Raw genomic sequence first — 57086 nt, forward strand, 5'->3', positions numbered from 1 at the left:
TGGCGCCCTTCTCTGCGGCGAAGCGTGCCAGCAGGTCCACGATCGGCCGGTTGGCGGCCAGGTTCTCGGGCAGCAGCTGCGGCACCAGGTTGCGCACGTCGTCGTGCTCCTCGAACTGTGTGGCCGTGGTGACCTTCCCGGACAACAGCCCCGAGGCGATGGGGGAGAAGGGGACGACGCCGATACCCTGCTCGGCGCAGTACGGCAGAACCTCCGCCTCAATGCCGCGCTCAACCATGGAGTAGATGTTCTGCACGGCGGTCACGGGCGTCACCTCGTGGGCGGCGCGGATGACCGGCACATCCACCTGGGACAGGCCCCAGCCGCGAATCAGCCCCTCCTGGATGAGGCGGCCCATGCCGTCGGCCACCTCCTCAACCGGCACCTCGGGGTTGACACGGTGCAGGTAGTACAAGTCGACGCAGTCGGTACCTAGGCGCGCCAGGGAGGCCACCAGGTGGTGGCGCAGCGTGGCCACCACGCCGTCGGCCCGCACTTCCTCGGTCGGCAGATGCAGCTTGGTGGCCAGGACGACGTCGTCCCGGAAGGGGGCGACCGCCTTGCCGACGATGCGCTCATTGTGGCCCCGGTTGGCCGGATCGAGGTTCGGTCCGTACGCCTCGGCGGTGTCGAAGAAGGTGCAGCCGGCGTCATGAGCGGCGCGGATCGCCGCGACCGACTCCGTCTCCGGCGGGATGTGCCCATAGCCGTGGGACAGGCCCATGCAACCCATGCCGATCTCGGATACCTCCAGAGTTCCCAGGTGCCGCGTACGCATTCTCGTCCCCTCCGTTTTCAAGACGCCGCTGCTCGACGGCGGCCGTCGGCACAACCCTATAGGTGGCGCGCCCTACGTGGGCTACCGGAACAACCAGCCCATGACCTCGGCGTCGTGCGGGAAGAGCTCCAGCCCGCCGCCGTGCTGGCTCCAGGCGACGACGTCGTTGCTCCAGCGCGGGTGCGTGCCGCGGGCGGGGTAGTGGCAGGCGGCGCCCTCATCGAAGGCGTGCGGCATGAAGTTCAGGTGCTCCAGCTCGCCCTCACCGCGCTCGTAGGCGGCTTTTCCCCATGCCTTCTGTTGGCTCGGGCCGCCTCACCCGGGTGAGGCTCAGCGGTCGCGGGCTCCGCGCCGGAGAGGTCCGATTGCCCCGTGTACTGCATGACGACGGCGCCGGGGCCGGGCACGTCGTCGCCCCCGAATCGGGCGGGGCCGTAGGACCCCAGGTAGGCGGCCAGGCGCGCACCCGCGGAGCCGCCCAAAAGCGAGTAGCCCTCCGGATTCGCGCCGAGCTCGTCGGCGCCCGTCGTCCTACACCCCGGCGTGCTGCGTCAGGCCTCAGTACAGCGAGCCGCCGCCGATCTGCTGCTTGACCATGTCGCGCAGCAGCCAGCCCACGACCTTCGGGTCGTAGTGGTCGAAGATGCGCGGCAGCGTGCCGTCGTCCAGGGCGGAGAAGGTCGCCAGGTCCTCCTCGGTCAGTTCGAAGTCGAAGACGTCGAAGTTCTCCTCCATGCGGTTGCGGTGCGTGGACTTCGGGATGACCACGACGTCCTTCTGGATCAGGGCCCGCAGGATCACCTGGCCGGGCTTCTTGCCGTACTTGGCGCCGATCTCGGCGAGGACCGGGTTGGCGAAGATGTTGTTCTGCCCCTCGGCGAAGGGCGCCCAGGCCTCGTGCACCACGCCGAGTTCGGCCATGACCGCGTGCGCGGCGTCCTGCTGGCGGAAGGGGTGCGTCTCGATCTGGTTGACGGCCGGCGTGATCTCGGCCAGTGCGGCCACATCCACCAGGCGCTCGGGGTAGAAGTTGGACACGCCGATGGCGCGCAGCTTGCCGGCCTTGTAGGCGTCCTCCATGGCCCGGTAGGCGCCCGGGTAGTCGCCCATCGCCTGGTGCAGCAGCATCAGGTCAATGTGGTCTGTGCCGAGCTTTTCCAGCGACTCGTCGATGGAGGCGGTGGCGCGCTCGTAGTTCATGTTGGACACCCAGATCTTGGAGGTGATGAACACCTCCTCGCGCGGCAGGCCGCTCTTCGCGACGGCCGCGCCGACGCCCTCCTCGTTGCCGTAGGCCTGGGCGGTGTCGATGAGCCGGTAGCCGACCTCGAGGGCCTCGCTCACGCAGCGCTCGGTCTCATCGGGCGGGGTCTGGAAGACGCCGTAGCCGAGCACGGGCATCTCGACGCCGTTGTTGAGGGTCTTGGTGGGGACGGTGGTGGTCATGGGTTTCTCTCCTGATGCGGGTCTTGAGTGGTCGGGGGCCGATCTCGGCAGTTGGCCGACGCCGTGGCGACCGGCCAGGCGAGGACGGGTCAGGCCTGCTGGGAGTAGTCCATGACCGTCGTCGTGAAGGCGGGCGGCTCGTCCGGGACCACGTAGTAGGGGGCCTGCGGGATCTCGTTGATCGCAGCGATCTCCGCCTCCGTCAACTTCACGTCGAGCGCGGCGAGGTTGTCGGCCATGTGGGCGGGGTTGAGGGTCTTGGGGAAGGTGATGTTCTTCTCCGCCAGGTGCCAGGCCAGGATCACCTGGGCGGCAGTGGCGCCCGTGCGCTGTGCGGCCGCGGTGATCGCGGGCTCTTCCAGCAGGGTCTTGTCGCCGTGGCCGAGCGGGTACCAGGCCTCCACCAGGACCTCGGTGTCGGCGGCCTGGTCCATCTGCGCCTTCAGCTCGTGCTGGTTCCAGCGCGGGTGGGCCTCAACCTGGTTGACGACCGGCTTGATGTCGGCGACGTCCAGAATCTCCTGGAACTTGGCGATGGGGAAGTTGGACAGGCCGATGGAGCGGACCTTGCCCGCGGCCACGGCCTCCTCCATGGCCTTCCAGCCGGAGGTGTACTCGCCGTAGGGCTGGTGGAACAGCAGCAGATCAACGTAGTCCAGACCCAGGCGCTCCAGGGTGGCGTCGATGTCCTTGACGGCCTGCGCGTAGGGGTAGGACTGCGGGAACAACTTGGTGGTGATGAACAGGTCCTCACGCTTCACGGTGCCTGCGGCGATCGCATCGCGCAGCACCTCGCCGACGGCGACCTCGTTGAAGTAGGCGTTAGCCGTGTCGATGTGCCGGTAGCCCAGCTCGAGGGCCTGCGGCAGGTGCTCGCGCACCTGCTCGGAGGTCATCTGGAAGACGCCGTAACCCAGCGCCGGGATGTCGATGCCGTTGTTCATGGTGAAGGACGGGATGGTGGTCATTGATGCGCTCCTGGGACTTGCTTCGGGACCAGCTCAATGCCGTCCCGCTGTGCATAAGTCTTCGCCCCAGGGGCGCGGATGTAAAATGCCAATATCGGAACTCTTGATGCGCTACGTGCATAAGCAGAGGGAGGGGACTGGTGGATTTCGAGCAGCTGCGCCAGCTGGAGGCGATCGCGCGGGAGGGCACCCTCAGCGCCGCCGCGCGCACCCTGCACCTGTCCCAGCCGGCCCTCAGCCGCTCGCTGCAGCGTCTGGAGGCAGAGCTCGGCCAGTCGCTCTTCGACCGCCCGGGGCGCCGCCTGGTGCTCAACGAGGCGGGCCGTGTGGCTCTGGAACATGCCGGGCGGATCCTGCGCGAGGAGCAGTCCATGCGCACCGCCCTCGACGACGTCGCCCGTCGCACCCGGGCGCTGCGCGTGGGTGCGGTCGCCCCGGCGCCGCTGTGGCGGCTGACCTCACTGATCGTCGAACGCTTCCCCGGCCTGGTGCTCACCTCGCAGAGCCTCGGCAGGGAGGAGGTCGAGGAGGGAGTGGTGGGCGGCGAGCTGGACCTGGGCATCTCGCTGCGTCCCCATCCGCTGCCGAGCGTGCGCTCGGCCTGGCTCATGGTGGAGAACCTCGCCGTCGCCCTGCCCGCTGAGCACGCGCTCGCGAACCGCGAGCAGGTGACGGCCGCGGAGCTGGACGGCGAGACCTTCCTGCTCCTGGCCGACATCGGCTTCTGGCGCGAGCGCTGTGACCGCTACCTGCCCCACTCCCAGTTCGTGGTGCAGGAGGACCGTGGCGTTTTCGAACAACTGGTCAAGAGTTCTCCGCTGCCCCACTTCGTCTCCGACGCTCCCGCCCTGTCGGCGCTCGCCTCGGACCGCGTCGTCGTGCCGATTCGGGACGCCATGGCCCATGCCACCTTCTTCCTGCTGCTGCGGCCCGGTGGGCGCAGCGAGGCCATGGATGTCTTCGACTGGGCGCGCAGTCGGGTCGGCTGAGTCGCTTCCCGTCACCGAGGTCGGTTGAAGTTACGTGCCGAGATCGGTTGAAGTTACGGGTTCTTCCGTTTTGGGGGTGCGGTGGGTTGATGGTTGGCGTGTGTCTGGATTGTTGGTTGCGTGCGCGGCAGATCGGGTGCGGTGCGTGGCGTGATGGGCGGGGGTGGGATAGGTTGCCGTGAATATCGGTGGGCGACGGCGGGCCACGGTGGATCCGACGACGGTTCGTGTGTTCGGGTCGACGGTTCGGCACTTCCTGCGACGGTTCGGCACCTAGAGGTACGTACCGTCGCTGTTATGTCTCAGGACATCGGTGACAGTTCTGTGTCAGGACATCGGTGACAGTTCGTAGGTTGTTGGGGGTGACAGTTCTGGTGTGCTTTTGGGCGCATGAGCTCAGTCAGGAAGTCCAACAGTAGTGGTGTTGATCCGCGTGTGCGTCTGGCGATCGCCCGGTGGCCTGATGACGCCCCGCGCGGGGCGGTGACCACGTTCTGCGAACAGGAGGGCATCTCCCGCAAGACCTTCTATGTGCTGCGGGCCCGAGCCCGAGCTGACGGGGAGGCCGCGGTACTCGAGCCCCGCTCCCGCCGTCCTCGCACAAGCCCGGGACGCATAAGCGACCAGGTACGCTCCCAGGCCCTTGACGTGCGTGCCGCGCTGGAACGCTCTGGCCTGGATTGCGGCCCGATCAGCGTGCACGACAAGATGCGGGCCATGGGCCTCAAGGCGCCCTCGCCGACATCACTGGCCCGCATCTTTCGCTCCGCCGGCGTGGCCCGAGCCGAGCCCACGAAGAGGCCCCGGGCGGCATGGCGCCGGTTTGTCTATCCGGCCCCGAACGCCTGCTGGCAGACGGGGCGCCACCGAGTACGTCCTCGCCGGAGGACGCAAGGTCGTCATCTTCCAGCTCATCGACGACCACTCCCGCCTGGCGGTGGCATCCCTGGTCGCCGCCGCCGAGACCAGCCAGGCGGCTATCGCGGTATTCGACCGGGCCGTCGCCCGCTACGGGGTGCCCCAGCGGCTACTGACCGACAACGGGACGGCCCTGAACCCCACCCGACGCGGCCGCAAAGGCAAACTGGTCGACCACGTGCGCACCCTGGGGGTAGAACCCATCACCTCCAAGCCCTATAAGCCCACCACCCAGGGCAAGAACGAGCGCTTCCACCAGACTCTGTTCCGCTACCTCGACAACCAGCCCCTGGCCCACACCATCGAAGAGCTACAAGCCCAAGTCGACGCCTTCGACCACATCTACAACACCGAGCGAGGACACCAGGCCCTGCCCGGGAGGATGACACCCCAGCAGGCGTGGGACGCCACCCCCGTCGCCGCCCCGCCACGCCCCAAGCACCACGAGCCCGTATCCGTCGGCGGCATCCCCACACAACCCCGCCCCAGGCGCCGGCCCACAACACCGCCCTCAGGGCAGCGCCAAGGCACCATCGGGGCTAACGGAGTGGTCAGCCTGGCCGGTATCAGCTTCTTGGTATCCAGAACCCACGCACACCAGCCAGTGACCATCACCTGGGACCCCCACCAAGTCGCCTTCACCGACACCCAAGGCGAGATCCTGGCCCAGTACCCCTGGCCCGCACCCGGCGTCCGTTACGTCTCCACCCACACACACCCAACCCCACCAACCACCACAACTGTCACCGATGTCCTGACACACCAAGTGTCACCGATGTCCTGACACAAAACTGTCACCGATGTCCTGAGACATCACAGGTACGTACCGTCGCGGTTCATGCCGAATCGTTGGTGCTAACTGCCGAACCGTCGTCGTTTATGACGAACCGTCGCGCAGCGTCCCGCGGGGCGCACGAGTGAGTACGCGAAAAGCCTGCGCCCCCGCGGCGGCCATGTTCGCGCCCCGGGAGCGCCTGGGGTGCGGCATTAGAAGCGCTGGACTCAGCGGAATCGCCGCCGTCGCCAACGGCCGCCATCGTGATCCGGGAACTGCTTGATCCAGGTGATTCCAACGAGTCGTCAGCCGCCAACGGTCACGAGCCCGAGGACGTCCCAGGCTCGGCCAAAACGTCCTCGTCGGCCCGAGGACGTCCTGGGTTCGGCGAACACGTCCTCGTCAGCCCGAAACCCTCCCGAATGTGGAGGGTTTGGGGCGGATGAGGTCGTATTCGACCGGCGTGGGGTACTCGAATACGATCTCGTAGGCCCGAAGACGTCCTCCCAAGACCCAGAACGACCCCGCCCGACCGCCCGAGTACGACCATGTGCGCACGAGTACGACCTCGCCGACCCGAAAACGACCTCTCACACCCGAACACGACCTTCCCCGCCCGACAACGACCACCGCCTCGCAGCCCCAACCCGAACCACCACCCATGAACCAGAAGAGTCAAGTTACATGCCGAGATCGGTTGAAGTGTTGCTGCGGCCCGGCCGCTTGGCCGACGAGGCCGCAGAATGTCCAAAACCGGCACGAACGCCGGATTCGGCGCTCCGAGTCGGCTCCGCAACCGCATGATTCCAGTGGCTCTCTCGGTGGAGCGGGCTCGTTTATGCCGGTTTTGGACATTTTTGAACCCATCCAATGGCGCCGACGAATCAGGGGCTGAAGATAGGTTCAGGGTGTCGGGCTAGTCGACCCAGATGCGTACGTGATCCTCGTCGTCGGTGACGTCGATGAGGGTGGCGGGGCCGGTGGAGTCGAGGGCATTGAACGAGGTCTTCAGCATTGCGTCGAGGTCGATGCCGCGGGCGCCGACGGCGCTGCGCACCTGCGGAACCGTCGCGATGAGACCGGTGAGCGCGGAGACCGCCTGCATGGGGAAGGCCAGGTCGACATTGTCCTGCGGCCCCCGAACCTCGATGTGGAGGCTGCGTCCGGCCGCGCGTCGGGCCCGCGGCTGCTCCGGCGCGGGCTCGGGACGAATCAGTTCGAAGTTGGTGGAGGCGGGCGCCGCGGGGGACGGCGCCGAAGGGGAGGAGAGGGGGGACGGTGCCGAAGGGGTCGAGAGGGGGGACGGTGCCGAAGGGGCGGAGAGGGGCGACGGCGCCGATGAAGGAGAGGCCGGTGACGGCGTGGGACGGTCGGCGGTTGCGGCGTCGCTGTCCGGCACCGTCAACAGCGCGTCGACGCTGGTGCCGAGCAGTGCCGCCAGAGCGGGCAGTGTCGCCACGTCCGGGTAGTTCAAATCGTTCTCCCACTTGCTGACCGCCTGCGGGGTGACTCCCATCCGTTGGGCGAGCTGCTCCTGGGTCATGCCGCGTGACAGCCGCAGCCTGGCGATGTTGCGTCCGACAGAGTTCTTCATCGGTGTCTCCATAGTTCTTGATCGGTTGTCTGTCGGGGCGTCCCTCAGGATGTCCCTGACCCGCCGAAGGTCCCGCAGTCTGCCGGGACCGACGGCGCGTGACCGATCATGTCCGCAGCGGTGCGCCGGACGGTAGCACGCATATGTTGATCACGGAATCCGTGGGTTGAGCCGTCGAGTCACCGACTCAACCACTGGTTGAGTCGGTGACTCGACGGGCGCTGTTCTTGTCGTCTCTCGCGGTTGTGGGGATCAGGGCACCAGAGCGTTTGATGTGGACTTCTTCATCTGCCCCGCGGGGAAGGGCCGGCGGTCACGGAGCCCATACCGGGGCCCCAGCCACCTGATGAGCACGCCCACGGCCAGCGCTGCCGTGGTCTCGGCCACTATGATCGCGGCCCAGATGCCCGCCGGTCCGATCAGCAGCGGCAGTAGCAGGACCGAGCCCACCTCCAGGCCGAGGGTGCGGGCTGCCGCCAGCGCCGCCGAGACGAGCCCGTTGCCCAGTGCCGTGAACAGGGACGAGCCGTACATGCTCACGCCCATGGGCAGGAAGGCGACTGAGAAGATGCGCAATGCCGTCTCGGTCAGCTCCATGAGACCGCGATCGTTCGCGGCGAAGATGAGTGCCAGAGGGTGTGCGAGCAGTTGCGAGGCGAGCAGCATCATCGCTCCGGTGATGGCGAGTATGGCCAGCGAGGTGCGCATCAGGCTGCGTTTCTCCGTATCGTTCGCGGCGCCGTGCTGGTAGCTCATCAGCGGGGCCGCTCCCATGCAGAAGCCCTCGAAGACCGCGGTGAAGATCATGCTGACGTACATGACCACCCCGTAGGCGGCCACCCCGTCCGGGCCCATGAACCTAAGCAACTGCAGGTTGTAGATGATGCTGACCACCGAGATGGCCACCACCGCCATCATCTCCGATGATCCGTTCACGCAGACTCGACCCAGCGCGGCCAGGTCCCCTACCGGGCGGCCCAGACGCAGGAAGCTGCTGTTCGGGCGAGCAAACCAGGCCAACGGCACTAGGCCGCCGATCAACTCCGAGGCTACGGTGGCCCACGCGGCTCCGGCCACGCCCCACCCGAAGACGCCGACGAACAGCAGATCCAGGGCCATATTGGTCATGCCCGCCGCAACCGTCACATACAGGCCGAGTCGGGGCCTGCCCGCGGTGGAGGCGAAGGTCTGGAAGGCGTACTGCAGCATGAATGCAGGCAGTGAGACCATCAGAATCCTGCCGTACAACACGCACAGCTCCAGCATCTGGCCGGATGCGCCCAGCAGCTGGGCGACGGGCCGCATGGTCAGGGCGCCGACGGCCGCCAGCACGATGCCCGTCCCGAGCGTGACGTAGACGATCATGGAGAAGTAGCGGTTCGCCAACCCGCCGTGGCCCCGGCCGCGGGTGTGGGAGATGAGTTCGCTGCCGCCCGAGCCCATCATGAAGCCGAGGGTGCCCAGAATCATGATGAACGGCATGATCAGGGTGATGGCGGCCAGCGCCGTCTTGCCGGCGAAGTTGGCGACGAACAGGCCGTCGACCACCCCGTAGATCGAGGTGAAGAGCATCATCGCGATGGAAGGGGCCGTGAAGCGTAGCAGTGCGCGCGCCCCCAGGTGCTGGGACATGTCCATGGAGTCAGTCGCCTCCGATTGCGTTCAGGCTCCTCACCAGAGCGCTCGTATATGTGGTCAGGGCGGCTGCGAGCGCGGCGCGCTGAGTGGCTGGAACGGAGTCCAGAGCGGTGAGCTCGGCTTTGATGATCGGGTTGATGCGCTCGGTGACGAGTTCGCGCCCCCGCGCGGTCAGATACACGTGCGTGCTTCGCCCCGGTCCGGACTCGAGGCGCACTGTGCCGTCCTCCTGAAGCCGCTTGATGGCGGAGTTGATCGTCTGCTTCCGCGAGAAGCAAAGCTCGCACAATAGACTCTGCGAGCAGCCCTCGCCCGCGACATGTAGCGCGTAGAGGATGTCGAAGGCGGCGTCTGACAGCCCCGCCGTTCGGGCGGCCCGGTGGTAGGCGTCGTCGGCGCGTTTGATCATGGCGTTGATCGTCTGTTGCAGCTCCATCAGAGCGGTGGTCATATGGCTCCCGTCAGCACCCAAGTCCGAATTCGGACATAGTATACGGGATGCGGCGTCGTGGTCGGCTCCGGGGTGTTCGGCCGGGGTGCGTCAGGTCTTGGGGTGGCCCATTGGAAACTGCACCCCGGCGCGAGGATGGATGTGGATTGCTCGTGCTAAACCTCTTCACAAACAATGGACCGAGCGGTAGGATTGTGATCAGCGGGTGCTCTCCGGTGAGCGCACGTACAACCTGGCCTGACAGAAGGAGCTCACAGTGGAGCAGAACATGAACCAGTACGAGGTCGACCACCTGGCAACGGTGCGCGCGGGAGCACCCGAATCGATGGTCCTCCTCAAGGCCGACGGATCCTTCCCCCTCGCCGCACCCGGCCGCATCGCCCTGTACGGGGCCGGCGCGCGGCGCACCATCAAGGGCGGCACCGGCAGCGGCGACGTCAACTCCCGCCACGTGGTCACCCTTGAGGAAGGCCTTGAGAACGCCGGCTTCACTATCACCACCAAGCCCTGGCTCGACGCCTACGACGGCGTCGCCGAGGAGAACCACAAGACCTTCGTCGCCGACCTCAAGGCGCAGGCCAAGGCCGCGGGCCAGCCGGCCATCTACTTCGGCATGGGCGCCGTCGAGCCCGCACCCGCCTTCGACCTGCCGCTCGACGGCGACGGCGAGGCCGCCGTCTACGTCGTGGCCCGCGACTCCGGCGAGGGCAACGACCGCCACCCCGACGCCGGCGACGTCAAGCTAACCGACTCCGAGATCCGCGACATCACCGCGCTCGCAGCGAAGTTCGAGAAGTTCCTGCTGGTGCTCAACGTCGGCGGCGTCGTAGACCTGAGCCCGGTCAAGGACGTGAAGAACATCCTGCTGCTGTCCCAGCTGGGCGCCGCGATCGGTGACGCCTTCGCCGACGTCCTGCTCGGCAAGAGCTACCCCTCCGGCAAGCTCTCCACCACCTGGGCCGCCTGGGAGGACTACTCCACCGAGGGCGACTTCGGCGACCCGGACGACACCCACTACCGCGAGGGCGTTTACGTCGGCTACCGCTACTTCGACTCTGTCGGCACCGCCCCGATCTTCCCCTTCGGCTTCGGTCTGGGCTACACCACCTTCACCATCGGTGCGCCCGTGGTCAGCGCCGTCGGCTCCGAGATCACCGTCAAGACCACCGTCACCAACACCGGCACCCGCCCGGGCAAGGAGGTCGTCCAGGTCTACGTCTCCGTGCCCGCCGGCGACCTCGACCAGCCCTACCAGGCCCTGGCCGCCTTCGCCAAGACCGGCGAGCTCGCCGCCGGCGCCGCCGAGGAGGTCGCCGTCACCTTCGACCTGACCGACGTCGCCTCCTTCGACGCCGCCAAGTCCGCCACCGTCCTGGAGGCCGGCAACTACGTGGTGCGCGTGGGCGCGTCCAGCCGCAACACGGTGCCCGCCGCCGTCGTCGAGCTGCCGGAGACCGCCATCGTCCGCCAGCTCCATAACGCCCTGGGGGACCCCGGCTTCACCGACTTCAAGCCGGCCGCACCGGTCGCCGTCGAGGTGCCGGCCGACCTCCCGCGGCTGACCGTGGCCGCCGCCGACCTGCGTCGCGAGGACATCCACGCCCCCGTGGACCTCACCGACGCCCTCGACTTCGTCAAGGACCTGTCCGACGACGACCTGTCCTACATCGTCCTGGGCGACTACAGCGACGACGCCGAGAAGCAGTCGATCATCGGCCAGGCCTCGCAGGCACTCGTCGGCGCCGCCGGCCAGACCACCACCCGCTTCGAGGGACTGCCCTCGCTGATCATGCCCGACGGCCCTGCCGGCCTGCGCCTGTCCCCGCAGGTGGGTGTGGACGCCGATGGGCCCTTCGCGCTCGGTGAGGCCTTGGGCGGCCTGTTCGCCGAGCTCATGGACGACGAGTCCACCGCCGCGCTCGGTGGCGCCGCTGCCGCGCCGCGCACCCCGGAGCGCACCTACGAGCAGTACGCCACCGCCATCCCGATCGGCACCGCCATCGCCCAGTCCTGGAACCCCGAGCTGGCCGCCGCCTACGGCGACCTGGTCGGGGCGGAGATGGATCACTTCGGTGCCCACCTGTGGCTGGCTCCGGCCTTCAACCTGCACCGCACCATCCTGTGCGGACGCAACTTCGAGTACATGTCCGAGGACCCGCTGCTGGCCGGGCGCATGGCCGCCGGCATCACCCGCGGCGTCCAGGCGCACCCGGGGCGGGCTGTCACCGTCAAGCACTTCGCCTTCAACAACCAGGAGACGAACCGCCTGAACTCCAACAGTCACGTCTCCCAGCGGGCCGCTCGCGACCTGTACCTGCGCAGCTTCGAGATCGTCGTACGTGAGGCCCAGCCCCACGCGCTCATGACCTCCTACAACCTGATCAACGGCGTGCACACCTCCGAGTCCGCCGACCTGTTGGAGACCATTCTGCGCGAGGAGTGGGGCTTTGAGGGCCTGGTCATGACCGACTGGGTGGTCGACTCCATGGCCCGCACGGACCTGAAGAACCCGCGCGCCACCGCCTCGGCCACCATCAAGGCCGGCAACGAACTGTTCATGCCCGGCTGCGAGGCCGACCGGCAGGACATCCTGGCGGCCCTGCGCGGCGAGGGGACGGCGGCCGTAACGCTGACCCGCGCCGAGCTCGAGAAGCAGGCCGCCCGGGTGGTGCGCATGGCCCACCTGCTGGGCGACGTCGCCCCCGCCCCGGAGGTCTGAGCCGGCTCTCACCGGTTGCCCGGCCCGGGCCAGGGCCGGGCAATCTAGGCGGCGGATCTGCTGAAGCCGGCCGCCCGTACGGCGACCGGGCGGCACTGACAGGCCCCGGTGGGCACCCCCTCAGGTGTGTCCGCCGGGGTCGGCGCCGTGCCAGGATCGTGCCCAGGCCCGCCGACGCCGTCGTCGGCCCTGCGCCCCGGCGCGGAACAACCAAGCAGAACCCGAACGAGTCCCAAGGAGACCCCATGGCACTGACCCCCGAGGCGATCGAGACCTTCACCCGCCTGTTCGGCGCCGAGCCCCAGCCCAGCCCCACCGATCCCGAGCTCATGGAGACCCTGCAGAACCACATCTTCGGCGAGGTCTTCTCCGCCGGCGTGCTCACCGACGTCGAGCGCGAGCTGATCACCGTCACCTGCCTGGCCTCCATGCAGACCCTGCCGCAGCTGCGCGCGCACGCGGCCGCCGCGCTCAACGTCGGGGCCACCCCCGAGCAGCTGCGCGAGGTCATCTACCAGTGCCAGCCCTACATCGGCTACCCCAAGACCCTCAACGCCATCGGCGTGGTCAACGAGGTGCTCACCGAGCACGGGGTCGAGCTGCCCCTGGCCGGCGCCGCCACGGTCGCCTACGAGGACAGGGACGAGGCCGGGGCGGCCATCCAGGTCCCGCTGTACGGGGACGAGGTCAAGGCCGTCTTCGCCAAGTTGCCTGCGCCCTTCGACACGCAGGTGCCGCACCTGCTCACGGCCGTCGGCTTCGGCGAGGTCGAGTCCCGCGGGGTGCTGAGCGTGGCCGAGCGGGAGATCATCAGCCTGGTGGCCATCGCCGCCCTCGGCGCCGCCACCCAGCTGACGCCGCACGTGGCCGGGGCGATCAAGGCCGGCAACACCCGGCAGAAGGTCGCCGCCGCCCTGGTGCAGGCCATGCCCTACATCGGCGGCCCCTACGCCCTGACCGGCCTGGTGCTGGTGGCGAACTACGACCCAAACGCCTCCTCAGAGGCCTACCGGTGAGGTGACCGCCCCTTGGCTGGCTCGCTGCCCTCCCCTCACCGAGATCGGTTGATATAACCACCGAGATCGGTAGATGTTACGTACCGAGGTCGGTCGATATAACCGCTGAGGTCGGTAGATGTTACGTGCCGAGGTCGGTCGGTGTAGCCGCCTAGGCGTGGATGGCTGCATGGGCCGTGCAGATTGCCGCAGGGCGTAGGCGGGCTCGCGCTTGGCGGAGGGGTCTGCGCACTTGGCTGCGTCGTCTACTACGCTTGTTCGCGGTTTACTACGCAATCTCCCCCTTGGGTGTGCCGGTTGGTGGTTTGTTTAAGGGGCCCGGGGCATGCAGCGGACCGTCAACCGGCGTAGTAGGCGCGGTCAGCAAATGCGTCAGGCGTCCGACGGCAGCAGGAAATCGCCTCACGAGTCGCAAGCACCCTACGCGACCGGGAGGTGTTCGTCGCGTTTTCGCGGGTTCCGCAGTGCGGTCGCCGACTCAGATGCACGAGCCGTGGGCCGCAGAGTGTGACTTGCCTTGCGTGCGCCCGTTTCTGATTTCACCAGGACCCGGACGACAAGTCAGGTACGGCCGCCGCACCCCAGGACCCGAAGTTCTGGCCGCGATGCTGTGCCACGCCGCCTTGCAGGTGGAGCAACATACGCATGCGGCTTGCGTGTATGCTCTTTGTGGCACCCCACCCGTCAACGTTGATAGGCGTCATTAATGAGCGAGCAGCCTCCCATTTAGTTCTTCGAACTCCTTGGCATTCCCCGAGATGAGCCGAGCCGATACTCGATCAGGTTGAGTGGCAACCGGGGCTACGGTATCCCGGTCATCGAAGCCTACTATCAAGAGCGTGACGAGCTGATGCGGCACATAGCCAAGAGGCACTGGGCTGGCGACGGAAAGAAGGCGAAGAATATTAAGCAGGACAAAGTAATTCAGTTCATTCGGCTAGAAGAGGGTCGTAATGATCTTTGGCTGTTTATCGGCGTCTTTGCGCGCGGTGGGAGATATTGGTCTGACGGCGATGAGCTCTATCGACTCGACGAGGATCTGCGGCTCGCTCCTCTCGCGGCGCGGTTGGTTGCAAGATATAGGCGTGAGCCGGGTTATACGGGTATCGACTTCGACCTCTCCAACTCGAAGCATCTTGAGGGCTTCGTCGATAAGATGACGGTTGTGCGCATTGCCGATTCTCCGGTATCAGCAATGCCCTTCCCGGGGTATGACAGGGTGCGGCTCTCCCACTCCCAACTGCGGGTGGCCGTTGAGGATCCGAGCTGGCGTGCCGCGCTCGGAAGCGTCCAAGCGGTTTACCTGCAAACCGATAAGCGCAATGGCTGGCATTACGTCGGTTCTGCCTATTCGCGGCACGGTGGCGACCGTGGCCTGCTGTCCCGCTGGTCTGCGTATGCAGATGGCGACCACTCTGGAGGTAACAAGCGGCTCCAGGAGTTGTCTCCGGAGTACATCGAGCAGAATTTCCAGTACTCGATCCTGGAGATCTTCGACATGCACGCAACCGCGAAGGACATCATTCACCGCGAGCACTGGTGGATGGATACTCTGGGATCCGTCTATCGCAGCGAAGATGACGAGCCCCACGGCTACAACTCTGTGCCTGAGCGCGAGCGTGAGGCCGCGGGTGAGGGCTAAGGACGGGCGCCGGCCCCTCCGGCGCCCGGCGCTCCGGGCTGCGGTGCGGCCGGTTAACGCCTCTGAATTCGTGTCGGACCTGCGCCGTACTCTGGCTTCATGACCGACATGGAGGACTTCGTGCCGACGCCAACGATGGATCGCGATCAGGATCGAGTGCGGCGTGCTCGCGAGCAGGCGCGGCTTTCGGGACGGATGGGTCTGCTCGGCTCCGAGTGCAGCTTGGTTCCGGCGCAGCTCATGGACCCTGTCACCGCACCGGTGGTGATCAACCAGGCGAGCGTGGCGGTAGCGATCGTCTCCGCGCAGTCGCCGCTCGCACATGCCCGCGACGCCGTGGCCGACAGCGACCTGCGCGGCGCCACGCTCGTGGTGCCGCCGGACCTGAGTGATGCGGAGCTGGCCACCATGGTCGTCAACGCCCTGGGCGTTCCCGCGCCTCAAGCCGCTTGAACGTCGTCGTCCCCGTCATTGCCGGAGCCCAGGCGCCCGGCCCGGCCGATCCCTCGACGTCGTCGGCCTCGCTGCTCACTCGAGTACGACTGATACTCGCCGGGCATGCGCCGGTCGGCCCGGAGGGCGCTGGCGCCGGACCAGGCGGGCAAGACGGCGCGCTGCCCGAGAAGACGATCATCCTTCACGCCGACGCGGTGGCCGGCCCCGAGCGCGCCCAGGCGCTGATCCACGTAGCCGATGACGTCGTCGGACCCATCGACTGGGAACGCTGGGCCGCCGTGGGGCGCAAGGCGCGCACGGACCTGGAAGCCTTCATCGCCGACCAGCTGCGCCTGCGCCGGACTGACTCGTGGATCCGCGCACTCCTCACCGCGCTTGAGCGCGACACCGGCATCGTGGGGGAGCGGCGAGTGGCCGAGGAACTCACCGTCCAGGCCGTCCTCACCGGCAATCTCCTGCGTGAGCCCTCCGGCCTTACCGCGGCGGAATACCGCACCAGCGGGCCGTGGAACGTCGAGAGCATGCGCTCGTTGCTTGACCTCATTGAGGCACCGACGCCCAGCGAGTCGATTCGCGAGCTGCTCGCACCACTGGAGGAACTGCGCTCCCTGGTCCAACGTCGCAGCTGGATCGACTCCGACCGCCATTTCCGCACGGCGCTGTTCGACGAGTTCGTCGCGAACTTCCTCAATCCCGTCTTCCCCGAGGCCATGAGCAGGATCAACGCCCCTCTGCCGGATGCGCTCGCCGACGCCCTCACATGGGCCGCCGACGAGATGGCTCTGCGCTACCTGCGCCCCTTCGGGCTGCGCAACCCCCAGCACGCCCACGTCCTCGACCCGATGACCGGAGCGGGCGAACTTCTCTCACGCTTCTACATCCCCGGAGCCGTCAGCCAGCAGACGGCGAAGACCATGTGGCCTCGCGGCGATGCGCACACGATCAGCCCCGGCGTCATGTCCAGGTACCTCACCAACACACGAATCGAGATCGCTCAGGAGGCGCAGGGCTGGCCGACCCAACCGGGCTGGAGCCCCTTCGCCGACGCCGAGCTCCAGCTGCCACTGCGGGTCCTCGCCGATCCCCTGCTCCTGGACCTGCCGGCACTCGGCCCGGCGCCGCAACGCCTGTACGCCACCACCTACCCCCTCCAGCCCACATGGTTCGAGCAGGACGAGTTCGACAAGGCCACCATCTGCCACTACCCACCCCGCGTAATCGTCTGCAACCCGCCCCGCGGGCAAGCGGCCGCCGAGGTACGGGAATCACGGTACGCCGCCCTGGACGCCAGGCTCGCCGCCGCATACGACGCCGCCGGAGCTCCGACACCGGCCAATATGGACACGCGCATACTGACCTGGGCGTGCGAGCACATCCCCGACTACGGCGTTATCGCCCTCGTTGTCAGTGCGGCACTGATCGAGGGCCCTGAATACGCCGGGCTCCGGCGCCGCCTGATCGCGCAGATGGACAGCGTCCGCGTAATCGATCCCCGCGGAGGCGCGGGCGCCACGGCGCCTTACCAGGACACCGTCCTCCTCATCGCCGCCCACGCCGGTGAACCGAACGACGAATGCGCCGTCCTGTACCACCGCGGATTGCCCGACCCGCAGAACTGGGAGCAGGGATGGCAGCCGATCGCGCCAGAGAGCGGCGCCGCATGGAGCCTGCCTCGACCGCCCGTCCAGCACCCGGCCTCCTAACAACTCGCGCAGATGGCGGCGCAGCAGCCGGGCCGATCACTCGCGCCGTCGCCGATCCGCCCGCCGGCGGCGCCGTCGATGGCGCCCTCGGGCCGCTACCGGCGGGCGTGGGGACGCGAGTACAGTCAGAGGCTGTGCCACCGGCCACGAATTACCTCTGCGCTTTCGACTCCCCGCTGGGCCCCATGACGCTCGCCATCGCCGCGGGGGAGGGGCTGCCCGACGGCGGGGCCGTCGTCGGCGTCTGGTTCGACGGGCAGCGCCACGACCGCGCCGGACTCGCCGACGACGCCCGGCCCGTGGCCGCGGGCGACCCGGACGAGCCCGCCGCACTGGCGGCCGCACGGGCCTGGCTGGAGCACTACTTCACCGGCGATGACCCCGGCCCGACCCCCGACCTGGCGCCCGGCGGCACCGACTTCCAACGGCGCGTCTGGGACCGGCTGCGCACCATCCCGCGCGGGCAGACCACCACCTACGGGCGCATCGCCGCCGACCTCGCCGCCGCGACCGGCCGCCCCACCTCCGCCCGCGCCGTCGGCTCCGCCGTCGGCCGCAACCCGGTCAGCATCCTCGTGCCCTGCCACCGTGTGCTCGGCGCCGACGGGTCCCTGACCGGCTACGCGGGCGGGCCCGAACGCAAGGCCGCCCTGCTGCGGCTGGAAGGAGTGATGATTGCATGACCCGTTTCCCTCCCCGGGATAGCCCCCGCCTACGGCGCGAGCGCCTCGACGTCGTCTCCCAGGGCGCTCCCATGGAGGGCGTGCTCACCCTCCCGGACGCGGCGGGCGACGGCGTCGGCGCCACTCCCGAACGACGCCTCCCGCTGGTGATCTGCTGCCACGGCTTCACGGACTCGCTGCACGGCACCGCCGACGTGGCCGACCACCTGGCCGCCCTCGGCCTGGCGACCTACCGCTTCACCTTCAACGGCGGCTGGGCCGGCGCCGACATGACCGGCATGAGCGTGCTCACGGAAGTGGCAGACCTCGAGGCCGTGCTCGATGCCGCACGCGCGGGCGCCGGGGCCGACTCCGGCCCCTGGGCGGGCATCGACCCGGAGCGCATCGCCCTGCTGGGCAAGTCACAGGGCGGCGCCGTCGCCATGCTCACCGCCGCCCGCCGGCCAGCGCAGGTGGCGGCACTGGTCGCCTGGTACCCGGCCCTGTGCATCGCCGACGACCTCCACCGGGGCCTCGGCTCGCTGGACGGGGTGGGCGAGACCTTCGCCTGGATGGGGCAGCGCCTGGGGCGCCGCTACGCCGAAGACGTGTGGGACCTCGACGTCTACGCGCAGATCGGTAGCTATCCCGGACCGACGCTCATCATCCACGGCACCGACGACTCCCTCGTCCCCGTCGCCTACGGCGCACGTGCCGCCGAGACCTACACCGACGCCCGCTTCCTGCCCATCGACGGGGCAGACCACGGCTTCCACGGTGCCGACCTGATGAAGGCGCTGGACGCCACCGCAGCCCACCTGCGCGCCGTCGGTCTCGGGGACGGCGTCCGTGCGTGAGGCCGGCGGCCGGGTGGGAGCCGTGGTGGAAGACGAGACGAACGACTACCTCGCCCGCGAGCTGACCGCACGTGTGCCCGCCACGGGCGCCGACCCGGGCGGGCTCGTCCACGCCCTGGCATACGTGCCCCGCGCCGCCGCAGCCGGGCGGGTGCGCGCCCCGCTGGTGGTGTGCTGCCACGGGCTGGGGGAGTCCGGGCTGCGCGTGGCGCCGGTCGCCCAGCGCCTGGCCGCCGCGGGCGCCGTCACCATCGCCCCCAGTTTCCGCGGGGGAGGAGCCCCGACGGCGGGCCCCACCACCGCCATGACCATCGCCACCGAGCTCGCCGACCTGGAGGCCGTGCTGGGCACGGCCCGCACCTGGCCCTTCGTCGACGCCGCTCACACCGCCCTGTTCGGCCGCAGCCAGGGCGGGCTGGTGGCGATGCTCGCGGCCGCCAACCACCCGGCGCAGATCGCCGCGCTGACACTGTGGTACCCGGCGCTCGCGGCCCCGGCCTCCCTGCGGCGCCGCTTCGGGAGACTCGCAGCGGTGCCGGAGACCTTCACCTCCCGGGTCGACGGTCGCGACATCATCCTCGGGCGCGACTTCGCCCGCGACCTGTGGGGCCGGGACGTGGAGGCCGCCATGCGCGGCTACCGCTCCCCGGTGCTGCTGGTGCACGGCGACGCGGACGCCGACGTGCCGCTCGCCGTCTCGCAGGCGGCCGCCCGCACCCTTCCCGACGCCCGCCTGGAGCGCATTTCGGGGGCGGGCCATGGCTTCGGGGATGCGAACTACGAGACGGCGGTGGGGCGGACCGTGGACTTCCTGGTTTGGGCGGGCATCCTGGACGACTGAGGCCGAGGCCGCCGGCCGGTGCGGGCCGGGCGGCGCTGGACCGGAGATGCACGGCTGTGGGCTGTACCCTTGCCCAAAATACCTCGAATCGCCATAATCGCCCGGGTGACTACCACCCCGCCGACTCCGCCGCTCGACGCCGCCAACCTGGCCCGTATTGACCGCCTCGCCGAGGCACTGGCCGGCGCGGACGCCGTCCTCGTCGGTGCCGGCGCCGGGCTGTCGGTCGCCGACGGCGACGCGCACGCCGGCCCCGCATTCGAGGCGCGCTTCGCCGACTTCCACGCCGCCCGCGGCATCACCGACGCCTACTCCGGCGGCTTCTACCCCTTCCCCACGCCGGAGGAGAAGTGGGCCTTCTGGGCGCGCAATATCCTCCTCCAGCGCTACGAGTCCGGGCCCGGCGCCGTCTACCGCGACCTGTACGCCCTGCTGGACGGGCGCGACTTCTTCGTGCTGACCACCAACGTCGACCACCGCTTTCAGAACTCCGGCTTCCCCAAGGACCGCCTGTTCTACACCCAGGGCGACTACGGCCTGTTCCAGTGCTCCGTGCCCTGCAGCCAGGACACCTATGACAACCACGACGCCGTCGTCGCCATGGACGCCGCCGAGCGGGCCGGAGCCGCCGTCGGCACCCCGATGCGCGTGCCCACACACCTGCTGCCCACCTGCCCGCGCTGCGGTGAACCCTTGACCACCAACCTGCGCTCGGACGACACCTTCGTTCAGGACGCCGGCTGGTACGCCGCCGCCGAGCGCTACGTCTCCTGGGCCGACACCCATCAGACCGGGCGCGTGCTCCACCTCGAACTCGGGGTGGGTATGAACACGCCCGGCATCATCAAGTACCCCTTCTGGCGACGCGTGCACACCAACCCCGAGGCCACCTATGCGGCGCTGTCACTGGAGCCGGGCACGCCCCGCGAGATCGCCGACCGCTCCATCCTCATCGACGCCGACCTCGGTGCCGCGTTGGCGGCCCTGCGCGAGCGGCTGATTGTCTGAGTCCGGGACAAACGAGCTTTTGGCCGCTGATCGTCGGTCACAGATCGTTGGAATCATGCGGTTTCTGAATCGGGGCGGGGCGCCAGGGCGGGTGTTTGTCCCGGTTTGTGACAATGCTCGGACGATGAGCCACGTGACTGGGGTCGGCGGGGGCGGAGCGAAGGAGCCGGGAAGCCGGTGTTTGCAGCACGGCTTTGTTGGTTCTTTCAGGAAAACGGCATAGGGTTCGGGACTCGACCCCCGCTCCGGAGTGCCCATGCTTGAGCTGCACGAGATAACCAAGTCCTATCGCACCGCCTCACTCGACCAGACCGCCCTCGACGGCGTGACCGTGTCCTTCCGGGACAATGAGTTCGTCGCGGTGCTCGGCCAGTCCGGCAGTGGCAAGACCACCATGCTCAACATCATCGGCGGCCTGGACCACTTCGACTCCGGGGATTTGGTCATCGACGGCGTATCCACCAAGGACTACCGCAGTCGCGACTGGGACGCCTACCGCAACAACCGCATCGGCTTCGTCTTCCAGTCCTACAACCTCATTCCGCACCAGAGCGTGCTGGCCAACGTGGAGCTAGCCCTGACCCTGACCGGCGTCTCCCGCGGGGAGCGGCGCCGCCGGGCCCTGGAGGCCCTGGATCAGGTGGGGCTGTCCGAGCACGTGCACAAGCGACCGAGCCAGCTCTCGGGCGGCCAGATGCAGCGCGTCGCCATCGCCCGCGCCCTGATCAACGACCCGGAGATCCTGCTGGCCGACGAGCCCACCGGCGCCCTGGACTCAACCACCTCCATCCAGGTGATGGACCTGCTGCGCGAGGTCGCCTCCGACCGGCTGGTCATCATGGTCACTCACAACCCCGAGCTCGCCCACGACTACGCCACTCGCATCGTCGAGCTCGCCGACGGGCGCATCACCTCAGACACCGCGCCCTACACGCCTGCGGCCGACGACGCCCGCGAGGCCCGGCCGCCGCGGCGCACTCGCATGGGGCCGCTCACCGCCCTGTCGCTGTCCTTCAGCAACCTGATGACCAAGAAGGGCCGCACCCTGATGACCTCCTTCGCGGGGTCCATCGGCATCATCGGTATTGCCCTGATCCTGGCGCTCGCCAACGGGGTGAACGCCTACATCGCCCGCACCGAGGAGGAGACCCTCTCTTCCTACCCGCTGCAGATCGAGCGACTGGGTATGGATTACACCTCCCTGATCGCCCAGGCCACCGAGACCACCACACAGGACGACCTGCCCGACGGCGTGGTGGGGGAGCGGCGTGCCCTGAGCAACATGCTCGGTTCGGCCAACACCAACGACCTGGCCTCTCTCAAGTCCTACTTCGACGCCGACGGCGGCAACGTCTCCACCTACACCAACGCCATCGAGTACCTCTACGACGTCACCCCGCAGCTGTATCTGCCGGTCGACGCCGACTCCGCCGGACAGATGCCCACCCAGGTCAACCCGGATACGGCCTTCTCCAGCTTTGGAGCCATGACGGCCACCATGCAAATGACCGCCTTCCAGCAGCTGGCCACCGATACGGATCTGTACGCCGACCAGTACGAGGTCGCCGCCGGCCGCTGGCCCACCGCGTACAACGAACTGGTCATCGTCCTGCCCGAGGACGGCCGCATGAGCGACCTGACCGAGTACGCGCTCGGCCTGCGCGAGCACAATGAGCTGGAGCAGCTGGTGCAGACCTACGTGTCGGGGATGGCGGGCAGCCTGCCCGGCGCCACCACGACCGGCGGCGCAATGGCCGCGGATACCGCCGCCGACTCCACCGCGAGCGCGGCAGCAGACGCGACAGCGGGGCCGACCGCCACCGCCGGCGCGACTTCCACCGCTACCGCAGGCGCAGGCGACTCCGCCGACCCCGATGCGGAGCGCACCTACGCGTACAACGACCTCATCGGCCGCACCCTGAGCCTCGTGCCCGCATACGAGCACTATGCCTACGACGCCGAGTACCAGGTGTGGACCGACAAGTCCACCGACGCCGCCTTCATGTCCGATCTGGTTGCCGACGGCGAAACGATGACCGTGGTCGGGATTGCGCGCGCGGAAGGCACCCAGGCTTCGCTCGTCCCCGGGGTCTACTACACCCCCGCGCTGACCGAGCACCTGGTGGAGCAGGCCGCCGACTCCGAAATCGTCAAGGCCCAGCTCGCCGACCCGGAGGTGGACGTGTTCACCGGCAAGACCTTCGCCGAGGAGGCCGACGCCACCGGGGACACCGAATTCGACTTCACCAACCTGTTCGATATCGACGAGTCCCAGCTGCGGGCCGCCTTCCAGATCGACTCCAGTGCCCTGGACCTCTCCGGCATGGACCTGTCGGGCATCGACCTGTCCGGCCTGGACACCACTCAGATGGACTTCTCCGGCCTGGACCTGTCCGGTCTGGCCAATGCCCAGCCCGACGTGGACCTGTCGGCCCTGGACCTGTCGTCACTGAGCCTGACCGACCTGGAGCAGCAGTTCCCCCAGCTCGTCGACGTCGACTACGTGACCCTGATTACCCAGGCCCTGTCCGACGGCGTCATCAAGGAGGGGGCGGACGAGCAGGTCGCCACCATGATGAACGGGCTGATCGCCGGATTCACCGACTACTACGGCGAACACGCGGCCGGTGAGAACCCCGACGACCCCGACGACGACCCCGACCTGGGCACGCTCGTGACCGACTACCTCTCCCAGGAGGACGTGCAGCGCACCATCGCGCAGACCCTCGGCTCCGATGACGTCATCGACTCGACCAAGCTCACCGAGAACCTCACCACCGCCCTGGGATCCGACCCCGCCGTCGCCGATATCTCCGACGCCGTGCGCGACCAGCTGGTGGCGGAGATCGGTTCCCAGGTGGCCGGGGCCGTCACCAGCTCCATCACCAGTGCCCTGTCCAGCGCCGTGCAGCAGGCCATGGCCACCGCCATGAGCCAGATGATGACCGCCATCCAGACGCAGATAACCGCCCAGATCGAGGCCGCCACCACACAGTTGGCCACCAACCTGGCCGACGCCGTCAGCGTGGACCCGGACGCCTTCGCCCAGGCGTTCCAGTTGGACATGACTCCGGAGGAGCTCAGCCAGCTGCTCAGCACGCTGGTGACCACCGAGCCCGCCACCTACGAGACCAACCTGACCGCGCTGGGCTGGGCGGACCTGGAAAACCCCAGCGAGATCGACATCTACCCCAAGGACTTCGAGTCCAAGGATGCGGTCAAGCAGATCCTGGACGACTACAACGCCACGCAGGTGGCCGCCGGCGATGACGACAAGGTCATCACCTACACCGACGTGGTCGGCGTGCTGATGAGCTCGGTGACCCGGATCGTCAACATCATCTCCTGGATGCTGATCGCCTTCGTGGCCATCTCCCTGGTGGTCTCCTCCATCATGATCGCCATCATCACCTACATCTCCGTGCTGGAGCGCCGCAAGGAGATCGGCATCCTGCGCGCCGTGGGCGCCTCCCGCTCCGACATCCGCCACGTGTTCAACGCCGAAACCGTCATTGAGGGGCTCATGGCCGGCCTCATGGGGGTGGGCATCACCCTGCTGGTGAGCCTGCCGCTGAACGCCTTCATATACGGGCGCTTCGGGGTGGAGTCCATCGCCCAACTGCCGGTGCGCGCCGGCATCATCCTGGTGCTCATCTCCGTGGGGCTCACGGTGCTGGCCGGCCTGATCCCGTCGGGTAAGGCGGCCCGGGAGGACCCGGTGGAGGCGCTGCGCTCTGAGTGAAGTCCATTGCGCGTAGCGCCGACGATGACCGGTACAGCCCTCCGGTAGGCTGCCCCTGTGAGTGACAGCACGACCATCGGCTTCGGCGGGCGCGAGAACCCGATCATGCTGCAGGGATTCGCCTGGGACATGGCCGCCGACTCCAGCCACTGGCGCTTCCTCGCGGACAATGCCTCCCTCATCGCCGACTCCGGCGTCACCGCCATCTGGCTGCCGCCCGCCTACAAGGGGCAGGCCGGCGTCAACGACGTCGGTTATGGCGTCTACGACACCTACGACCTGGGCGAGTTCGACCAGAAGGGCACCATCCCCACCAAGTACGGCACCAAGGACGAGTACGTCGCCGCCGTCGCCGCCCTGCGGGCCGCCGGCATGACCGTGCTGGCGGACATCGTCCTGAACCACCGGATGGGCGCCGACGGCACCGAGGAGGTGCGCGCCACCGAGGTCGACGGCGCCGACCGCCGCAAGCCCGTCGCCGACCCGACCACCATCACCACCTGGACCCGCTTCACCTTCCCCGGTCGCCACGGCACCTACTCCGACTTCACCTGGGACCACACCTGCTTCCTGGGCACCGACTGGGACGAGCGCACCCGCCGCAACAGTGTGTGGCTGTTCGAGGGCAAGGAGTGGAACGAGGACGTCACCGATGAGCGGGGGAACTTCGACTACCTCATGGGTGCGGACGTCGACCTCAACAACCCGCGCGTATCCGACGAACTGATCAGCTGGGGGCGCTGGTACCTGGAGACCACCGGCGTCGACGGCGTGCGGCTGGATGCGCTCAAGCACATGAGCCGCGAGTTCTACCGCCGCTGGCTGCCCGCGCTGCGCGAGGCCACCGGGCGGGAGGTCCCCGCCGTCGGCGAGTTCTGGTCCCGCGATGCCGAGGAGCTGTGCGCCTACCTGGGCGAGGAGCCGATCATGAGCATGTTCGACACCCCGCTGCACTACCGGCTGTACCACGCCTCCTTCAAGGACCGCTTCGACCTGTCGAAGATCTTCGAACGCACCCTGGTGGAGGCCGACCCCGATCACGCCATCACCTTCGTAGAGAACCACGACACCCAGCCCGGCCAGTCCCTGCAGTCATTCGTCGAACCCGGCTTCAAGCCCGCCGCCTACGCGCTGATCCTGCTGCGGGAGGCCGGCACCCCCTGCGTGTTCTGGGGCGACCTATTCGGCGCCCCGGAGACCGGCGACATGTCCGCGTGCCTTGAACTGCCCCTGCTCATGCGGCTGCGCCGCAGCCTCGCCTATGGCCCGCAGCACGACGTCTTCAACGCCGCCGACCTGGTCGGCTTCGCCCGCGAGGGCGACGACGCCCACCCCGGCTCCGGGCTCGCCGTCGTCCTGTCCACCGGTGTGGCCGCCAGCAAGCGCCTGTACGTCGGCGCCCGACACGCGGGGGAGCGGTGGATCTGCGCGATCGGCGGCCACGGGGCGGTCACCATCGGCGGCGACGGCAGCGCCGAGTTCTCCGTCAGTGAGACGGGGCTGTCGGTGTACGTGCCCGCCTCCGCCCGCCCGATCATCGACCGCGGCATGACCCGGCTGGTCCGCGTACGCTGAAGACGCGGCCCGACGCCGCCGCATCGCGCTCAACCGCACTCAAGGAGGAACCATGCCCACACCCGGCAAGCTTGCCACCGACAAGAAGGTCGCCGTCCTGATCGCCGCGGGCCTGGAGGAGGTGGAGGCGCTCGCGGTGGTCGATGTGCTGTTCCGCGCGGGCATCCGCGCCGACCTGGTAGCCGTCGGCGACTCGCTCACCGTCACCTCCTCCCACCAGGTGGTGCTCACCTGCGACGCACTGCTGGCGGAGGTGGACCTGGCGGACTACGACCTGGTGTTCCTGCCCGGCGGCATCCCCGGCACGCCCAACCTCAAGGCCGACCCGACCGTCACCGCCGAGGTCACCGCCCGTATGCGCTCCGGCCGGCCCGTGGCCGCCATCTGCGCCGCCCCGTCGATCCTGGCCGAACTGGGGCTGCTTCAGGGGCGTGACACCACCTCCAACCCGAACTTCATGAAGGTTCTGGCGGAGCACGGCGCCCGCACCAGCGAGGCCGCGGTCGTCGTCGACGGCGAACTGATCACCAGCCGCGGCATGGGCACCGCCATCGAGCTCGGCCTGGAGATCGTGCGCCACTTCCTGGGCGACGACGCCGTCGAGGCGGTCAAGCGCGGCATCGTCTACCAGCACTGACGACGACTCCGCCCCGCAACCGACGGGCATAAGCCAGCCGGCCGCGGGGTGGCATCAAAGCGGACCGGCGCCCCGCCGTCGTCGGGCAGGCCGTCGTCCGGCGGTCAGATGTAGATGGTCGGGTCGAGCATCAGCTCGGGGTCGGTGCGCGGGTCGCGGGCCCGCGCCGGCACTCCCACGCCGACGTGATCGGCGGGCAGGTTCTTGACCAGCACGGCATTGGCGCCGATCTTCGCGCCGTCCTCCACGGTCACCGGCCCCAGCACCTTGGCGCCCGCCCCGATCTGCACGTTGTTACCGATGGTGGGGTGGCGCTTACCCGGGTTCATGGACACCCCGCCCAGGGTGACGCCGTGGAACATGAGCACGTCATTGCCGACCTCAGCGGTCTCTCCGATCACCACGCCCATGCCGTGGTCGATGAAGAAGCGTTCACCGATCTTGGCGGCCGGGTGAATCTCGATTCCGGTGGCGGCGCGGGCCGCCTGGGACAGCGCACGCGCCGCGAAGTAGTGGCCGCCCTGCCACAGGCGGTGGGCGGCGCGGTGTGCCCACAGCGCGTGCACGCCCGGGTACAGCAGGGCCACTTCGAGGTTCGAGCGTGCCGCGGGGTCACGGCGTCGTGCGGTCGCCAGATCCTCCTTGGCGATCTCGATGAACGACCGGCTGGGCTTCTGCATGGTGCTCCTTGGACAACGGCCTGATGAGGCTGGACAACAGAGAGGGACATCGGGGCTGGAGGACCTCGGCAGCGCCACGAAGGACGTCTCACCTGCGATGATCCGTCCGGACAACGTCGGTGGCGGCATCCCTGTTCCCGGGCACCGCCACCGACGCCGGACCGTATCCGAATCCGCTGCCGGACATGACCGAAGGCGGGTCGGCGGGCGGCCGTTGACGTCGTGGCCGCCCGCCGACTTGCAGGCTCAGGTACTCAGTTCAGGTACTCGGCGTACAACGGCGTCGACAGGTAACGCTCACCGGTGTCCGGCAGGACGGTGACGATCGTCTTGCCCTCGAACTCCGGGCGCTGCGCGATCTGCGAGGCGGCGGCCAGGGCCGCACCGGAGGAGATACCCACCAGCAGTCCCTCCTCGGCGGCGGCACGGCGGGCGTAGTCCAGCGCGGTGTCGGACTCGATGTGCAGCAGCTCATCCCAGATGGACTGGTCGAGCACCTCGGGGACCACGTTGGGGCCGATGCCCTGGATCTTGTGCGGCGCGGCCTTGCCCTCGCTCAGCAGCGGGGACTCGGCGGGCTCCACACCGAAGATCTTCACACCCGGGATCTGCTCCCGCAGGACCTGACCCACGCCGGTCAGGGTGCCACCGGTGCCGATGCCGGCCACGAAGGCGTCGATCTTGGAGTCGGTGGCCGCCAGAATCTCCTGTGCGGTGGTCTCCCGGTGAATGCGCGGGTTGGCGGGGTTGGTGAACTGGGAGGCGAGCACGGAGTTGGGGGTGGCGGCCTGGAGCTCCTCGGCGCGCTTGACGGCCCCGGCGACACCGCCCTCGGTGGTGAGTACCAGCTCGGCGCCGAAGGCGCGCATGATGGCGCGACGCTCCTTGGACATGGTCTCCGGCATGGTGATGATCACCCGGTAGCCGAGCGCGGCGCCGACCATGGCCAGGCCGACGCCGGTGTTGCCGGAGGTGGCCTCGATGATGGTGCCGCCGGGCTTGAGGTCGCCGGAGGCCTCGGCAGCTCGGACGATCGCCAGGGCGATGCGGTCCTTGACGCTGCTGGCGGGCTCAAAGGCCTCGACCTTGGCCAGGACGGTTGCGGGGGCGCCGTCGGTGACGCGGTTGATGCGGACCAGGGGAGTGGAGCCGACCAGCTCGGTGATGTTGTTGGCGTATGTCATGGCTGTTCCTTAAGTCTTGAAAGTGCGGGGCGCCGCTCCGGCAGGGGCGATTAGCGAATACGGGTACACCCAGAGCCTGGAGGGCGTTTGAACGTTTGTGGGGAGGGGCGCTTCCCGCGCCCGAGCGCCGGGCATGCGCGCAGCAACGCGCGCACAGTGTCATGGCCAGGCGCTCTATCGACACTGGCAGCAGCAGAAGGACATCTCGCACATGACGTTACCGACCGTCATGGGGTCCTCCTCATTACCTGGTGCTGCCAAAACCTGCGGAGCTTCACCGGCGCCGAGCGGGCGCCGTGATCCGCTGAAGCCACAGTAGTGCCTGCGCCGGCGCGGCTGTCAAATCATCCGCATGGTGAACTTCGCTTCATCGCGCCTGCCCGTGTACACAGCGCGTACCCGTTGGTCCCGTTGATCAAAGCGCGCTCCCGTAGGCCCGCCCTGCCAGTACAGAGGCGGACGGAGCCGGTAGGAGTCACGCTGTGGACAGGACGTCTCAGCGGCGGGTGCTGGAGTCGCTGCGTGACTCCGGTCAGGCGGCGGGTAGAGGAGTCTCAACCACCCGGCTGCCGGCCGGCTCGGCATGGGCGGCTCCGCCGGTCAGCGCGGCCAGCTGCTCGGCGAGCGCGTCGGCGTCGGCGGTGGGCGTGGACAGGGTGAGGACGGCGTGGGTGGCCTGCCACTGCGCGTCCTCCACCCCGATGTCCTGCGGGCCGCCCTGCCCGCGCAGTTGGGCCTCCAGACGGCCGGCGTCGGCGACGGGCACCCGCACCTGCCACAGGTGGCGAGTGGCCAGGCGCACCCGGGACGCGGCGTTCAGCGCGTCGGCGGCCGCCTGCGAGTAGGCGCGGGCCAGGCCGCCGGTGCCCAGCAGAGTCCCGCCGAAGTAGCGGGTGACCACAACCGTGGTGTTGACCAGACCCGTGCCGCGCAGGACGTCCAGCATGGGGCCGCCGGCGGTGCCCGAGGGTTCGCCATCGTCACTGGAACGCTCGATGGGCTGGGCGCCGGGGACCGACACGGTGAAGGCGCTGCAGTGGTGGCGGGCGTCGGGGTAGCGGGAGCGGACGGAGGCGATGAAGGCGCGGGCGGCGGCCTCGTCGTCGGTGCGCGCGGCCCGTCCCAGGAAGTGGGAGCGCTTGACCTCCAGGTCGGTCTCCGGCTGCTCGCCGCGTGACAGCGTGACCACGGCGTTGGCGGTCGCGTAGTCGGCGTTGGAAGCGGGCACGGCGGTCATGGCGTCATGTATAGCCGCTCGGGCGCGGCGGCGTGGGTGCGACGGTACTTGTGGGCGGGACGGGACTGATCTCACACGTCCGGCAGGGCGCCCGGGCTGGAACGGAATCCGGGCGAACCGCTAGGGTGACCCCTGGTCAACTATCCTTCGGGTTGTCCGTGACCGGACGGCCCTTCGACTTTGAGAGGAGCGGGCTCATGGCAGTGCCGAAGCGGAAGATGTCCCGCAGCAACACCCGCAATCGCCGTTCGCAGTGGAAGGCCAAGCTGCCCGAGCTGCAGACGGTCACCGTTGCGGGGCGCAAGGTGGCGGTGCCCGGTCGGCTGTCCAAGGCCTACCGGACCGGCCTCATCGAGTACTGATATCGCCGCCGTCCCGGCATCGCCGGCGACGAACCGGCAATACGGCGGGCCCAGGCCCGTCCAATGCGGGTGTAGCTCAATGGTAGAGCCTCTGCCTTCCAAGCAGATGGCGCGGGTTCGATTCCCGTCACCCGCTCGGTGAACGCGCGGCCGCCCCGGACTCCGGTGGCGGTCGCGGGCGTTTACACGGGGTGTGGCGCAGCTTGGTAGCGCGCCTGCTTTGGGTGCAGGAGATCGTGGGTTCAAATCCCGCCACCCCGACGACGAGGACACCCACGAGCTCGCTCGTGAGGTGTCCGAGGAGGAAGGGGTAACAAGGCCGTCAGGTCGAATACCCCGACGACGAGGACACCCACGAGCTCGCTCGTGAGGTGTCCTCGCGTCTACTGCGAACTTTCGCCTCCTGGTACGAGCTTTAGCACCCAGCCATGACGAAGCAGTTCCGCATCCATACGAGCTTTCGCTCCCTGGTACGAGCTTTTGCACCCTGGTGTACGGGTATTTGCCGCACACCAGGGTGCAAAACGTCGTAGCAGGGCGCAAAGTGTCGCAACAGGCACCGCGGGCGCGGGTCACGGGTGCGGCAGTGGTCATCATCGCGGTGCAAAGGTGTCGCAACAGGCACCGCGGGCGCGGGCTCGCTGCTCAACACCAAGGCGGGTTCTCCGGGCTCTGCTCTGCCGGGTGATCGCCTACAGTCGTCACTGTGTTGTCGGGCCTATTGATTGTTGCCGGCGTCGTGGCTGCCATCGGATGCATAGCACTGCTGCCGGGGAAACGACGCGCAGCGGGCGTGGCGCTGTCCGGCGTGCCGCTGGTTGCCGGCTTCATCTGTGGGCTGCTGAACCGGCACAACCCCGCCGCGCTGCCGATCGGCCTGCTAGTCGGAAGCCTGAGCAGCTTCGACGCACTCGCAGTGGGGGTGCTGCGCGGCGACAACCGCCACGGCACGGGCCTGTACCGGCTTCGCCGGGCGAGCGCCGGGGTCGCGCTGATCTACGTTGGGGTCGCGCTGATCTACGTCGCGATCGTGGTGACGACCTATGCAACGTCGGCCGACGCATTGCGGGACGAACGGGGCGAGCCGCTGTTCATCATCGCGAAGCCGGCCAGCCTCGTGGCACTCGCACTGATGTTTGCCTGCATGCTGTTGTCAGCCGACGCCTTTGACAAAGGGCATACTCGCGTCTGCATCGGGTGGAGTGCACTCCTGCTCCCGCTTGGCTGCATGCTCGTCCTGCCCATGGGACTCGACCCCCTGCTGCCTCCCGTGGGACTTTTCATTGGAGCTGCCTACGCCATGTTTACGCTCCTGGTCGGGCTGCTCCCGCCCCCAGGGCAGACCACGTCCAACATTCACCATCTGCGCAAGGCGCACGTGCTGGCCTTCCTGGGCTACCTCGGCATCATCGTGCTGTGCGCGGTGTACGTGATCGTTTGGCGGCAGCTCACTCGGTAGCGGGCGCCCTGGTCTTCGCGTTGCGGCGCCTCGGCTGTCTGCTACGAGCTTTCGCTCCCTGGTACGAGCTTTTGCACCCTGGTGCACGGGCATTTGCCGCACACCAGGGTGCAAAACGTCGTAGCAGGGCGCAAAGTGTCGCAACAGGGTGAAGGCTCGGGGCGCGATCCTCCGCCGTTACCTGGCTCCTACGCCGCCGGCTCGCCCACCGCGGCCGCCAGCGCCTGGATCTGTGCCGGCGTGGTGCGGCAGCAACCGCCGACGGCGCGGGCTCCCAGTGCCTCCCAGGCGGGCAGCGCGCCGGCCAGGAGATCGTCTCCGGGTCCTGCGCCGCCGCTGCCGGGGGCGGCGCCGCTGCCAGAGCCGACATCGTCGGCATCGCTGTCGGCGCTGCCCGTACCAGTGCCGACACCACCGCCGGTCGTGCTGCCGCCCGTGGACCAGGTCTTGGCCTCGGCGTCATACTCCTCACCCGAGTTCGGGTAGACGACCAGCGGCAGGCTGGTGAGGTCGGCGAGCAGGCTCAGCGCCGTCGTCGCCGACTCCACCCGGGTGCAGTTGACTCCCAGCAGGCGCACCTGCGGGCAGGCCTCCGCCCAGGCGACGACGTCGTCGAGCAGCGTCCCATCGCGCAGCGCCGTGGCGTCGTCGCGCACCGACAGCGACAGCCACGCGGGCACCTCCGGCGCCACTTCGGGCAGCAGCCCCAGTAGCGCGTGGATCTCCGGTCCCTGCGGCATCGTCTCCAGGGCCAGCACGTCCACGCCCGCCTCGGTCAACAGCCGCAGCCGCGGGCGGTGGAAGGCGCGGAACTCCTCATCCGTGTGCGTGTAGGCGCCGGTGTACTCGCTGCCGTCGGCCAGGTAGGCGCCGTAGGGCCCGACCGAACCCGCCACCAGGCCGTGGCGCCCGGTGGTCGCCGCATGTTCGTCGCGGGCCCGGCGTGCCAGACGCACCGCCTGCCGCACCATGTCCTCGGCCTCGGCCTGACTCAGGCCCGCGCGCCGGTAGGCGTCCAGATTCGCCTGATAGGTGTTGGTCGTGGCCACGTCCGCGCCGGCGGCGAAGTAGGCGCGGTGCACGTCCAGGATCGTGTCGGGCGCGTCGCGCATGGCCAGCGCGGACCACAGCGGGCCGGAGGTGTCCACGCCCCGCTTCTCCAATTCGGTGGCCATTGCGCCGTCGAGGACGATCGTCCCCCGCTGTGCCAGTAACCTCGTAAGCACATCACTCAAACCGAGTCGCCTCCCGACCCTGTTGTCGACTCCTCGCCCGCCTACATTCGGCGGCCCACCTACCCTAGCCGGGAACGTCCCGGAATCGCTCACCCCAGGAACGCCATGGCCACCACACCCGACGCCGCCAGCAAACACGACCGTCTGCAGCGCAAGATGAGCTCGCGCCACCTGACCATGATCTCCTTCGGCGGAGTCATCGGCACCGGCCTGTTCCTCTCCTCGGGCTACACCATCAGCCAGGCCGGCCCACTGGGCACCGTGCTCGCCTACTCCATCGGCGCGCTGCTCGTTTACCTGGTGATGCTGTGCCTGGGGGAGCTGAGCGTGGCCATGCCCTGGACCGGCGCCTTCCACGTCTACGCCAAGGAGCTGATCGGCCCCGGCACCGGGTTCGTGGTGGCGGTGCTGTACTGGCTGACCTGGACCATCGCGCTCGGCTCGGAGTTCACCGCCGCCGGCGCCATCATGCGCCACTGGTTCCCCACCACGCCGGTGTGGATGTGGGCCGCCATCTTCATCGTGGTGGTCTTCGCCTCCAACGTGTTCTCGGTGCGGGTGTTTGCCGAGGCGGAGTCCTGGCTGGCGGGCGTGAAGGTCTTCGCCATCATCGCCTTCATCGTGCTCGGTACCCTGGCGATCGTCGGGGTGATCCCCATGGCCGACGGCTCACCCGCGCCGGGCCTGGGTGGCCTGATCCGCGACGGCGTCTTCCCCAACGGCTTCGGGGCCGTCTTGACCACCATGCTTACCGTGAATTTCGCCTTCTCCGGCACCGAGTTGATCGGCGTGGCCGCGGGGGAGACCGCCGACCCCGGCCGCAACATCCCGCGCGCCATCCGCACCACCCTGGTACGGCTGACCGTGTTCTTCATCGGCTCGATCGTGGTCATGGCCGCGCTCATCCCCTGGCAGGAGGCCGGCGTGAGCGCCTCCCCGTTCGTCACCGTGCTGGACATGATCGGCGTGCCCCACGCGGGCGACCTCATGAACATCGTGGTCGTGACGGCCATCCTCTCGGCCGCCAACTCCGGCCTGTTCGCCTCCACCCGCATGCTGTGGTCGCTGGCCAACGAGGGGACCGTGCCGGAGATCGTCGCCCACACCACCATGCGGGGCGTGCCCGTGGTGGCGCTGGCTCTGTCCATGTTGGGCGGACTGCTGGCTCTGCTCAGCTCCGTGGTGGCCGCCGACACCGTCTACCTGGCGCTGGTGTCCATTTCCGGACTGGCGGTGGTGATCGTGTGGATGGCGATCGCCGCCTGCCAGTTCGTCTTCCGCCGCCGCTGGCTCGACGCCGGGTACATCCCCGCCGAACTTGGCTACCGCACCCCCGGCTACCCGTGGGTGCCGCTGGCGGCCTTCATCGGCTCGGCCGCCTCCTGCATCCTGATCGTCTTCGATCCCGGTCAGCGCTCCGCCCTGTACTGGACCGTGCCCTTCGTGGCCCTGTGCTACGCCGGACACGCCCTGGCCCTGCGCCGCGGCTGGGTGAAGGCCTGACGCGGGCGCGTGCGACGGCGGCGGCCCGCGCCCTAGGCTGACCTCATGCCCTCATATCGCACCATTCTCACGGTCACCAACCTGCTGCCCGGCCACGGTCCGCAGGACGTGGAGGCTGCGGCTCGTGCCGCCGTGACCGCCTCGACGACGTTGGAGGCCTTCCAGGTCGACGTCGTGCGCGGCCAGCCGCGCGTCACGATCCGATTCACCGGGGCCGACGACGCCGATGCTCGCGCCGTCCACCACCGCACCGTGGCCGGGGTGCGGCGGGCGGCGGTCGTGCCCGCGCAGGTGCTTGCCAAGGTGGTGGGCGGGCGCAGCGTGCCCATCGCCCTGGAGGCGTGAGTGTGGCCGACGGCGCGGCGGAACCGGCCGCTCGTGCGGCAGCATGGCGGGGCCGGCCGCTCGGGGAGGCGATGGCGCTCCTCTCGGGGGCGCGCGTCGACATCGCCGCATTCGGGGCGCCCGCCGGCGTCGGCCGGGAGCGGAATGTGAGCAGTTCCCGCCGCCTATGGGCGGGCTCATTTGTCACCGGGCCGCGACCGTGCCCTAGGATGGCCCGGAATTGACGCCACACCAGGGCGCCTGCGAGGCCTGCCGGTCCCGCACCTTCCAGTCGATTTACACATTCGGAGTAGAACCCCGTGAAGAGCACCGTCGAGAACCTTGACCCCGCGCGTATCAAGCTGACCGTGGAGGTCCCCTACGAGGAGCTGGAGCCGAGCCTCGACGCCGCCTACAAGGAGATCGGCTCGCAGGTTCAGATCCCCGGGTTCCGTCGCGGACACGTCCCGCCCCGTGTCATCGACCAGCGCGTCGGCCGTGCCTCCGTCATCCAGGAGGCCGTCAACAACAAGCTGCCCGACTTCTACCGCGACGCCCTCAACGACTCCGGCCGCGTGCCGCTGGGCCAGCCGGACATCGAGGTCACCGAGTTGGTTAACGTCACCGGCCCGCAGGGCGGCCAGCTCGCCTTCACCGCCGAGGTCACCGTGCGCCCCGAGTTCGAGCTGCCCGAGCTGGGCGGCATCGACGTGACCGTGGACGCCGTCGAGATCACCGACGCCGACGTCGACACCGAGCTGGACAACCTGCGCGCCCGCTTCGGCTCGCTGAAGTCCGTCAAGCGCGCCGCAAAGACCGGCGACTTCGTGACCATCGACCTCAAGGCCGTCATCGACGGCGAGGAGGTCGACTCCGTGTCCGGCGTGTCTTACGAGATCGGCAAGGGCAACATGCTCGAGGGCCTGGACGACGCCCTGGTCGGTCTCAAGGCCGACGGATCCACCACCTTCACCACCAAGCTTGCCGGCGGCGAGCACGCGGGCGAGGAGGCTGAGGTCACCGTCACCGCCACCGCCATCAAGGAGCGTGAGCTGCCCGAGGTGGACGACGAGTTCGCCCAGATGGCCTCCGAGTTCGACACGGTCGAGGAGTTGCGCGAGGACCTGCGCGCACAGGCCGCCGAGCGCAAGACCGGAGACCAGGCGATCGCCGCCCGCGACGCCCTGCTGGAGCAGCTGCGCGACGCGGTCTCCTTCGACGTGCCCGAGTCCGTGGTCGAGGACGAGATCAAGCAGCACCTGCAGGCCGAGGGCAAGCCCGAGGGCGACCCGCACGCCGACGAGATCCGCGACGACGTCACCTCCGGCGTGCGCGACCAGATCCTCCTGGACGTGCTGGCCGAGTCCCTGGATGTGTCCGTCACCCAGGACGAGCTCCTGGAGTTCCTCATGCAGACCGCCCAGCAGTACGGCATGGAGCCCGCCCAGTTCATGCAGGGCGCGCAGCAGGCCGGCCAGATTCCGGCCTTCGTCTCCGAGATCGCCCGCAACAAGTCCCTGGCCATGGCCCTGCGCCACGTGACGGTCAAGGACTCCAACGGCGAGGCCGTGGACCTGACCGAGTTCATCGGCTCCGACGAGCTCGACGCCGAGGCGGCCGCCGAGGCCGGTGCCGCCGCCGCGGCCCAGGCCGCTGAGGACGAGGTCGTCGTCTCCCCGGCCGACGCCGACGAGGCGGCCGACTCCGGTTCCTCGGCGTCCTCCGCCTCCGCGGACAGCGCCGACGACGCCGAGTGACGTCCACCCGTAACGCTCAGTGAGGGGCCCGCGCCGGAAGGCGCGGGCCCCTCACGCATTACGGCTTCTTCGTGTTTGCGGGTGTGGTGGGGTGGTTGGTGCGCGTGTCTGGAGTGCCGGGTGTGTGCGCCGGGCGGCCCGGCGCGGGCACGCGCGGCACGCTCATTCGCGGCGCGTTTCTAGAGATTTGGCGTAATTACGCGGATAACACATCAACCGGTGAACAGTGCGGCCGGCTCCCATGTGCGGTGATCCCCGCGGCGCACATGGGAGCCGATGGGCCTCCTTCGACCCAAAACCAAGAACATTGAAATACCAGGCAAAACCCGCCGACCGGTCGGAGCGGCAAGGTGATTGAGCGTGCGCCACCCCCCGGGGCACTCACCCGACCGGCCCCTAACCACCCGCCGACCATCCCCGGCCAACGCCAACATTCACCCATACACGCCCACCGAACCCGCCCTACCCACCGAGCACACCCCAAACACGAAGAGCCGCATTGCGGCCGATGGGCGGCGTACACATTGCGGCCCGGGGGTCTGCGGCGTACCGTATGACTCGGCAGTCATATGACTGGATAGTCATATTGTTTGAATGGAGTTTTCATGCCCAAGGACACGTTCTTCAACCTCACGCAGGACAAGCGTGCCCGCGTCGTGGAGGCGCTCAAGGCGGAGTTCGCGGAACACTCCTACACGCAGGCCTCGGTCGACCGCGTCACGGCCTCCGCCGGCATCTCGAAGGGCAGCTTCTACCAGTACTTCAACGACAAGCTCGATGCCTACACCCACCTGGTGCGCGAACTCATGGACGCGCGTATCGACGTCCAGGACGCGCCGGTGCCCGAGGTGCCCTTCGATGAGGTCCTTCGCGCGATGGTCCTGGGCAGCCGGGACTTCTTCCGGCGCGATCCCCGTGGCTGGGCGGTGCTTGCGCGTGCACTATCGGCCGACGCCCCCGTCGTGCTCGGCTCGGACGAGACCGTCAATGCGGGCGTACATCGGTGGGCGGTTGCCGCGATCACTGCCGGACAGGAGAGCGGCGAGCTGCGCGCGGACGTGGACCCCGAAACCGCCGCCTGGATGATGGAGAAGGTACTGCTGAGTGTTCCGGAGTACGTTGTCGCCCGGTTCGGGGTGAGCCCGCGGCAGGCTGCGAAGGACGGCAGTGCCTTCGACCGCCCCGAGATCGCGGCGGTGGCCGACGACGTCGTCGTCATGCTCGTAGCCGCGTTGATGCCTCGGCCGCAGAACCGCACAGGCGGGCGGGCTCATGGCTGAGGCGATCGCCACTCGCTCCCTCGGCTTCACCTACCGAGGTGCTGCCGGTCCCACACTGCACGGCATCGATCTGACGGTCGACGTCGGAGAGGTGATCGGTCTGCTCGGGCCGAGTGGCGCGGGTAAGTCCACCCTGCAACGGGTCTTGACCGGGCTGCTGCGCGGCGCGACGGGGGACGCCCGGGTGCTCGGGCGGGAGCTGTCCTCATGGGGGCGCGAACTGTACGAGCGCATAGGGGTCGGCTTCGAGCATCCGGTGGCCGTCGGCTGCCTCACTCTGCGAGAGAATCTGGCCTACTTCGCACGCATGTATCCGGCAGACACGCGCGCGCCGGACGAACTGCTGGAGCTACTCGGCCTGGCCGAGGACGCAGGCATGCGCGCCTCGGCGATGAGCAAGGGCATGGGGATACGCCTGAACGTCGCGCGGGCGCTGCTGCATCGTCCTGAACTGCTCTTCCTCGACGAACCGAGCTCGGGCCTGGATCCCGTAACCGCCTCCCAGATGGCTGATCTCATCACTCGTGAACGTGAGCGCGGCTGCACCGTGGTCGTCACCACCCACGACATGGTCCTCGCCCAGGAGGTGTGTGACCGCGTCGGCTTCGTCGTTGACGGCAGCATCGTCGAAATGGGGGCGCCTGACGAGTTGCGGCGGCGCCACGGCAGGCGTGAGGTGGTGTTGACCTGGGACGGGGGCCGGTCCGTGTTTCCCCTCGACGGCCTGGCGGATGACCCGGGCTTCCACCGCGATTTGCGCGAGCGCCGGGTGCACACCCTCCACAGCCAGGAGGCGGACCTGGCCCAGGTGTTCCGAGCGGTGACGGGGCGAGAGCTGTCATGAGGTATGCGGTGGAGCGCACGGCGGCGACCCTCCTGCTGGATCTGCGGCGCCAAGCGGTCGGCGGTTACTGGTTGGTGGCGGTGCTGGTCGGGGCGGTGGTGGCGGGCATGGTACGAGGGTCGGGGATAGAGCCAACCCGCTGGTGGCCGATTCTTCTCCTTGGCGAGTTGACGGTGACGTGCTTCTACTTCGCTGCCGTGCAGGTCCTGGCCGAGCGCGGAGAGGGAGTGCTGACGGCTCGGGCGCTCACGCCGGCGCGGGAGGAGGAGTACTTGACCGCTCTGATTGTCTCCCTTGGGGCGTTGGCGGTGGTGGAGTCGGCGGTGTTGGTGGCGGTGGCCGGTGACCTTCCGCGGCACTGGCCCGCGCTGATCGCGGGCGTGTTGGTGCTGGCCGCCTGCGAGGTGCTCTATGGAGTGATCGCCGTGTCCGGATACGACACGGTGGCGGCCTTCCTGTTGCCCTCGGGATTGTGGACCGTGGTGTTCATCGTGCCGGTGCTACCCCTTGTGGGTCTGGGTGGCGGCTGGTGGTTGTGGCTCCATCCCCTACAGCCCGCAGTGGTCCTCGTACAGGTCGCCTTCGACCGCGCTCCGACCGCGCTGGCGGCGCCTGCCGTCGTCGTCGGGGCACTCTGGGCGGCGGTGGGGATGGCATTGGCTCGACGGCGTCTGCACGCGATCAGCATCAAGGTTGGGGGCAAGCCATGAGGCGCAGGGGTATGGCCGGCACCGAGTCGGGAGCTCCGAATAACATCCGCACCGCGGCGACGATTCGGGCACTGGCCCGCATGGCGCCACTGGACCTGCGCCGCCTGGCGCGCGATGAGCTGCTGTCGTGGATGGCGGTGCTGCCGCTCGCTGTCGCCCCGGTGCTGCGTCTGGCCGCTCCGGGGCTGGTCGGCGCGCTCTCGCATCTTGGCCTGGACGCGGGCTCCTGGCTGGAGCCGTTGGGTGCGGTGGCATTCGCCGTGATCACTCCCGTGCTGATTGGAACCGTAGTCGGTTTCATGCTTTTGGCGGACAAGGAGGACGGCACCTGGCGGGCCGTGGCGGTGACCCCGGTGTCATTGCGCGGCTATCTGGTCTGGCGCGCCGGTCTGGCTGTGGGGCTCGCCGGTCCGCTCGCGCTCCTGGGGCTACGTGTAGGCGGATTGAACGATCTGGGCTGGGGCGCGGGCGCAGGCCTGGCCCTGGCCGGGGCGCCCCTGGCAGGCGCAACCGCTATGGCCATCGCTGTCTTCACGGATTCGACGATCCAGGCGGTGACGGCGATCAAACTGGGATTCGTGCTGCTGGTGTTGCCGGCCTTCGTAATGGGGCGAGGTGGGCCGTGGAGCCTCCTGACGGCTGTGGTGCCCTCGTGGTGGCCGCTGCGGGCACACGCCGCGATACTCGATGGGCAGATATGGCAGCCATGGGCGGCAGGAGCGGTAGCGATCAGCGCCGCCCTAGCGGCGGCCTGCCTGTGCCGCACCGCGTGCGCGGACGCTGGTTAAGGAGTCTTGTTGGGGCCCTTAACAGTGCAGGCAGGAGTAAGTATGGTTGGTTCATGGTTTACCAGGGGCGGTTCATTGCGCAGAAACAGAGTCGCTCGGGCTCACCCCCTGTCGGGCTTGTGCCGCAGAGTCGACTGGCCCTGGCCGCGCTTGTATTGGCGACAGTTGCCGCTACGGCGACGCTCTTGTGTTCGGTGCTTGTCGGGTTGAACTTAGGGCCGCTTCAGGCTCGGGCCGCGGTCGGGGAAGAACTCCCCGGGGACGCAACGATGGAAACCGTCTATCTTGCGCTTCTACTGTCCAACCTGCTCTGGACAGTCATTGGGGTAGCTGGTCTCGGCGTGGGGATTACTGCTGTGGCGCGTGGCCAGGATCGCTCCAGGGGTATTGCCGCGATCATCGTTTCGGTCGTGGCGCCCGTGGTCTCATTTGGCGTCTGGCTCGTGCTGACGCTAATCACTGCGCCGCTCGGTTGATCATTCGATTCGAAGCGGTTCCCGAGGTGCGTCCCGGATTGGCTTGTCGTGGCACTCCGTGTGCAGAGCCGTGCGGGTGCCGAAATAACGAGGCATTCGGGGAAGGAACGGATTTTAGACAGTCAGTTCCTGCTGTTCCGGTCATCGACCTCCACCATGACCAGCTGCATGCGGCACGGGGTCACGGCGGTCAGGGCGTGGCGGTCGTTCGGGGCGAGGTAGATGACGTCGCCCGCACGCATGCGCTCGGTGCGCCCGGAGACGGTGAAATCCATCTCGCCCTCCAGCAGGGTGACGACCACCGCCTTGGTGGAGGCGTGCTCGGTGAGCAGTTGGCCGGCGTCGAAGGTGAAGATGACGGTGCGCAGGACGGCGTTGTTGACCACGACGCGGGAGGTGGTGGCCTCCTCGCTGACCGGCAGGGCCTCATTCAGGCCGAGGCGGAATAGGGACTCGGAAACGGGCGTGGTGGGCATGGTCGGATTCCTCTCGCGACGGGTGCTGGTGTTTAGGCGTTAGACGACGGCCCTGGGTGAGCGCCGGGGTGCGGCGCACGTCGCAGCATTTGTTCCCGCTCGAGCCGTTTCAAATCCTGTGTCGAGGTTACCCGCGTCGCGGGGCGGTGAGCCGGTGGGCTCCGGCACACCTCGGCCGGATTGCGCCATCGTGTGGGCCGTGAGCGAAAAGCCCCCGTTCCTGGGCATGGGCTGGGCGACCGGCGGGTTAGCGTTGGCATCACCGAACACGGAAGGACTGACGTGAGCGAGCTCCACACGCCCCCGGCGGCCATGACCCCGGCCGCCGCCGACGGATCTGGGACGGGCCTGGGCCTGACCGACTCCATCTACAACCGCCTGCTCAAGGAACGCATCATCTGGCTCGGCTCCGAGGTGCGCGACGACAACGCCAACGCGATCTGCGCGCAGATGCTGCTGCTGGCCGCCGAGGATCCCGAGCGGGACATCTACCTTTACATCAACTCCCCGGGCGGCTCCGTGACCGCCGGCATGGCGATCTACGACACCATGCAGTACGTCCAGCCCGACGTGGTCACCGTCGCCACCGGCCTGGCCGCCTCCATGGGACAGTTCCTGCTGTCCTCCGGCGCCCGCGGCAAGCGCTACATCACGCCGCACACCCGCGTGCTCATGCACCAGCCCTCCGGTGGTGCGGGCGGGTCGGCCACGGACATCCGCATCAACGCCGACCTGATCATCAAGATGAAGCAGGAGCTGTCCGAGATCATCGCCGAGAACACCGGACACACGGTCGAGGAGATCATCCGCGACTCCGACCGCGACCACTGGTTCTCCGCGCAGGAGGCCCTGGATTACGGATTCGTCGACCACATCGTGAGCTCCAGCCGCGAGATCGGCACCCAGAACGGAGAGAACTGACATGACGAGCTCTCGCCCCTACTTCGACGCCGTCGCCCGGCAGGTCGAGGCCGCGGGTATCAACCCGCAGTCGCTGCCGCAGGCCCGCTACGTGCTGCCCCAGTTCGAGGAGCGCACCGCTTACGGCTTCAAGCGGCAGGACCCCTACGCCAAGCTGTTCGAGGACCGCATCGTCTTCATGGGCGTGCAGGTCGACGACGCCTCCGCCGACGACATCATGGCCCAGTTGCTGGTGCTGGAGTCTCAGGACCCCGACGGCCTGATCACCATGTACATCAACAGCCCCGGCGGTTCCTTCACGGCGCTGACGGCCATCTACGACACCATGCAGTACATCAAGCCGCAGCTGCAGACCGTCTGCCTGGGGCAGGCCGCATCCGCGGCCGCCGTGCTGCTGGCGGCGGGATCGCCCGGCAAGCGCCTGGCGCTTCCGAACGCCCGCGTGCTCATCCACCAGCCCGCCATGGAGGGCGTGCAGGGCCAGGCCAGTGACATCGAGATCATCGCCAATGAGATCGACCGCATGCGCACCTGGCTGGAGGAGACCCTGGCCTCCCACACCGGTCAGCCGGTGGAGAAGGTGCACGCCGACCTCGAGCGCGACACGATTCTGACGGCCGCCGCCGCCAAGGAGTACGGCATCGTCGACCAGGTGCTGACCTCTCGCAAGGCGCCTGCCTCGCCGCACTCGGCGTAAGCGCGTGCCCCGGGCCCACGGGCTCGGGCGGAATTCCACAGGACGGGGCGGTGCCGGTTCTCCGGTGCCGCCCCGTTCCGTCGCCCCGCCTCTTTCTCGCCGAGGTCGGTGCCAACGATGCTCCGACTGTCCGGCCGTCGTGGACCGGATGGACGCATCGGATGCCGACCCGGGCCGACCTATTAGGCTGTTCAGCGTGAATTCTTCCTCCCAGGGCGGTCCACTGGTTGTCAGCGCATGCTTGGCGGGCTTCAAGTGCCGGTACGACGGCGGTGCGAAGCCGGATCGCGACGTCGCCGGCCTGGCTGCCGAGGGGCTGGCCCTGCCGTTGTGCGCCGAGTTGATGGGTGGTCTGCCCGTCCCACGGCCACCCGCCGAGATCGTGGGTGGCGACGGCGAAGACGTGCTCGACGGGCATGCGCGCGTGATCACTCGTGACGGCGAGGACGTCACCGATGCCTTTGTCCGCGGCGCCAATGCGGCCGCCGTTGTGGCGGCGCAGGTGGGCTGCCCCGCCGCGGTGCTGCAGGAGCGCAGTCCGTCCTGCGGCGTGCGCACCATCTACGACGGCACTCACAGCGGCAAACTCAAGCAGGGCTGCGGCGTACTGGCAGCCGCACTGCGCCGTCGCGGGATCGCCGTCGTAACCGCGGGAGTCGCCCGGGAACGCCGCCGGTAGCCGACACTAGGATTTGGCGCATGCGCCAGTTCGTCGTCGACGCCTTCACTGACCGTCCCTTCGCGGGCAACCCTGCCGCCGTCTGTCTGCCCGAGGCCTGGCCCACCGACGAGCTCATGCTTGCGATTGCGCGGGAGAACAATCTTTCTGAGACCGCATTCTGCGTGCGTGAGAGGGCGGCGTGGCGCCTGCGCTGGTTCACTCCGGGCGGCGAGATCGACCTGTGCGGTCACGCCACCTTGGCGACCGCGCACGTGCTGCTGGGCGAGCTCGGGGCCGGGGACGACGTCGTCTCCTTCGAAACGCTCGGCGGCCGCCTTACCGTGCGTCGAAGCGAGAGCCGGTACGAGATGGATTTCCCCGCCTACCGGTTGCGCCGCATCGAAGTCACCGATCAGATGGAGACGGCACTCGGCGCGCGTCCCTCTGAGGCGTGGATGGGACGCGACCTGTTGTGCGTGTTCGACGACGAGGCGACCGTCCGCGGCCTGACGCCGGACCTGGGGCGGGTCGAGGTGCTGCCGGGGCCGCTGTGCCACGCGACCGCGCAGGGGCTCGAGTTCGACTGCGTATCGCGCAGTTTCGCCCCGTCGCTAGGGATCGCGGAGGATCCGGTCTGCGGCTCCGGGCACTGCCACATCGCCCCGTACTGGGCAGAGCAGTTGGGCAAGTCGCGTATCCGCGCCTGGCAGGCCTCCGCGCGCGGTGGTGAGTTGCGCTGCACGGTCGACGGCGAGCGGTGCGCGTTGGCGGGCGCGGCGGTTACCTTCCTGCGCGGAGAGATCGTGGGGCTGTAGATGGGCTCGGCGTCTAGGCGCGGGCAGATCAGGGCCTATGGCGCGACCGACAGCGCTTGTCCGAGGGTAAAGGCCGCCACATCATCGGGGCGCTGGCCAATGGCGCGTGCCCAGGCAGTCGTCGTTATCCGAGACTGGCGCAGGTATTTCACCAGGGCGTCATGGATCCGCGAGCGCTCATAGGGGAGCGAGCTGCCCGGCTCACCGCTTTCAAAGCCGCGGCGGGTGAGTTCGGCCATGAGTTGGCGGTGTCCCCAATCAGAAGCCCTTCCGACGTCGTGGACAGAGTGTGCCGCAGCGACGGCGGAGGTGCCGAAACGACGGGCGAGCGCAATGACTGCATCCAGCGGTGGGGCGGAGGGCATCGCCGCGCGCACGGAATCGGGCGGAAGCAAGAGCGCCGCTGCGAAGACGTTGGCCTCCCGTTCCAACTCCCGGTCCGTGGCGTCGTCGTCAGTCTTAGTGCTGGAGTGCATCAGGAGATGACCGAGCTCGTGGGCGAGATCAAAGCGGGACCGCTCCGGCGTCTTCCGGCGGGCGAGGAACACGTACGGGCGCGCGTCCTGACCCCAGAAACTGAAGGCGTCAACGTCCTGTTCGGCTGCCGGGATCCCCAGCACCCGAATGCCATGGGATTCAACCAGCTGTACGAGGTTCGGCAGTGGGAAGTCGCCTAAGCCCCATTGCAGGCGTACCGCCTCAGCGGCCGCTTGGGGGACAGGCTCGGATCGAGCTCCGGCAGTGTGAGCGCAGGCAGGCCAAGTCGCCGGCTCATTTCGTTGAACATCTCCATTCCCAGAGACCCGAGGGCGGTGGCCTGGTGTAGGAGAGCTGCGCTCGTACGGCGGCGCGTTCTGAAGAATATCCGCTCATCGGTCAACGTGGCGGCGGGATTAGTTTGGAAGAATGCCACGGGTTGTGCGGTGGCGGTGGAGAGCGCGTCGGCCCTGTTGTCGGGTGCGCCGCTGTCTTCCCAGTTTGTGAGAGTACGAGTGGTCACGCCGACGGCGGTGGCCAGGTCTAGCCGGGACAATCCGCCGCGTTCGCGGGCGATCGTGACACGTGTGGGGTGGATGGACATGTCGTGATTGAGTCGATGCCGCTGGGATGGGCGTTATAGCGCCACCACGTCGAAGTCGACGTCGTCGGTGGGCCCTCGCTGTGGGATGGCTTCGAGACCAGTGGGCTCCAGTGGTGCTTCCGGCAGAATGATGCGGGTATGCCATTGCGTGATGATGCCGTCGTCGCATGCGATGGGAAGCGAGAGTTCGCAGCGAAGCACGTTCTCAATGCGATCCCAGAAATACAACAGTATCCAGGTGTGTAGTGGAATACCCCGGGCCACGGCGGCATCAGCGGTTGTTGCGCCTTCGGATAAGTCGAGGGCGGTCTGGGGGGGCAAGCTGAATGCGCGAGAGGTCGGCATTGTCGTCAACTTCGTCGCGGAAGACAGGGCCCTTGCTTCTCGCGTTGGCGGGCCGCTTGTCCGGGTTTCCGGTGTTGGCGTTCCCTCCCATAGCGGCAATGGCGGTCAGCTCCTCGTTAGGGCTAACCGAGCGGGGCGCATTGGCGCGGTCGTGGGCCCGCCAGCCGAGGCTGTCCAGATACTTACGTACAGCGCTGACGGTCTTCGCCCAGTGCTCAAAGCCGAAGGCAATAACCGGATCGAATGGCGTGTGTTGGTTGATGGCGGCCTGAAGCCCCTCGTGACACGCCTCGGCCAGGAGGTCTGCATCGAGCCCCATGGCCGTTAGCTGTTGTGCGGCCGCCTGTCCCGTGAGGACCACTCCGGGCGACGGTTGCAATGGGAATGACTCGGTCATGTCCGCGCCTCAGCCTCTCCGATGAGTGTTCAAAACCGGAAGTTACTATACCCCCGAGACGATGCGCGGTAAGCCCTGTCCCCCGATCACGAATACGGCTCTTGCTGGCGCAATGTGGGAGTGGGGGAGCGGTGGGGCGTCATGTGACCGCCGGTCGCGGCGAGCCATTTCGACCGATCTCGGTGTGTAACAAGTGCCGGTTTCGGTGAGGATCAGTGGGTGACGCGCAGGAGGCGGTAGCCCTTGGAGGAGGCCGCGCGCTCCACTTGCCAGCCCTGATCGGCAAGCCACTTGGCCAGCGAGTCCGCGCCGAGGTTCTTCTGCACCACGAGCCAGGCCTCGCCGTCGTCGGCGAGCAGTCCCAGCCAATCCGTCAGCAGCGCGTGCAGCGCCGGCTTGCCGATCCGCATGGGCGGGTTCGACCAGATCAGGTCCAGCCGGGTGCCCGAGCCCCGCAGCTCCTCCAGCAGCGCGTCGGCGAGCACGGCGCGCACGCGGGTATGCCCGGCGTCGGCGGCGTTACGGCCGGTCAGTTCCACGGCGCGTTCGTTGACGTCCGTCGCCAGCACGGTGGCCTGTGGGGCGGCGTCGGCCAGGGCGAGTGTCAGTGGCCCCAGCCGCAGCCCAGGTCAAGGAAGGTGCCCGTCTGGGGCGGCTCGGGCGCTTGCCGCAGCAGCACACGCGTGCCCAGGTCCAGCCGGTCGGCGGAGAACACGCCGGAGGCGGTGGTCACGTCGTGGTCGACGCCGCGGATGATGAAGTGGTGGCGCCGCTCCTCGGCGGGGGCGTCGGGGGAGGCGGTGAAGTAGTGCTGGTCGCTCACGTGCCCGACCCTACCGGGCGCGCGCTCGGCCGGTCATGATCGGCCCGCTCAGGCCGCCCGGCGGGCCAGCAGCGGGGTGAGGGTGAGCGCCAGGGTGAGTATCGCCGTCGTCGGCACCAGCAGGCCCGCCTGCACGCCCGCAGCCGACGGCGCGATGAAGGCGGTGGTCAGCGTTCCCAGGGCGGCGGCGCCGGCCGCGTTCGCCACCGTCACGGAGGTGGCGATTCGTGCCTGCGAGATGTCGTCGGGCGCCCCGCCCAGGTCCTCCGGAGCGGTCACGCAGCGAATCATCGTGTCCTGGTGCGTCAGGCCCATCCCGGTTCCGGCCGTGGCGAAGCCGACGTGCAGGCACCACCAGGGTGTCACTCCGGCGAAGGTGAACGTCATGAGTGCGCCGCCGACGGCGAAGCAGGCCCCGCCCGCGCCCACACGTGCCCGGAAGCGGCGCGGCTCGCGGGCGGGATGCGCCGCCGTCCAGATGGCGATCGAGGACCAGGTAAGCCCGGCGCAGGTCAGCGCCCAGCCGACCGCCGCCGGGCCCATGCCCAGTACGTCGTGGGCAGCGGGCGAGACCAGGTAGTCGAGCGTGAAGTAGGCGGCGCACAGCCAGGCGAGCGTGGCCAGGGCCGCCCGCCGCCCCGGCACCAGCCGCATGGTGCCGGCAGGGAACACCCGGGCGCAGGCCCACACCACCGCCGCCAACCCGGCCGCCCCGACGGGCGCGAACCAGGCCGACGCCGCCGGCACCGCCCCAATGCCCGCCACCCCGGCCGCCATCGCCAGGGCCGGCACCAGCGGGGGATGGGCCTCGTCGTCCTCGACGTCCAGCCCGCGGATCTCACGGGCCATCACCAGACGCGCCGCCACCAGCAGCGGCACGTAGGCGACCAGCGCCCAACGCCAGCCCCACGTCTGCGAGACCGCGGCCGCATAGCCCGGACCCAGGATGGAGGACACGATCCAGGTGGCCGAGCCCGCCGCCAGATACAGTCGCCGCCACGTCTCCGGCAGCCCCGCCACCAGCACGCCCATGCTCACCGTTGCCAACGCCCCGGCGGCGAGCCCCCGCAGCACCTCGCCGGCCACGTACACGCCCACGCTTGGGGCCAGCGCCCCGGTGACGGCCCCGGCCACGAGAACGCCGGTGAGCACGGTCATCAGCCGGTCGGCCCGCCAACGGGCCAGCATGCTGCCGCCCAGCGGCATGGTCAGGAAGGTCGGCACCATGGCGGCGGCCGTCACCAGCCCGTAGTGGGCGCGGGCGCCCAGATCAGTGGCCACCAGCGGCAGCACCGTCTGGTTGATGTAGGTCTGCATGCCCGCAAGCAGTTCGACCACCAGCATCGCCGTGGCCAGGTGTCCCACCGGCGTGGTCACCAGGGCACGCAGCGACGGCTGCGGGGACGACGACGGCGCCGGCGGTGACGACGGCACGCCCGGGACAGCGGCGCCGGCGGCGCCCGGATTGGGGTCGGCCGCGGCGGGGCCGTCGGCTGAGGCGAGGCCGTCGGCTGAGGCGAGGCCACCGGTCTCCGGGACGTCGGACTCGCGGGAACTCACCGCCCGAGCGTATCGACGCGGCCGCGGTCGGCGCGACCGCCTACGGCGAACGGGGTCCCGCGGACACTCGGCAGGGAAGTGGCCAGGCAGTAGCATTTGAGTCCGCATGGAAAACACGCAGCACCACAGCCACTCCGCCGACCACGCCAACCCCGCCGTCAACGACAGCGCCGACGGCGCCGTCACCGCCGACAACGATGCCGGTCTTCCCAACGACACCGACCCCGCCGCGGCGCTCGCCTCCCGGGTCCGCTCCCGCGCCGGCACCGCCCTGGCCTCCACCTCCGGCCGCCCGCAGTACCACGAGCCCGACGCCGGCGCCCTAGAACGCGAGGCCCGCGCCGGCACCCGCCGCGTAGTGGGACTGTCCACCGATCAGGAGGACATCAGCGAGGTCGAGTACCGGCAGGTTCGCCTCGAGCGCGTCATCCTCGTCGGCCTCGAACTGCCCCAGCCCGGCGCGGCGGGCGGCCGCGCCGGGGCGAACGCGCATCCGGCCGGCCCGCACCCCAACGGCGCCGCGTACACCACCGCCGCCCAGGACGCCGAGACCTCCCTGCGTGAACTCGCCGCCCTGGCCGAGACCGCCGGAAGCGAGGTGCTCGACGCCCTCATTCAGCGCCGCGACCACCCCGACCCGGCCACCTACCTCGGGTCCGGCAAGGCCAAGGAGTTGGCCCAGATGGTCGCCGACTCCGGCGCGGACACGGTCATCATCGACGGTGAGCTCGCCCCCTCCCAGCGGCGCGCGCTGGAGGACGTGGTGGACGCCAAGGTCGTGGACCGCACCGCCCTGATCCTGGACATCTTCGCCCAGCACGCCAAGTCCCGGGAGGGCAAGGCCCAGGTGGAGCTGGCGCAGCTGGAGTACCTGCTGCCGCGCCTGCGCGGCTGGGGCGAGTCCATGTCCAGGCAGGCCGGCGGACGCGTCGCCGGCGGTCAGGGCATCGGCTCGCGCGGCCCCGGTGAGACCAAGATCGAACTGGACCGCCGCCGCATTCGCCAGCGCATGGCCAAGCTGCGCCGCGAGATCCGCGCCATGGCCCCCTCCCGCGAGGTCAAGCGCGGCTCCCGGCGCCGCGGCCCCATCCCCTCGGTCGCCATCGCCGGTTACACCAACGCCGGCAAGTCCTCCCTCATGAACCGCCTCACCGGCGCCGACATCATGGTGCAGAACGCCCTGTTCGCCACCCTGGACCCCACCGTCCGCAAGGCGGAGGCCGCCGATGGGCGCATCTACACCCTCACCGACACGGTCGGCTTCGTGCGCAACCTGCCGCACGAACTGATCGAGGCCTTCCGCTCCACCCTGGAGGAGGTCGCCGAGGCGGACGTCCTGTTGCACGTCGTTGACGCCGCCCACCCCGACCCGCTCGGCCAGATCTCCGCCGTCCACGCCGTCCTGGCCGACATTCCCGGCGCCCTGGACGTGCCCGAACTGATCGCCTTGAACAAGGCCGATCTTGCCGACCCGGTCACGCTGGCCGCCCTGCGCACCCGCCTGCCCGGCGCCGTGGTCGTCTCCGCCCGCACCGGCCAGGGGCTTGAGGAGTTGCGCAGCCGCATCGAGGCCATGCTGCCGCGCCCGGACGTGGCCGTTGACGTCGTCGTCCCCTACTCGCGCGGCGACCTGGTCTCCCGCGTGCACGCCGACGGCGACATAACCGCCGTCGAATACGTGGAGGCCGGTACGCACGTGGTCGCTCGCGTGGACGCCGCCCTGGCGGCCGAACTGACCGCCGTCGACGCCGGGTGAGAGCCGTGCGCGAGATGAGTGCGCCCGCCCCGGCGGACCGGGCGGAAAAGGACGCCGCCGCCCCGGCCGGCACGTCCCCGGCCGACCCGGGCGCGTCGGGTACGACGGAGCAGGCGCGCACCCGGGCCGCACTGGACGCCGCCGTGAACGCACTCGGAGGCAGCCCGCGGGAGGGGCAGATCGAGATGGCCCGCCGCGTGACCCGGGCCATCACCTCCGGCGGTCACCTGCTGGTGCAGGCCGGCACCGGCACCGGCAAGTCGCTGGCCTACCTGGTGCCCGCCATGGTGCACGCCGTCGACGCCGGCGAACGCACCGTCGTGTCCACCGCCACCCTCGCCCTGCAGCGCCAGGTGCTCACCAAGGACGCCCCGCTGGCCGCCGACGCCGTCGAGCGCACCACCGGCGTCCGCCCCAGCGTCGCCCTGCTAAAGGGCTGGCAGAACTACCTGTGCCGCCACCGCCTGGCCGGCGGCTACCCCGACGACGACGCCGACACCCTCTTCTCCGCCGCCGCGGCCACACCCCGCGCCCGCATCGGCGAGGGTGCCGAGCAGAGCCTGGGTGAGCAGGTGGTGCGCCTGCGCCAGTGGGCCGAACAGACCGACACCGGGGACCGTGACGACCTGGTGCCCGGCGTCTCCGACCGCGCCTGGGCGCAGGCATCCGTGACGGCCGCAGAGTGCCTGGGCAGCAGCTGCCCCCTGCATGACGAGTGCTTCCCCGTGCTCGCCCGCGCCACCGCCGCGGAGGCGGACGTGGTGGTCACCAACCACGCCATGCTCGGCATCGCCGTGGCCGGCAACCCCGGTGTGCTGCCCGAGCACGAGGTGCTGGTGGTCGACGAGGCCCATGAACTGGCCGACCGGGTGCGCTCCCAGGGCACCGCCAGCCTGTCCGCGGCGGCGGTGGCACGCGTGGCCGCGACCGCCCGCCGCCACGCCGGCGTGCTGGTCAACGAACTGGAGGAGGCCGGGCAGACCCTGCAGCTGGCCCTGGCGGAGATGCCCGACGGGCGCCTGGCCGATGGGCTGCCGCCGGCGCTCGCGGACGCCCTCACCCTGTTGGAGGCCGCCTGCCGGCAGGTGCTCACCGACGTGCGCGAGGCCGCCCGCGCGGCGAACCAGGGCGGCGGGCAGGCGGGCGCCGAGGCCGGGGGAGTGGCCCTGGCCCGCACCGCGGTTGCCGACATGACGGAGGTGGTCGAGCGCATGACCTCCGACTCGGTGGCCCAGCGGCGCGACGTCGCCTGGGTGGAGCGCCCGCGCATGGGCGCCGATCCGCCGCGCCTGACCCTCGCACCCATCGACGTGGCCGGGTCGGTGGCCGACACGCTGCTGGCCGACCGCGCCGCCGTACTGACCTCCGCCACCCTGGCCCTGGGCGGCAGCTTCAACCCCATGGCGGCGGCCCTCGGGCTCACGCTGGCGGACGCCGACTGGGAGGGACTCGACGTCGGCACCCCCTTCGACTACGCGCGCCAGGGCATCCTGTACACCCCCACCCACCTGCCGCGCCCCGGGACGGGCATCTCCGCGGAGGCCCTGGAGGAGGTGGTGGCGCTCGCCGAGGCCAGTCGCGGCGGCATGCTCGGCCTGTTCTCCTCCCGGCGGGCCGCCGACGACGCCGCGGCGCTGCTGCGTGAGCGCACCGACCTGACGGTGTACGCGCAGGGGGAGGACCGGCTGCCCACCCTGGTGGACGCCTTCGCCGCCGATGAGGACGCCTGCCTGGTGGGGACCCTCTCGCTGTGGCAGGGCGTGGATGTGCCCGGACGCACCTGCCGGCTGGTGGTGATCGACCGCATTCCCTTCCCCCGGCCCGACGACCCGGTCGCCCAGGCGCGCAGCGAGGCCGTCACCGCCGCCGGCGGCAATGGCTTCATGACCGTCTCGGCCACCCACGCCGCCCTGCTGCTGGCGCAGGGGGCGGGGCGGCTGGTGCGCCGGGCCGACGACCGTGGCGTCGTCGCCGTGCTGGACCCGCGGCTGCGCACCGCCCGCTACGGGGCGTTCCTGGCCCGCTCCATGCCGCCGCTGTGGCCTACCCGGGACCGCGACGTCGTCCTGGGGGCGCTGGGGCGGCTGGCGGCCGGCAAGTGAATCCGGGGGATTTTTCCGGTACCCGTGCGGCGCCGAGATCGACCGCGTACCCTAGGCCGTGGGTGGGCCAGCTCACCAACCTGACAACCGTCCAGATTCGGAGGAACACAGTGTCAGACACCACCATCACCAACAGCGCTCAAGGTTCGTACCCGACGGCCCGCTCCGGTCGTCCCTCCAAGGTCGCCATCATTGGTGCCGGCGCGGTTGGTTCCACGCTCGCCTACGCCTGTGTCACCAAGGGCGTCGCCCGCGAGATCGTCCTGCAGGACATCGTCAAGGAGAAGGTCGAGGCGGAGGCCCTCGACATCGCCCAGGGCATTCAGTTCACCTCCGCCGGCGCCGTCTCCGGTTCGGACGACCCGGAGATCTGCCGTGACGCGGACGTCGTGGCCATCACCGCCGGTGCTAAACAGAAGCCCGGCCAGTCCCGCCTCGAGCTCGCCGGCGCGACCGTCGGCATCATGGAGAAGATCCTGCCCAAGCTGGTCGAGGTTGCCCCCAATGCCATCTTCCTGCTGGTGGCCAACCCGGTCGACGTTGTCACCTACTGCTCCAAGAAGATCACCGGGCTGCCCGAGAACCAGATCTTCGGCTCCGGCACCGTGCTGGACACGGCGCGCATGCGCTACCTGGTCTCCCTTGAGACCGGCACCGCCACCCAGAACATCCACGGTTACATCGCCGGCGAGCACGGCGACTCCGAGGTGGCGCTGTGGTCCTCCACCGAGATCGGTGGCGTGCCGATCACCCAGTGGGGCAAGACCCTGGACGGCGGGGTGTTCGATCAGGAGAAGCGCGACCGCATCGCCCACGACGTGGTCCGTTCCGCCTACCGCATCATCGAGGGGAAGGGCGCGACCAACTACGCCGTCGGCCTGGCGGTTTCCCGCATCATCGGGGCCATCCTCAACGATGAGCAGCGCGTGCTCACCATCTCTCCACTGCTGAACAACTGGCACGGCATCTCCGACGTGTGCATGGCGGTGCCGACCATCGTCGGCCGTGAGGGTGCCGGGCGCCGCCTGGAGCTGCCGCTCACCCTCGACGAGCGCGATCGGCTGACCGCCTCCGCCGAGCGCCTGCGCGAGGTGGCTCGCGGGCTCGGTTACTGAGTCCCCGTCGCGGCGGCCGTAGCGTCGTCTGTAAGCATGAAGGGGCCGACCCCACGGGGGTCGGCCCCTTCTGCATGGATTTACGCGGATCAAGTCAGAATGACGTGCACGCGCACGTTTCCGCCTGGGTTTCCGCTCAGAGGGCCCGCAGGACGGTGACGACCTTGCCCATGATCGTGGCCTCGTCGCCCGGAATGGGGGCGTAATCGGGGTTGCGGGGAAGCAGCCACTGGTGCCCGTCCTTGCGGGAGAGCACCTTCACGGTGGCGGAGGCGCCGTCGACGTCCTCGACCATCGCTGCCACCACGTCGCCGTTGTCGGCATCCGGCTGGGCGCGCACGACCACCCAGTCGCCGTCGCAGATGGCCGCGTCGATCATGGAGTCGCCGTGGACCTCCAGCATGAACAGGTCGCCGTCGCCGGTCAGGCGGCGGGGCAGGGCCAGCACGTCCTCGACCTCCTGCTCGGCCAGGATCGGCGCGCCGGCCGCGATGCGTCCCACTAGCGGCACGGCCACGGCCTCCCCATCGGCTACGCCGGGCAGCACCGGTAGTGACGGCTCCAGGGCCGGGGTGGCGTGCGCAGGCGCGGAGGCGCCGGAGTCGGAGTCCGGCTCGACGGCGGGAGCCACGACCTCCAGAGCGCGCGGACGGTTGGGGTCGCGCCGCACCAGGCCGAGGCGCTCGAGCTTGTCGAGCTGGTGCTTGACTGAGGAGGGACTGGTCAGGCCGACTCGGGCGCCGATCTCTCGCATGGAGGGCGGGTAGCCGTGGGCGGCGACCGCCTCGCATACCGACTCGTAGACGGCGCGGGCGCGCGCGTCCAGGGACTCCAGGGCCTCGGCGGTGGAAAGCGCGGAATCGGCGTCGCAAACGGGTGGCGCCGCGGCGGGGGCGGCGGGGGCCGTGTCTGTGCCGCGGCGGCCCGTCCGGCGGGTGGTTGCGCTCATCGCCTGTCCCTCACTCCCCGGGCTGCCGGCGGCCCGGGGCCGGGTGCCGGTTAAGGAGCCCGAATTCATGTCGGTGGCCCGTGATGGCCTTGTCTCGTCAAGACTACGGCCGATCGTCCGGGCGATCAAACATGTGTTCGAAAACGCTCTGGACGTGTCGGACGTGAACCGGTAATCTATCGAACAGACGTTCGTCGAACGTGTGTTCTAGGAGGCTTCCATGAGTGCTCTCGCCGCCCCAGTGCCGCCGCGTCTCCGGCTGGTTTCTGCCGAGGATCACCACGGCTCGAGGCTGTTTGCGGTCGGCGCTGCCACCGACAGTGCCGCACGTTCCACCGAACCCGAAGGCGTCCCCGCGCCCCGTCCGCGGCTGCGTCTGGTCACCGGCGGCGTCGAGGCCGACCCCGAGGCGACGTCGGGGTCGCCTCGCGTCGCTGCGCAACCGGAGGTGATGCGGCGTCCGGTTGCTCCGCGGCGTCGGCGGCAGTCCCTGGAGGAGCTGGCTCCCACTCACCCGGCCGTGCGCTCGCGCAGCCGTGCGCGGCTCGGGCGCGCGGCGTCGGCTCCGCAGGCGGATGCCCTACAGTCGCAGGCTCCGGCACCGGCTGCGCGGTCTCGCGCGACGTCGGCGCAGGTGCCGGCTCGGACCCGGGTGGTACCGGCTCCGGCCGGGCGTCGTGCAGTGCCGACTGCGGCGGTACAGCGCGGGGAGGAACGCCGGCCCGCGCAGCAGGTGGCCGCTAAGCGGTCGGCCGAGCGCGCGGCCCTGCCCGTGGCTGTACGTCGCCTGCTCGTCGTCGGCGCCCTTGTGCTGGCGGCGGTCCTGATAGTGGCCGGCGGCATCGTCGCCTCCGGCTTCAGCACCGCCCCGGCGCAGACCACCACCGCCACCGTCCAGTCCGGCCAGTCCCTGTGGGATGTCGCCGTGGCCACCGGCGCCGGTGACGTCAACGAGGTCATGGCGCAGATCGTCGATCTCAACGGGCTGACCAGTTCCACCCTGCAGCCCGGACAGACGCTCATCGTCCCGGCCGGCTGAGCCGCTCCTGCACGTTCGACGGGCTCGCGCCCGGTACAACGCTTGCGGATCCGCGCGCCGGAAGCATAACCTCCGAACCGTACGCACATTGCGGAGAACCGGAGGTGGTCGGCGTGCGCTGTCCTTTCTGCCAGCACAGTGGGTCGCGCGTAGTCGACTCACGCACGTCGGATGACGGAACTTCAATCCGCCGTCGCCGCCAGTGCACCAAATGTGGGCGGCGCTTCACCACGATCGAGGCGGCGAGCCTGTCGGTGCGCAAGCGCTCCGGCGCCACCGAGCCGTTCTCGCGCGACAAGGTGATCAACGGTGTGCGCCGCGCCTGCCAGGGCCGTCCGGTTTCCGACGATCAGCTGGCGTTGCTGGCCCACAGGGTTGAGGAGACGGTGCGCGGCAAGGGACACGCCATCGTCGACTCCCACGAGGTGGGGCTGGCGATCCTCGAGCCGCTGCGTGAACTCGACGAGGTCGCCTACCTGCGCTTCGCCTCCGTCTACTCCGACTTCAACTCCCTAGACGACTTCGAGGCCGCGATCGCCGACCTGCGCGCCTCCCACGCCTCCACTCCCGCCCCGGCCGCCGAGGTCGGCCCTGACAACCACTGAGGCCGAACGCCCTACCGGGCGTCGATCGCCTGCACGAGGCTCTCGACCAATCCGGGCCAGGTCCATTTCTCGACCATGAGGGCGCGTCCGGCTTCCCCCATGCGCGCGCGCAGTTCGGGGTCGGTCAACTGGCGCACCAGGGCGGACACAAGCGCATCCTCATCCCGGCCGTCGACGATGTTGCCGGTCACGCCCTCCGCAACCGTCTCGGGCGCTCCGCCGCTGGTCCCGGCGATCACCGGCAGGCCGGCGGCCGAGGCCTCAAGAAAGACGATGCCGAGCCCCTCGACATCGAGCCCGCCCCCGCGTGTGCGGCAGGGCATGGCAAAGACATCACCCATGGCCACATGTCCGGGCAGCTCCTCATAGGGGACCTTGCCGGTCAGGATGATCGACTCGCGCACGGGGGAGGAGCGACGCAACAGGGCCAGCTTCTTCGCATAAGGCCCCCAGCCGACGACGACGAGCCGGGCGTCCGGAACCTGCTCCACCACCCGCGGCCAGGCGGAGATCAACGCGTCCTGCCCCTTGCGGGCGACCAGTCGGGAAACGCACACGGCGGTGGGTGCCTCGCCCAACCGGTACCGGGCGCGCAGCGCGGCGCGCGCCTCGGGGTCCGGGTGGAAGCGGTCGACGTCGATGCCGCTGGGCAGGCGCAGCACCTCCTGATCCGCGGGCATATGCGGTCGCAGCTCGCCGAGCGTGTAGTCGGATATGTAGGTGATGACGTCGGCGTCGCGGAAGATGCGGCGCAGGGCCTGGCGGGCCCCGAGCACCATGCCCCAGCCGACCTCGTGCCCGTGGGTGGTGGCGATGACCCGGGTGGCACCGGCCTCCTTGGCGGCGCGGCCCAGCAGGCCGAGCGGGGCGGCGGCTCCGAACCAGACGGTCTCGATGTCGCGCTCACGGATGAGCTGTTGCATGCGCCGGCGCACGTCCGGAGTCGGCAGCAGCACGTGGGTGGGCATGCGCACGACGTCGAAGGCGGCTTCGTGGTCGAAGGCCGCGGCGGCGTCGGGGCCTTCGGGCGGGGTGGAAGCCAGAACGGTCAGGTCCGCGGCGGGCAGGCGCCGGGTGTAGTCGTCCAGGTAGGACTGGATGCCGCCGACGACGGGCGGGAAGTCATTGGTGACGAGCAGGGTCCGACGCATGGGGCGAGTGTACGGGTGAGCGGGGGAGAGGTTCAGCCCTCGTCGTTGTTGCGCAGAACCTCCGACAGGCGGCGCGCGGCGGCGGCCACCACCGGGCCGTGCACGCGCCCGGGCTGACGGCCCATGCGTTCGATCGGCCCCGAGATGGATACGGCCGCTACCACCTTGCCGCTGGCACCGCGCACCGGCGCCGACACACTGGCCACCCCCGGCTCGCGCTCGCCGACGGACTGGGCCCAGCCGCGCCGCCTAACCGCGGACAGCATGGTGGCGTTGAAGCGGGCGCCCACCAGGCCGCGGTGCAGCCGGTCGGGCTCCTCCCAGGCCAGCAGCACCTGC

51 protein-coding genes, 2 tRNA genes and 2 pseudogenes (2 of these 55 only partly in view) are annotated in these 57086 nt (G+C 69.2%); 35 read left to right on the forward strand and 20 right to left on the reverse strand.

Going from position 1 to position 57086, the window contains the following annotated elements:
• The 4 genes from C3B71_RS04505 to C3B71_RS04520 form a co-directional block, all read right to left on the reverse strand.
• On the reverse strand, window positions 1-778 hold the 5' portion of the coding sequence (locus tag C3B71_RS04505; RefSeq protein WP_108966410.1) for an aldo/keto reductase. 230 nt of this gene lie to the left of the window's left edge; 778 of the gene's 1008 nt are visible here — the first part of the coding sequence; the start codon lies at window positions 776-778; its stop codon lies off the left edge, out of view.
• An 81-nt stretch (window positions 779-859) separates the two neighbouring features.
• Complete coding sequence (locus C3B71_RS15835; RefSeq protein ID WP_159097641.1) at window positions 860-1015, reverse strand: hypothetical protein; 156 nt, start codon at window positions 1013-1015, stop codon at window positions 860-862.
• Between the two features lie 321 nt (window positions 1016-1336).
• Window positions 1337-2224, reverse strand: a complete 888-nt coding sequence (locus C3B71_RS04515) for an aldo/keto reductase (protein WP_108966412.1) — start codon at window positions 2222-2224, stop codon at window positions 1337-1339.
• Window positions 2225-2313: 89 nt separating this feature from the next.
• Window positions 2314-3192: an aldo/keto reductase gene (locus C3B71_RS04520; RefSeq protein ID WP_108966414.1), complete on the reverse strand. Its 879-nt coding sequence runs from the start codon at window positions 3190-3192 to the stop codon at window positions 2314-2316.
• Window positions 3193-3332: 140 nt separating this feature from the next.
• On the opposite strand from C3B71_RS04520, the gene C3B71_RS04525 reads away from it, so the two are divergent.
• Entirely contained in the window at window positions 3333-4181 is an 849-nt protein-coding gene (locus C3B71_RS04525) for a LysR family transcriptional regulator (RefSeq protein WP_108966416.1), read from the forward strand.
• Window positions 4182-4571: 390 nt separating this feature from the next.
• A pseudogene (locus C3B71_RS04530) lies at window positions 4572-5883 on the forward strand (integrase core domain-containing protein).
• 907 nt (window positions 5884-6790) lie between these two features.
• On the opposite strand, the gene C3B71_RS04535 reads toward C3B71_RS04530, so the two are convergent.
• From C3B71_RS04535 to C3B71_RS04545, 3 genes are all read right to left on the reverse strand, one after another.
• Window positions 6791-7468, reverse strand: coding sequence for a helix-turn-helix domain-containing protein (locus C3B71_RS04535; protein WP_108966417.1), 678 nt, complete (start codon window positions 7466-7468; stop codon window positions 6791-6793).
• Window positions 7469-7720: 252 nt separating this feature from the next.
• Window positions 7721-9106 (reverse strand): MATE family efflux transporter, encoded by a 1386-nt coding sequence (locus C3B71_RS04540; protein ID WP_073327332.1) that lies wholly within the window; start codon window positions 9104-9106, stop codon window positions 7721-7723.
• Between the two features lie 4 nt (window positions 9107-9110).
• Window positions 9111-9557 (reverse strand): MarR family winged helix-turn-helix transcriptional regulator, encoded by a 447-nt coding sequence (locus tag C3B71_RS04545; protein ID WP_108966419.1) that lies wholly within the window; start codon window positions 9555-9557, stop codon window positions 9111-9113.
• 268 nt (window positions 9558-9825) lie between these two features.
• Here C3B71_RS04545 and C3B71_RS04550 point away from each other — a divergent pair, with 268 nt between their 5' ends.
• The 12 genes from C3B71_RS04550 (at window position 9826) to C3B71_RS04605 (ending at window position 26415) form a co-directional block, all read left to right on the forward strand.
• On the forward strand, window positions 9826-12276 hold the full coding sequence (locus C3B71_RS04550; RefSeq protein ID WP_181574874.1) for a glycoside hydrolase family 3 protein: 2451 nt from the start codon (window positions 9826-9828) through the stop codon (window positions 12274-12276).
• A gap of 245 nt (window positions 12277-12521) precedes the next feature.
• On the forward strand, window positions 12522-13292 hold the full coding sequence (locus tag C3B71_RS04555; protein ID WP_108966421.1) for a carboxymuconolactone decarboxylase family protein: 771 nt from the start codon (window positions 12522-12524) through the stop codon (window positions 13290-13292).
• A 784-nt stretch (window positions 13293-14076) separates the two neighbouring features.
• Window positions 14077-14934: a GIY-YIG nuclease family protein gene (locus tag C3B71_RS04560; protein ID WP_199912579.1), complete on the forward strand. Its 858-nt coding sequence runs from the start codon at window positions 14077-14079 to the stop codon at window positions 14932-14934.
• Between the two features lie 99 nt (window positions 14935-15033).
• On the forward strand, window positions 15034-15387 hold the full coding sequence (locus tag C3B71_RS04565) for a hypothetical protein (RefSeq protein WP_111890670.1): 354 nt from the start codon (window positions 15034-15036) through the stop codon (window positions 15385-15387).
• A complete protein-coding gene (locus C3B71_RS04570) occupies window positions 15384-17093 on the forward strand; it encodes a hypothetical protein (RefSeq protein ID WP_108966425.1) in 1710 nt (569 codons plus the stop codon). Before C3B71_RS04565 ends, C3B71_RS04570 begins: the two co-directional genes overlap by 4 nt.
• A gap of 185 nt (window positions 17094-17278) precedes the next feature.
• Window positions 17279-17776 (forward strand): methylated-DNA--[protein]-cysteine S-methyltransferase, encoded by a 498-nt coding sequence (locus tag C3B71_RS04575; protein WP_108966427.1) that lies wholly within the window; start codon window positions 17279-17281, stop codon window positions 17774-17776.
• Entirely contained in the window at window positions 17773-18612 is an 840-nt protein-coding gene (locus C3B71_RS04580) for an alpha/beta hydrolase family protein (RefSeq protein WP_108966429.1), read from the forward strand. Before C3B71_RS04575 ends, C3B71_RS04580 begins: the two co-directional genes overlap by 4 nt.
• Window positions 18605-19453 (forward strand): alpha/beta hydrolase family protein, encoded by an 849-nt coding sequence (locus tag C3B71_RS04585; RefSeq protein WP_108966431.1) that lies wholly within the window; start codon window positions 18605-18607, stop codon window positions 19451-19453. Before C3B71_RS04580 ends, C3B71_RS04585 begins: the two co-directional genes overlap by 8 nt.
• A gap of 105 nt (window positions 19454-19558) precedes the next feature.
• On the forward strand, window positions 19559-20461 hold the full coding sequence (locus C3B71_RS04590) for an SIR2 family NAD-dependent protein deacylase (RefSeq protein WP_234416103.1): 903 nt from the start codon (window positions 19559-19561) through the stop codon (window positions 20459-20461).
• Between the two features lie 256 nt (window positions 20462-20717).
• Window positions 20718-24203, forward strand: coding sequence for an ABC transporter ATP-binding protein/permease (locus tag C3B71_RS04595; protein WP_108966434.1), 3486 nt, complete (start codon window positions 20718-20720; stop codon window positions 24201-24203).
• Window positions 24204-24308: 105 nt separating this feature from the next.
• The gene (locus tag C3B71_RS04600) at window positions 24309-25778 is read left to right on the forward strand and encodes an alpha-amylase (protein WP_108969555.1); all 1470 of its coding nucleotides are present in this window, start codon (window positions 24309-24311) and stop codon (window positions 25776-25778) included.
• 52 nt (window positions 25779-25830) lie between these two features.
• Complete coding sequence (locus C3B71_RS04605; protein WP_108966435.1) at window positions 25831-26415, forward strand: DJ-1 family glyoxalase III; 585 nt, start codon at window positions 25831-25833, stop codon at window positions 26413-26415.
• Between the two features lie 104 nt (window positions 26416-26519).
• Here C3B71_RS04605 and epsC read toward each other — a convergent pair whose 3' ends face one another.
• The 3 genes from epsC to C3B71_RS04620 form a co-directional block, all read right to left on the reverse strand.
• Window positions 26520-27095: a serine O-acetyltransferase EpsC gene (gene epsC, locus C3B71_RS04610; protein WP_108966437.1), complete on the reverse strand. Its 576-nt coding sequence runs from the start codon at window positions 27093-27095 to the stop codon at window positions 26520-26522.
• Window positions 27096-27349: 254 nt separating this feature from the next.
• Window positions 27350-28279 carry a cysteine synthase A gene (gene cysK, locus C3B71_RS04615; protein ID WP_108966439.1) on the reverse strand — a complete coding sequence of 310 codons (930 nt, stop codon included), beginning with the start codon at window positions 28277-28279 and terminating at the stop codon, window positions 27350-27352.
• Between the two features lie 532 nt (window positions 28280-28811).
• Window positions 28812-29516 (reverse strand): IMPACT family protein, encoded by a 705-nt coding sequence (locus tag C3B71_RS04620; RefSeq protein WP_181574872.1) that lies wholly within the window; start codon window positions 29514-29516, stop codon window positions 28812-28814.
• Between the two features lie 197 nt (window positions 29517-29713).
• Between C3B71_RS04620 and rpmF the strand changes: the two genes are divergently transcribed.
• The 4 genes from rpmF (at window position 29714) to C3B71_RS04640 (ending at window position 31337) form a co-directional block, all read left to right on the forward strand.
• A complete protein-coding gene (rpmF, locus tag C3B71_RS04625) occupies window positions 29714-29878 on the forward strand; it encodes a 50S ribosomal protein L32 (protein WP_073327314.1) in 165 nt (54 codons plus the stop codon).
• Window positions 29879-29943: 65 nt separating this feature from the next.
• A tRNA-Gly gene (locus C3B71_RS04630) sits at window positions 29944-30014 on the forward strand.
• A gap of 51 nt (window positions 30015-30065) precedes the next feature.
• Window positions 30066-30139 (forward strand) — tRNA-Pro (locus C3B71_RS04635).
• A 445-nt stretch (window positions 30140-30584) separates the two neighbouring features.
• Window positions 30585-31337 (forward strand): hypothetical protein, encoded by a 753-nt coding sequence (locus C3B71_RS04640; protein WP_146752413.1) that lies wholly within the window; start codon window positions 30585-30587, stop codon window positions 31335-31337.
• Between the two features lie 188 nt (window positions 31338-31525).
• Here C3B71_RS04640 and mmuM read toward each other — a convergent pair whose 3' ends face one another.
• Window positions 31526-32563, reverse strand: coding sequence for a homocysteine S-methyltransferase (gene mmuM / locus C3B71_RS04645; RefSeq protein WP_234416202.1), 1038 nt, complete (start codon window positions 32561-32563; stop codon window positions 31526-31528).
• Window positions 32564-32728: 165 nt separating this feature from the next.
• Here mmuM and C3B71_RS04650 point away from each other — a divergent pair, with 165 nt between their 5' ends.
• From C3B71_RS04650 to C3B71_RS15840, 8 genes are all read left to right on the forward strand, one after another.
• A complete protein-coding gene (locus tag C3B71_RS04650; RefSeq protein ID WP_199912614.1) occupies window positions 32729-34075 on the forward strand; it encodes an amino acid permease in 1347 nt (448 codons plus the stop codon).
• Between the two features lie 45 nt (window positions 34076-34120).
• Window positions 34121-34420, forward strand: a complete 300-nt coding sequence (locus tag C3B71_RS04655) for an FMN-dependent dehydrogenase (RefSeq protein ID WP_073327308.1) — start codon at window positions 34121-34123, stop codon at window positions 34418-34420.
• A 299-nt stretch (window positions 34421-34719) separates the two neighbouring features.
• Window positions 34720-36156, forward strand: coding sequence for a trigger factor (tig, locus tag C3B71_RS04660; RefSeq protein ID WP_073327307.1), 1437 nt, complete (start codon window positions 34720-34722; stop codon window positions 36154-36156).
• A gap of 605 nt (window positions 36157-36761) precedes the next feature.
• Window positions 36762-37436, forward strand: coding sequence for a TetR/AcrR family transcriptional regulator (locus C3B71_RS04665; RefSeq protein ID WP_108966443.1), 675 nt, complete (start codon window positions 36762-36764; stop codon window positions 37434-37436).
• Window positions 37429-38280, forward strand: a complete 852-nt coding sequence (locus C3B71_RS04670; protein ID WP_108966445.1) for an ABC transporter ATP-binding protein — start codon at window positions 37429-37431, stop codon at window positions 38278-38280. Before C3B71_RS04665 ends, C3B71_RS04670 begins: the two co-directional genes overlap by 8 nt.
• On the forward strand, window positions 38277-38990 hold the full coding sequence (locus C3B71_RS04675; protein WP_073327302.1) for a fluoroquinolone export ABC transporter permease subunit: 714 nt from the start codon (window positions 38277-38279) through the stop codon (window positions 38988-38990). The genes C3B71_RS04670 and C3B71_RS04675 overlap by 4 nt, the downstream gene beginning before the upstream one ends.
• An 11-nt stretch (window positions 38991-39001) precedes the next feature.
• Complete coding sequence (locus tag C3B71_RS04680) at window positions 39002-39778, forward strand: hypothetical protein (protein WP_073327301.1); 777 nt, start codon at window positions 39002-39004, stop codon at window positions 39776-39778.
• A 269-nt stretch (window positions 39779-40047) separates the two neighbouring features.
• The gene (locus C3B71_RS15840; protein WP_146752412.1) at window positions 40048-40254 is read left to right on the forward strand and encodes a hypothetical protein; all 207 of its coding nucleotides are present in this window, start codon (window positions 40048-40050) and stop codon (window positions 40252-40254) included.
• A 122-nt stretch (window positions 40255-40376) separates the two neighbouring features.
• Here C3B71_RS15840 and C3B71_RS04690 read toward each other — a convergent pair whose 3' ends face one another.
• Entirely contained in the window at window positions 40377-40730 is a 354-nt protein-coding gene (locus C3B71_RS04690) for a cupin domain-containing protein (RefSeq protein WP_073327298.1), read from the reverse strand.
• A 312-nt stretch (window positions 40731-41042) separates the two neighbouring features.
• On the opposite strand from C3B71_RS04690, the gene C3B71_RS04695 reads away from it, so the two are divergent.
• From C3B71_RS04695 to C3B71_RS04710, 4 genes are all read left to right on the forward strand, one after another.
• Complete coding sequence (locus tag C3B71_RS04695; protein ID WP_073327296.1) at window positions 41043-41651, forward strand: ClpP family protease; 609 nt, start codon at window positions 41043-41045, stop codon at window positions 41649-41651.
• Between the two features lies 1 nt (window position 41652).
• Window positions 41653-42348 (forward strand): ATP-dependent Clp protease proteolytic subunit, encoded by a 696-nt coding sequence (locus C3B71_RS04700; protein WP_108966449.1) that lies wholly within the window; start codon window positions 41653-41655, stop codon window positions 42346-42348.
• Between the two features lie 196 nt (window positions 42349-42544).
• Window positions 42545-43027, forward strand: coding sequence for a DUF523 domain-containing protein (locus C3B71_RS04705; RefSeq protein ID WP_234416105.1), 483 nt, complete (start codon window positions 42545-42547; stop codon window positions 43025-43027).
• A 20-nt stretch (window positions 43028-43047) separates the two neighbouring features.
• On the forward strand, window positions 43048-43824 hold the full coding sequence (locus C3B71_RS04710) for a PhzF family phenazine biosynthesis protein (protein ID WP_108966452.1): 777 nt from the start codon (window positions 43048-43050) through the stop codon (window positions 43822-43824).
• A 35-nt stretch (window positions 43825-43859) separates the two neighbouring features.
• Here C3B71_RS04710 and C3B71_RS04715 read toward each other — a convergent pair whose 3' ends face one another.
• From C3B71_RS04715 to C3B71_RS04735, 5 genes and pseudogenes are all read right to left on the reverse strand, one after another.
• Window positions 43860-44513: an ImmA/IrrE family metallo-endopeptidase gene (locus C3B71_RS04715; protein ID WP_325048226.1), complete on the reverse strand. Its 654-nt coding sequence runs from the start codon at window positions 44511-44513 to the stop codon at window positions 43860-43862.
• Entirely contained in the window at window positions 44498-44905 is a 408-nt protein-coding gene (locus C3B71_RS15845; RefSeq protein ID WP_159097643.1) for a hypothetical protein, read from the reverse strand. Before C3B71_RS15845 ends, C3B71_RS04715 begins: the two co-directional genes overlap by 16 nt.
• Before the next feature lie 271 nt (window positions 44906-45176).
• Window positions 45177-45647 (reverse strand): hypothetical protein, encoded by a 471-nt coding sequence (locus C3B71_RS04725; RefSeq protein ID WP_108966458.1) that lies wholly within the window; start codon window positions 45645-45647, stop codon window positions 45177-45179.
• A gap of 212 nt (window positions 45648-45859) precedes the next feature.
• Window positions 45860-46470 (reverse strand): annotated as a pseudogene (locus C3B71_RS04730) (class I SAM-dependent methyltransferase).
• 48 nt (window positions 46471-46518) lie between these two features.
• The gene (locus tag C3B71_RS04735; RefSeq protein WP_108969562.1) at window positions 46519-47814 is read right to left on the reverse strand and encodes an MFS transporter; all 1296 of its coding nucleotides are present in this window, start codon (window positions 47812-47814) and stop codon (window positions 46519-46521) included.
• A gap of 322 nt (window positions 47815-48136) precedes the next feature.
• Here C3B71_RS04735 and hflX point away from each other — a divergent pair, with 322 nt between their 5' ends.
• The 3 genes from hflX to C3B71_RS04750 all read left to right on the forward strand — a co-directional run bounded on the left by hflX (window position 48137) and on the right by C3B71_RS04750 (window position 53003).
• On the forward strand, window positions 48137-49786 hold the full coding sequence (gene hflX / locus C3B71_RS04740) for a GTPase HflX (protein ID WP_108966459.1): 1650 nt from the start codon (window positions 48137-48139) through the stop codon (window positions 49784-49786).
• A gap of 185 nt (window positions 49787-49971) precedes the next feature.
• Window positions 49972-51888 (forward strand): ATP-dependent DNA helicase, encoded by a 1917-nt coding sequence (locus C3B71_RS04745; RefSeq protein ID WP_234416204.1) that lies wholly within the window; start codon window positions 49972-49974, stop codon window positions 51886-51888.
• A gap of 125 nt (window positions 51889-52013) precedes the next feature.
• The gene (locus C3B71_RS04750) at window positions 52014-53003 is read left to right on the forward strand and encodes an L-lactate dehydrogenase (RefSeq protein ID WP_395994421.1); all 990 of its coding nucleotides are present in this window, start codon (window positions 52014-52016) and stop codon (window positions 53001-53003) included.
• Between the two features lie 136 nt (window positions 53004-53139).
• Here C3B71_RS04750 and lexA read toward each other — a convergent pair whose 3' ends face one another.
• Window positions 53140-53952: a transcriptional repressor LexA gene (gene lexA / locus C3B71_RS04755; RefSeq protein WP_108966461.1), complete on the reverse strand. Its 813-nt coding sequence runs from the start codon at window positions 53950-53952 to the stop codon at window positions 53140-53142.
• Between the two features lie 220 nt (window positions 53953-54172).
• On the opposite strand from lexA, the gene C3B71_RS04760 reads away from it, so the two are divergent.
• Window positions 54173-54991, forward strand: coding sequence for a LysM peptidoglycan-binding domain-containing protein (locus C3B71_RS04760; RefSeq protein WP_108966463.1), 819 nt, complete (start codon window positions 54173-54175; stop codon window positions 54989-54991).
• Between the two features lie 113 nt (window positions 54992-55104).
• Window positions 55105-55596, forward strand: coding sequence for a transcriptional regulator NrdR (gene nrdR / locus C3B71_RS04765; protein ID WP_073327807.1), 492 nt, complete (start codon window positions 55105-55107; stop codon window positions 55594-55596).
• Between the two features lie 11 nt (window positions 55597-55607).
• Here the strand turns inward: nrdR and C3B71_RS04770 are convergent, their stop codons facing one another.
• Together C3B71_RS04770 and C3B71_RS04775 are read right to left on the reverse strand one after the other, a co-directional pair.
• Entirely contained in the window at window positions 55608-56747 is a 1140-nt protein-coding gene (locus C3B71_RS04770) for a glycosyltransferase family 4 protein (protein WP_108966465.1), read from the reverse strand.
• A 32-nt stretch (window positions 56748-56779) separates the two neighbouring features.
• Window positions 56780-57086: the 3' portion of an IclR family transcriptional regulator gene (locus tag C3B71_RS04775; protein ID WP_073327279.1), read on the reverse strand. It continues 434 nt past the right edge of the window; 307 of the gene's 741 nt are visible here — the last part of the coding sequence; the start codon falls outside the window, past its right edge; it ends in the stop codon at window positions 56780-56782.

The sequence above is a fragment of the Actinomyces sp. Z16 genome (genome assembly GCF_003111765.1).
Lineage (GTDB): Bacteria > Actinomycetota > Actinomycetes > Actinomycetales > Actinomycetaceae > Actinomyces > Actinomyces glycerinitolerans.

Excerpts from the sequence above, each read along its gene's own strand:
- C3B71_RS15835 (WP_159097641.1), bottom strand. The coding sequence starts at position 1,015 with ATGCCGCACGCCTTCGATGAGGGCGCCGCCTGCCACTACCCCGCCCGC.
- C3B71_RS04515 (WP_108966412.1), bottom strand. The coding sequence starts at position 2,224 with ATGACCACCACCGTCCCCACCAAGACCCTCAACAACGGCGTCGAGATG.
- C3B71_RS04520 (WP_108966414.1), bottom strand. The coding sequence starts at position 3,192 with ATGACCACCATCCCGTCCTTCACCATGAACAACGGCATCGACATCCCG.
- C3B71_RS04535 (WP_108966417.1), bottom strand. The coding sequence starts at position 7,468 with ATGAAGAACTCTGTCGGACGCAACATCGCCAGGCTGCGGCTGTCACGC.
- C3B71_RS04540 (WP_073327332.1), bottom strand. The coding sequence starts at position 9,106 with ATGGACATGTCCCAGCACCTGGGGGCGCGCGCACTGCTACGCTTCACG.
- C3B71_RS04545 (WP_108966419.1), bottom strand. The coding sequence starts at position 9,557 with ATGACCACCGCTCTGATGGAGCTGCAACAGACGATCAACGCCATGATC.
- C3B71_RS04550 (WP_181574874.1), top strand. The coding sequence starts at position 9,826 with ATGAACCAGTACGAGGTCGACCACCTGGCAACGGTGCGCGCGGGAGCA.
- C3B71_RS04555 (WP_108966421.1), top strand. The coding sequence starts at position 12,522 with ATGGCACTGACCCCCGAGGCGATCGAGACCTTCACCCGCCTGTTCGGC.
- C3B71_RS04565 (WP_111890670.1), top strand. The coding sequence starts at position 15,034 with ATGACCGACATGGAGGACTTCGTGCCGACGCCAACGATGGATCGCGAT.
- C3B71_RS04575 (WP_108966427.1), top strand. The coding sequence starts at position 17,279 with ATGACGCTCGCCATCGCCGCGGGGGAGGGGCTGCCCGACGGCGGGGCC.
- C3B71_RS04580 (WP_108966429.1), top strand. The coding sequence starts at position 17,773 with ATGACCCGTTTCCCTCCCCGGGATAGCCCCCGCCTACGGCGCGAGCGC.
- C3B71_RS04595 (WP_108966434.1), top strand. The coding sequence starts at position 20,718 with ATGCTTGAGCTGCACGAGATAACCAAGTCCTATCGCACCGCCTCACTC.
- C3B71_RS04600 (WP_108969555.1), top strand. The coding sequence starts at position 24,309 with ATGCTGCAGGGATTCGCCTGGGACATGGCCGCCGACTCCAGCCACTGG.
- C3B71_RS04605 (WP_108966435.1), top strand. The coding sequence starts at position 25,831 with ATGCCCACACCCGGCAAGCTTGCCACCGACAAGAAGGTCGCCGTCCTG.
- epsC (WP_108966437.1), bottom strand. The coding sequence starts at position 27,095 with ATGCAGAAGCCCAGCCGGTCGTTCATCGAGATCGCCAAGGAGGATCTG.
- cysK (WP_108966439.1), bottom strand. The coding sequence starts at position 28,279 with ATGACATACGCCAACAACATCACCGAGCTGGTCGGCTCCACTCCCCTG.
- C3B71_RS04620 (WP_181574872.1), bottom strand. The coding sequence starts at position 29,516 with ATGACCGCCGTGCCCGCTTCCAACGCCGACTACGCGACCGCCAACGCC.
- rpmF (WP_073327314.1), top strand. The coding sequence starts at position 29,714 with ATGGCAGTGCCGAAGCGGAAGATGTCCCGCAGCAACACCCGCAATCGC.
- C3B71_RS04650 (WP_199912614.1), top strand. The coding sequence starts at position 32,729 with ATGAGCTCGCGCCACCTGACCATGATCTCCTTCGGCGGAGTCATCGGC.
- C3B71_RS04655 (WP_073327308.1), top strand. The coding sequence starts at position 34,121 with ATGCCCTCATATCGCACCATTCTCACGGTCACCAACCTGCTGCCCGGC.
- C3B71_RS04665 (WP_108966443.1), top strand. The coding sequence starts at position 36,762 with ATGCCCAAGGACACGTTCTTCAACCTCACGCAGGACAAGCGTGCCCGC.
- C3B71_RS04670 (WP_108966445.1), top strand. The coding sequence starts at position 37,429 with ATGGCTGAGGCGATCGCCACTCGCTCCCTCGGCTTCACCTACCGAGGT.
- C3B71_RS04675 (WP_073327302.1), top strand. The coding sequence starts at position 38,277 with ATGAGGTATGCGGTGGAGCGCACGGCGGCGACCCTCCTGCTGGATCTG.
- C3B71_RS04680 (WP_073327301.1), top strand. The coding sequence starts at position 39,002 with ATGGCCGGCACCGAGTCGGGAGCTCCGAATAACATCCGCACCGCGGCG.
- C3B71_RS15840 (WP_146752412.1), top strand. The coding sequence starts at position 40,048 with ATGGAAACCGTCTATCTTGCGCTTCTACTGTCCAACCTGCTCTGGACA.
- C3B71_RS04690 (WP_073327298.1), bottom strand. The coding sequence starts at position 40,730 with ATGCCCACCACGCCCGTTTCCGAGTCCCTATTCCGCCTCGGCCTGAAT.
- C3B71_RS04695 (WP_073327296.1), top strand. The coding sequence starts at position 41,043 with ATGACCCCGGCCGCCGCCGACGGATCTGGGACGGGCCTGGGCCTGACC.
- C3B71_RS04700 (WP_108966449.1), top strand. The coding sequence starts at position 41,653 with ATGACGAGCTCTCGCCCCTACTTCGACGCCGTCGCCCGGCAGGTCGAG.
- C3B71_RS04710 (WP_108966452.1), top strand. The coding sequence starts at position 43,048 with ATGCGCCAGTTCGTCGTCGACGCCTTCACTGACCGTCCCTTCGCGGGC.
- C3B71_RS15845 (WP_159097643.1), bottom strand. The coding sequence starts at position 44,905 with ATGTCCATCCACCCCACACGTGTCACGATCGCCCGCGAACGCGGCGGA.
- C3B71_RS04725 (WP_108966458.1), bottom strand. The coding sequence starts at position 45,647 with ATGACCGAGTCATTCCCATTGCAACCGTCGCCCGGAGTGGTCCTCACG.
- C3B71_RS04735 (WP_108969562.1), bottom strand. The coding sequence starts at position 47,814 with ATGCTGGTGGTCGAACTGCTTGCGGGCATGCAGACCTACATCAACCAG.
- hflX (WP_108966459.1), top strand. The coding sequence starts at position 48,137 with ATGGAAAACACGCAGCACCACAGCCACTCCGCCGACCACGCCAACCCC.
- C3B71_RS04745 (WP_234416204.1), top strand. The coding sequence starts at position 49,972 with ATGGCCCGCCGCGTGACCCGGGCCATCACCTCCGGCGGTCACCTGCTG.
- lexA (WP_108966461.1), bottom strand. The coding sequence starts at position 53,952 with ATGAGCGCAACCACCCGCCGGACGGGCCGCCGCGGCACAGACACGGCC.
- C3B71_RS04760 (WP_108966463.1), top strand. The coding sequence starts at position 54,173 with ATGAGTGCTCTCGCCGCCCCAGTGCCGCCGCGTCTCCGGCTGGTTTCT.
- C3B71_RS04770 (WP_108966465.1), bottom strand. The coding sequence starts at position 56,747 with ATGCGTCGGACCCTGCTCGTCACCAATGACTTCCCGCCCGTCGTCGGC.